Annotated in this window: 54 protein-coding genes and 4 tRNA genes (2 of these 58 running past the window's edge); 43 read left to right on the top strand and 15 right to left on the bottom strand. The window is 70.9% G+C overall.

Features of this window, described 5'->3' with window-relative positions; all coding sequences use genetic code 11:
- Positions 1–599, top strand: the 3' portion of a protein-coding gene (gene ccsB, locus DEJ29_RS12585) for a c-type cytochrome biogenesis protein CcsB (protein ID WP_110863489.1). 421 nt of this gene lie to the left of the window's left edge; the window shows 599 of its 1,020 coding nt (coding positions 422–1,020); the start codon falls outside the window, past its left edge; it ends in the stop codon at positions 597–599.
- Between the two features lie 273 nt (positions 600–872).
- Here the strand turns inward: ccsB and DEJ29_RS12580 are convergent, their stop codons facing one another.
- A complete protein-coding gene (locus DEJ29_RS12580) occupies positions 873–1,865 on the bottom strand; it encodes an o-succinylbenzoate synthase (RefSeq protein ID WP_111095153.1) in 993 nt (330 codons plus the stop codon).
- Between the two features lie 118 nt (positions 1,866–1,983).
- Between DEJ29_RS12580 and DEJ29_RS12575 the strand changes: the two genes are divergently transcribed.
- From DEJ29_RS12575 to DEJ29_RS12560, 4 genes are read left to right on the top strand one after another with little or no spacing between them, the layout of a single operon-like run.
- On the top strand, positions 1,984–2,529 hold the full coding sequence (locus DEJ29_RS12575) for a hypothetical protein (protein WP_139196600.1): 546 nt from the start codon (positions 1,984–1,986) through the stop codon (positions 2,527–2,529).
- A 31-nt stretch (positions 2,530–2,560) separates the two neighbouring features.
- Positions 2,561–3,490 (top strand): 1,4-dihydroxy-2-naphthoyl-CoA synthase, encoded by a 930-nt coding sequence (locus DEJ29_RS12570; RefSeq protein WP_071406303.1) that lies wholly within the window; start codon positions 2,561–2,563, stop codon positions 3,488–3,490.
- A complete protein-coding gene (locus DEJ29_RS12565) occupies positions 3,490–4,629 on the top strand; it encodes an AMP-binding protein (protein ID WP_111095152.1) in 1,140 nt (379 codons plus the stop codon). The genes DEJ29_RS12570 and DEJ29_RS12565 overlap by 1 nt, the downstream gene beginning before the upstream one ends.
- 40 nt (positions 4,630–4,669) lie before the next feature.
- Entirely contained in the window at positions 4,670–5,671 is a 1,002-nt protein-coding gene (locus tag DEJ29_RS12560) for a 1,4-dihydroxy-2-naphthoate polyprenyltransferase (protein WP_071406305.1), read from the top strand.
- 45 nt (positions 5,672–5,716) lie between these two features.
- Here DEJ29_RS12560 and DEJ29_RS12555 read toward each other — a convergent pair whose 3' ends face one another.
- The gene (locus DEJ29_RS12555) at positions 5,717–6,052 is read right to left on the bottom strand and encodes a DUF4229 domain-containing protein (protein ID WP_071406306.1); all 336 of its coding nucleotides are present in this window, start codon (positions 6,050–6,052) and stop codon (positions 5,717–5,719) included.
- Positions 6,053–6,116: 64 nt separating this feature from the next.
- Here DEJ29_RS12555 and DEJ29_RS12550 point away from each other — a divergent pair, with 64 nt between their 5' ends.
- Positions 6,117–6,476 carry a PLDc N-terminal domain-containing protein gene (locus tag DEJ29_RS12550; RefSeq protein ID WP_071406307.1) on the top strand — a complete coding sequence of 120 codons (360 nt, stop codon included), beginning with the start codon at positions 6,117–6,119 and terminating at the stop codon, positions 6,474–6,476.
- The gene (gene menD / locus DEJ29_RS12545) at positions 6,469–8,217 is read left to right on the top strand and encodes a 2-succinyl-5-enolpyruvyl-6-hydroxy-3-cyclohexene-1-carboxylic-acid synthase (protein ID WP_111095157.1); all 1,749 of its coding nucleotides are present in this window, start codon (positions 6,469–6,471) and stop codon (positions 8,215–8,217) included. The genes DEJ29_RS12550 and menD overlap by 8 nt, the downstream gene beginning before the upstream one ends.
- A gap of 68 nt (positions 8,218–8,285) precedes the next feature.
- Here menD and DEJ29_RS12540 read toward each other — a convergent pair whose 3' ends face one another.
- Positions 8,286–9,545: an isochorismate synthase gene (locus tag DEJ29_RS12540; RefSeq protein WP_111095151.1), complete on the bottom strand. Its 1,260-nt coding sequence runs from the start codon at positions 9,543–9,545 to the stop codon at positions 8,286–8,288.
- Between the two features lie 86 nt (positions 9,546–9,631).
- Here DEJ29_RS12540 and DEJ29_RS12535 point away from each other — a divergent pair, with 86 nt between their 5' ends.
- The 4 genes from DEJ29_RS12535 (at position 9,632) to DEJ29_RS12520 (ending at position 14,109) form a co-directional block, all read left to right on the top strand.
- The gene (locus DEJ29_RS12535) at positions 9,632–10,423 is read left to right on the top strand and encodes a demethylmenaquinone methyltransferase (RefSeq protein ID WP_071406309.1); all 792 of its coding nucleotides are present in this window, start codon (positions 9,632–9,634) and stop codon (positions 10,421–10,423) included.
- A gap of 31 nt (positions 10,424–10,454) precedes the next feature.
- Positions 10,455–11,531 (top strand): polyprenyl synthetase family protein, encoded by a 1,077-nt coding sequence (locus DEJ29_RS12530; protein ID WP_027466355.1) that lies wholly within the window; start codon positions 10,455–10,457, stop codon positions 11,529–11,531.
- Positions 11,532–11,614: 83 nt separating this feature from the next.
- Positions 11,615–12,988: an FAD-dependent oxidoreductase gene (locus tag DEJ29_RS12525; RefSeq protein ID WP_111095150.1), complete on the top strand. Its 1,374-nt coding sequence runs from the start codon at positions 11,615–11,617 to the stop codon at positions 12,986–12,988.
- Between the two features lie 5 nt (positions 12,989–12,993).
- On the top strand, positions 12,994–14,109 hold the full coding sequence (locus DEJ29_RS12520; RefSeq protein WP_111095149.1) for a heparan-alpha-glucosaminide N-acetyltransferase domain-containing protein: 1,116 nt from the start codon (positions 12,994–12,996) through the stop codon (positions 14,107–14,109).
- Between the two features lie 419 nt (positions 14,110–14,528).
- Here the strand turns inward: DEJ29_RS12520 and cls are convergent, their stop codons facing one another.
- Complete coding sequence (cls, locus tag DEJ29_RS12515; protein WP_071406312.1) at positions 14,529–15,989, bottom strand: cardiolipin synthase; 1,461 nt, start codon at positions 15,987–15,989, stop codon at positions 14,529–14,531.
- A 33-nt stretch (positions 15,990–16,022) separates the two neighbouring features.
- Complete coding sequence (locus DEJ29_RS12510) at positions 16,023–16,511, bottom strand: YajQ family cyclic di-GMP-binding protein (RefSeq protein WP_017888627.1); 489 nt, start codon at positions 16,509–16,511, stop codon at positions 16,023–16,025.
- Between the two features lie 137 nt (positions 16,512–16,648).
- Here DEJ29_RS12510 and DEJ29_RS12505 point away from each other — a divergent pair.
- From DEJ29_RS12505 to DEJ29_RS12485, 5 genes are all read left to right on the top strand, one after another.
- Positions 16,649–16,733: transfer RNA gene (locus tag DEJ29_RS12505), tRNA-Tyr, on the top strand.
- 58 nt (positions 16,734–16,791) lie between these two features.
- On the top strand, positions 16,792–17,622 hold the full coding sequence (locus tag DEJ29_RS12500; RefSeq protein ID WP_111095147.1) for an inositol monophosphatase family protein: 831 nt from the start codon (positions 16,792–16,794) through the stop codon (positions 17,620–17,622).
- Positions 17,623–17,770: 148 nt separating this feature from the next.
- Positions 17,771–18,928: a M23 family metallopeptidase gene (locus DEJ29_RS12495; protein WP_111095146.1), complete on the top strand. Its 1,158-nt coding sequence runs from the start codon at positions 17,771–17,773 to the stop codon at positions 18,926–18,928.
- A gap of 93 nt (positions 18,929–19,021) precedes the next feature.
- Positions 19,022–19,093 (top strand) — tRNA-Thr (locus tag DEJ29_RS12490).
- A 32-nt stretch (positions 19,094–19,125) separates the two neighbouring features.
- Positions 19,126–19,199, top strand: a tRNA-Met gene (locus DEJ29_RS12485).
- Between the two features lie 93 nt (positions 19,200–19,292).
- Here DEJ29_RS12485 and DEJ29_RS12480 read toward each other — a convergent pair.
- Together DEJ29_RS12480 and DEJ29_RS12475 are read right to left on the bottom strand one after the other, a co-directional pair.
- Complete coding sequence (locus DEJ29_RS12480) at positions 19,293–21,188, bottom strand: ABC transporter ATP-binding protein (protein WP_111095145.1); 1,896 nt, start codon at positions 21,186–21,188, stop codon at positions 19,293–19,295.
- Between the two features lie 111 nt (positions 21,189–21,299).
- Positions 21,300–21,698 (bottom strand): hypothetical protein, encoded by a 399-nt coding sequence (locus DEJ29_RS12475; protein WP_111095144.1) that lies wholly within the window; start codon positions 21,696–21,698, stop codon positions 21,300–21,302.
- Between the two features lie 131 nt (positions 21,699–21,829).
- Here DEJ29_RS12475 and DEJ29_RS12470 point away from each other — a divergent pair, with 131 nt between their 5' ends.
- Genes DEJ29_RS12470 through DEJ29_RS12460 form a run of 3 tightly spaced genes read left to right on the top strand, consistent with a single transcriptional unit; the run spans position 21,830 to position 23,732 of the window.
- Complete coding sequence (locus tag DEJ29_RS12470) at positions 21,830–22,279, top strand: FAS1-like dehydratase domain-containing protein (protein ID WP_082047026.1); 450 nt, start codon at positions 21,830–21,832, stop codon at positions 22,277–22,279.
- Entirely contained in the window at positions 22,276–22,701 is a 426-nt protein-coding gene (locus DEJ29_RS12465; protein ID WP_111095143.1) for a MaoC/PaaZ C-terminal domain-containing protein, read from the top strand. The genes DEJ29_RS12470 and DEJ29_RS12465 overlap by 4 nt, the downstream gene beginning before the upstream one ends.
- Before the next feature lie 2 nt (positions 22,702–22,703).
- A complete protein-coding gene (locus DEJ29_RS12460; RefSeq protein ID WP_110863399.1) occupies positions 22,704–23,732 on the top strand; it encodes a UDP-N-acetylmuramate dehydrogenase in 1,029 nt (342 codons plus the stop codon).
- 103 nt (positions 23,733–23,835) lie between these two features.
- Here the strand turns inward: DEJ29_RS12460 and DEJ29_RS12455 are convergent, their stop codons facing one another.
- Positions 23,836–25,062, bottom strand: coding sequence for a pyridoxal phosphate-dependent aminotransferase (locus DEJ29_RS12455; RefSeq protein WP_111095142.1), 1,227 nt, complete (start codon positions 25,060–25,062; stop codon positions 23,836–23,838).
- 151 nt (positions 25,063–25,213) lie between these two features.
- On the opposite strand from DEJ29_RS12455, the gene DEJ29_RS12450 reads away from it, so the two are divergent.
- The 6 genes from DEJ29_RS12450 to DEJ29_RS12425 all read left to right on the top strand — a co-directional run bounded on the left by DEJ29_RS12450 (position 25,214) and on the right by DEJ29_RS12425 (position 28,834).
- Positions 25,214–25,286, top strand: a tRNA-Trp gene (locus tag DEJ29_RS12450).
- Positions 25,287–25,321: 35 nt separating this feature from the next.
- Positions 25,322–25,585, top strand: coding sequence for a preprotein translocase subunit SecE (secE, locus tag DEJ29_RS12445; RefSeq protein ID WP_371830607.1), 264 nt, complete (start codon positions 25,322–25,324; stop codon positions 25,583–25,585).
- Positions 25,586–25,720: 135 nt separating this feature from the next.
- Entirely contained in the window at positions 25,721–26,770 is a 1,050-nt protein-coding gene (nusG, locus tag DEJ29_RS12440) for a transcription termination/antitermination protein NusG (RefSeq protein ID WP_110861538.1), read from the top strand.
- Positions 26,771–26,928: 158 nt separating this feature from the next.
- Positions 26,929–27,360, top strand: a complete 432-nt coding sequence (rplK, locus tag DEJ29_RS12435; protein ID WP_017888638.1) for a 50S ribosomal protein L11 — start codon at positions 26,929–26,931, stop codon at positions 27,358–27,360.
- A 90-nt stretch (positions 27,361–27,450) separates the two neighbouring features.
- Entirely contained in the window at positions 27,451–28,140 is a 690-nt protein-coding gene (gene rplA / locus DEJ29_RS12430; RefSeq protein WP_017888639.1) for a 50S ribosomal protein L1, read from the top strand.
- Between the two features lie 85 nt (positions 28,141–28,225).
- The gene (locus DEJ29_RS12425; protein ID WP_071406320.1) at positions 28,226–28,834 is read left to right on the top strand and encodes a Pr6Pr family membrane protein; all 609 of its coding nucleotides are present in this window, start codon (positions 28,226–28,228) and stop codon (positions 28,832–28,834) included.
- On the opposite strand, the gene DEJ29_RS12420 is transcribed toward DEJ29_RS12425, so the two are convergent.
- Positions 28,831–29,514 (bottom strand): YqaJ viral recombinase family protein, encoded by a 684-nt coding sequence (locus DEJ29_RS12420; protein ID WP_111095140.1) that lies wholly within the window; start codon positions 29,512–29,514, stop codon positions 28,831–28,833. The genes DEJ29_RS12425 and DEJ29_RS12420 overlap by 4 nt on opposite strands.
- A 67-nt stretch (positions 29,515–29,581) precedes the next feature.
- Positions 29,582–30,793: an ROK family transcriptional regulator gene (locus DEJ29_RS12415; RefSeq protein ID WP_110863395.1), complete on the bottom strand. Its 1,212-nt coding sequence runs from the start codon at positions 30,791–30,793 to the stop codon at positions 29,582–29,584.
- 144 nt (positions 30,794–30,937) lie between these two features.
- On the opposite strand from DEJ29_RS12415, the gene DEJ29_RS12410 reads away from it, so the two are divergent.
- The 6 genes from DEJ29_RS12410 to DEJ29_RS12385 all read left to right on the top strand — a co-directional run bounded on the left by DEJ29_RS12410 (position 30,938) and on the right by DEJ29_RS12385 (position 37,379).
- On the top strand, positions 30,938–31,684 hold the full coding sequence (locus DEJ29_RS12410) for a sugar phosphate isomerase/epimerase family protein (protein ID WP_111095139.1): 747 nt from the start codon (positions 30,938–30,940) through the stop codon (positions 31,682–31,684).
- Positions 31,681–32,832 (top strand): Gfo/Idh/MocA family protein, encoded by a 1,152-nt coding sequence (locus DEJ29_RS12405; RefSeq protein ID WP_111095138.1) that lies wholly within the window; start codon positions 31,681–31,683, stop codon positions 32,830–32,832. The genes DEJ29_RS12410 and DEJ29_RS12405 overlap by 4 nt, the downstream gene beginning before the upstream one ends.
- Positions 32,833–32,945: 113 nt before the next feature.
- A complete protein-coding gene (locus tag DEJ29_RS12400) occupies positions 32,946–34,247 on the top strand; it encodes an ABC transporter substrate-binding protein (RefSeq protein ID WP_111095137.1) in 1,302 nt (433 codons plus the stop codon).
- Positions 34,248–34,464: 217 nt separating this feature from the next.
- Positions 34,465–35,460, top strand: a complete 996-nt coding sequence (locus tag DEJ29_RS12395; protein ID WP_017888646.1) for a carbohydrate ABC transporter permease — start codon at positions 34,465–34,467, stop codon at positions 35,458–35,460.
- The gene (locus tag DEJ29_RS12390) at positions 35,453–36,292 is read left to right on the top strand and encodes a carbohydrate ABC transporter permease (protein WP_071406325.1); all 840 of its coding nucleotides are present in this window, start codon (positions 35,453–35,455) and stop codon (positions 36,290–36,292) included. The genes DEJ29_RS12395 and DEJ29_RS12390 overlap by 8 nt, the downstream gene beginning before the upstream one ends.
- Before the next feature lie 139 nt (positions 36,293–36,431).
- The gene (locus tag DEJ29_RS12385; RefSeq protein ID WP_111095136.1) at positions 36,432–37,379 is read left to right on the top strand and encodes a TolB family protein; all 948 of its coding nucleotides are present in this window, start codon (positions 36,432–36,434) and stop codon (positions 37,377–37,379) included.
- A gap of 115 nt (positions 37,380–37,494) precedes the next feature.
- Here the strand turns inward: DEJ29_RS12385 and DEJ29_RS12380 are convergent, their stop codons facing one another.
- The 3 genes from DEJ29_RS12380 to DEJ29_RS18375 form a co-directional block, all read right to left on the bottom strand.
- Positions 37,495–38,172: an ABC transporter ATP-binding protein gene (locus DEJ29_RS12380; protein ID WP_071406345.1), complete on the bottom strand. Its 678-nt coding sequence runs from the start codon at positions 38,170–38,172 to the stop codon at positions 37,495–37,497.
- Positions 38,173–38,273: 101 nt separating this feature from the next.
- Positions 38,274–39,821 (bottom strand): ABC transporter permease, encoded by a 1,548-nt coding sequence (locus DEJ29_RS12375; protein WP_071406327.1) that lies wholly within the window; start codon positions 39,819–39,821, stop codon positions 38,274–38,276.
- 129 nt (positions 39,822–39,950) lie between these two features.
- Entirely contained in the window at positions 39,951–40,436 is a 486-nt protein-coding gene (locus DEJ29_RS18375; RefSeq protein WP_502866878.1) for a hypothetical protein, read from the bottom strand.
- 57 nt (positions 40,437–40,493) lie between these two features.
- On the opposite strand from DEJ29_RS18375, the gene DEJ29_RS12365 reads away from it, so the two are divergent.
- From DEJ29_RS12365 to DEJ29_RS12345, 5 genes are all read left to right on the top strand, one after another.
- Positions 40,494–41,234, top strand: a complete 741-nt coding sequence (locus tag DEJ29_RS12365) for a response regulator transcription factor (protein WP_017888661.1) — start codon at positions 40,494–40,496, stop codon at positions 41,232–41,234.
- A complete protein-coding gene (locus tag DEJ29_RS12360) occupies positions 41,231–42,769 on the top strand; it encodes a sensor histidine kinase (RefSeq protein WP_111095135.1) in 1,539 nt (512 codons plus the stop codon). The genes DEJ29_RS12365 and DEJ29_RS12360 overlap by 4 nt, the downstream gene beginning before the upstream one ends.
- Before the next feature lie 279 nt (positions 42,770–43,048).
- Positions 43,049–43,564, top strand: coding sequence for a 50S ribosomal protein L10 (gene rplJ, locus DEJ29_RS12355; RefSeq protein WP_017888663.1), 516 nt, complete (start codon positions 43,049–43,051; stop codon positions 43,562–43,564).
- A gap of 51 nt (positions 43,565–43,615) precedes the next feature.
- A complete protein-coding gene (rplL, locus tag DEJ29_RS12350; protein ID WP_027466380.1) occupies positions 43,616–43,999 on the top strand; it encodes a 50S ribosomal protein L7/L12 in 384 nt (127 codons plus the stop codon).
- 270 nt (positions 44,000–44,269) lie between these two features.
- Positions 44,270–45,187, top strand: coding sequence for a hypothetical protein (locus tag DEJ29_RS12345; RefSeq protein ID WP_111095134.1), 918 nt, complete (start codon positions 44,270–44,272; stop codon positions 45,185–45,187).
- Positions 45,188–45,356: 169 nt separating this feature from the next.
- On the opposite strand, the gene DEJ29_RS12340 is transcribed toward DEJ29_RS12345, so the two are convergent.
- Positions 45,357–46,781, bottom strand: coding sequence for an amino acid permease (locus tag DEJ29_RS12340; RefSeq protein ID WP_110863385.1), 1,425 nt, complete (start codon positions 46,779–46,781; stop codon positions 45,357–45,359).
- 126 nt (positions 46,782–46,907) lie between these two features.
- On the opposite strand from DEJ29_RS12340, the gene DEJ29_RS12335 reads away from it, so the two are divergent.
- From DEJ29_RS12335 to DEJ29_RS12315, 5 genes are all read left to right on the top strand, one after another.
- Entirely contained in the window at positions 46,908–48,782 is a 1,875-nt protein-coding gene (locus tag DEJ29_RS12335; protein WP_111054426.1) for an ABC transporter ATP-binding protein, read from the top strand.
- 174 nt (positions 48,783–48,956) lie between these two features.
- On the top strand, positions 48,957–50,321 hold the full coding sequence (locus tag DEJ29_RS12330) for a cystathionine beta-synthase (RefSeq protein WP_111095133.1): 1,365 nt from the start codon (positions 48,957–48,959) through the stop codon (positions 50,319–50,321).
- 13 nt (positions 50,322–50,334) lie between these two features.
- Positions 50,335–51,480 carry a cystathionine gamma-synthase gene (locus DEJ29_RS12325; protein WP_111095132.1) on the top strand — a complete coding sequence of 382 codons (1,146 nt, stop codon included), beginning with the start codon at positions 50,335–50,337 and terminating at the stop codon, positions 51,478–51,480.
- Positions 51,481–51,601: 121 nt separating this feature from the next.
- A complete protein-coding gene (locus tag DEJ29_RS12320) occupies positions 51,602–53,044 on the top strand; it encodes an MFS transporter (protein WP_111095131.1) in 1,443 nt (480 codons plus the stop codon).
- A 1-nt stretch (position 53,045) separates the two neighbouring features.
- A complete protein-coding gene (locus DEJ29_RS12315) occupies positions 53,046–53,648 on the top strand; it encodes a substrate-binding domain-containing protein (RefSeq protein WP_111095130.1) in 603 nt (200 codons plus the stop codon).
- Between the two features lie 11 nt (positions 53,649–53,659).
- On the opposite strand, the gene DEJ29_RS12310 is transcribed toward DEJ29_RS12315, so the two are convergent.
- On the bottom strand, positions 53,660–54,241 hold the full coding sequence (locus tag DEJ29_RS12310) for a TetR/AcrR family transcriptional regulator (protein WP_139179218.1): 582 nt from the start codon (positions 54,239–54,241) through the stop codon (positions 53,660–53,662).
- A gap of 227 nt (positions 54,242–54,468) precedes the next feature.
- On the opposite strand from DEJ29_RS12310, the gene DEJ29_RS12305 reads away from it, so the two are divergent.
- Positions 54,469–55,725 carry a multidrug effflux MFS transporter gene (locus DEJ29_RS12305; protein WP_051596893.1) on the top strand — a complete coding sequence of 419 codons (1,257 nt, stop codon included), beginning with the start codon at positions 54,469–54,471 and terminating at the stop codon, positions 55,723–55,725.
- Positions 55,726–55,766: 41 nt separating this feature from the next.
- A protein-coding gene (locus DEJ29_RS12300; protein ID WP_111095129.1) for a helicase HerA-like domain-containing protein crosses the window boundary here: on the top strand, positions 55,767–56,004 show its 5' portion. 1,799 nt of this gene lie beyond the right edge of the window; 238 of the gene's 2,037 nt are visible here — the first part of the coding sequence; the start codon lies at positions 55,767–55,769; its stop codon lies off the right edge, out of view.

Raw genomic sequence — 56,004 nt, 5'->3', positions numbered from 1 at the left:
TGATCTTCCTGCTCGTGCAGTTCTGGCAGAACCTGAAGTTCCTCGGTGTCTTCATCACGGGCCTGACGATCATCCTGCTCGGCATCGCGACCGTGAACTACTGGGTCCCCGTCGTCCCGCTGCAGCCGGCCCTGCAGTCGTACTGGCTGGTCATCCACGTCTTCGTGGCGATCGCCGGCACCGGGTTCTTCGCGCTCGGCGCGGGGCTCGCGGTGGCGCAGCTTGTGCAGACGTACCGCCAGGGCCGCACGGCCTCCGGCAAGCTCCGCTTCATGGCGACGCTGCCCGACGCCGACCGGCTCGAGGTCCTGACCTACCGCGTCCTGCTCGTCGGCTTCGTCCTCTGGACGTTCACGCTCATCGCCGGTGCGATCTGGGCCGAGCGCGCCTGGGGCCGCTACTGGGGCTGGGACACGAAAGAGGTCTGGACCTTCATCATCTGGGTCGTCTACGCGGGCTACATCCACGCCCGTGCGACCCGTGGCTGGCGCGGTGCGCGGTCGTCCTGGCTGGCCCTCATCGGCTTCGCTGCGGTGATGTTCAACTTCTCGGTCGTGAACGTCTTCTTCAAGGGCCTGCACAGCTACTCGGGTCTGTGAGTCACGCGGGTCGCTGACGCGGCCCTGGTCGCGACCACGACCGGACGGGAGGCACGGTGCCAGCTGGCGCCGTGCCTCCCGTCCGTCGTCCGGGGTGCGTGAACGGCCAGGAAGACGCCGTCGTGTCGGTGGGACGCCGCCTCGTCGGTGAGACGCCGCTGATTACGGCGGCGTCTCGATGACTCGGCGGCGCCGAAAGGAGACGCCGGCGTCGAACTGAGACGCCGGCGTCTTCCGGAGACGGCGGCGTCTCGTGAGGACGCGGCGGGCGCGCTACCCGGCAGCTGCGAGCAGATCGTGCACTCGGGCCACCCGCGCACGCCACCACGCCGTGCGCTCCGGCGACGCGGCGTACCGGTCCACCAGCTCCGCAGCGACGTCGACGCGGCGCACCGGCACCCGACCGCCGACCGGCAGCAGCGGATCGGCCGCGACGTCCCCGGCGAACATCGCCGCCGTCCCGAGCCCGGCGGCGTACCCGGGCGTCATCGCCGAAGCGGCCAGGAACGCTCCCATGCCGAGCCCGACCGAGGTGTCGAGCGCACTGGAGACGACGCACGGCAGCCCGGCGTCGGCGATGACGGCACGGGCCGCGGTGATCCCCCCGAGCGGCTGGGCCTTCACGACCAGGACGTCGGCAGCGCCGGCCCGGGCGACGGCGAGGGGATCGCTCGCCTTCCGGACGCTCTCGTCCGCGGCGACCCGGACGCCGAGGCCGGCGATCCGCGACCGGAGCTCCGCGAGCTCGGGCACCGTCGCGCAGGGCTGCTCGGCGTACTGCAGGTCGAACGGTGCGAGCCGCTCCAGCGCCGCGGCGGCCTGCTCCACGCTCCACAGCCCGTTCGCGTCGACCCGGACCGCGGCCTCAGGCCCCATCACCCGGCGGACGGCGGTGACCCGGGCGACGTCGTCGTCGACGGTCGTGCCGGGCTCGGCGACCTTGACCTTGGCCGTCGTGCAGCCGGGGTACCGAGCGAGCAGGTCGGCGACGTCGTCGGCGGCGATCGCCGGGACGGTGGCGTTGACCGGCACGGAGTCGGCGGCGGGTTCGTGGTCGGTCCACCCGAAGTCGACTGTGGCGCGCAGCCAGGCGGCGGCTTCGGCATCGTCGTACTCGACGAACGGCGAGAACTCGGTCCAGCCGGCGGGGCCGCGCAGCACGACCGCCTCGCGCGTGGTGATGCCGCGGAACCGCACCCGCATGGGCAGGGCCACCACGTGGGCGTCGGCGAGGAGGTCGGCGAGGTCGGGGAGCACGTCCGCCATCCTCCCACCGCACCCAGGGGCCCTGCCGGTTCCTCGGAGGGGACCGCCAGGGCAGGGCACTAGCATGCATCGGTCGGCCTCGGTCGGCAGGGGAACGACCCGGAACGAGGGAGGCTCGGTGGCGGTGGATCCGCGGCAGCGCGCAGCACAGCAGCGTGCATCGCAGCGCCCGTCCGACCCGTCGAGCGCCGGAGCAGCACGCCCGGCAGCATCGGCTCGTCCGGCAGCTGCAGCCCGACCCGCGGCGGCGACCCGCCCGGCAGCGGGAGCTCGATCCGCGGCGGCTCCCGGGCGCGACTCCGACGACTTCGCCCGCCTCATGCAGCGCAACACCGTCGACGTCCGGCAGACGGGTGGCACGAAGCGCCGCAACCCCGTCGTCGGCAAGATCGCCCTCGGCCTGGCCGTGGTGTCCGCCGCGGTGGACGCCAGCGCCTTTGCCGTGTTCATGGGCGGTGACACGAACTTCGCCTTCGGGATCTGCTTCGTCGTGGTGTTCCTGACGCTCGTCGCCGCGGTGCTCGGGTTCGTGGCCGCCGTCGGCTCGTTCGGACGCTGGTACGGCGCCGTCGGGGTCGTCCTGGCGTTCTTCGCGAACCCCGTGATCCTCATCGTGATCATGGTGTTCGTCGCGCCGGAGATCCTGACCGACATGGGCGCCTGACCCGCCAGACGCCCGGCGGTACGTTGGGAGCATGGCTGCTCCCGTCTCCGACCTGTTCGACCCCGACGTCTGGACCACCGCTCCGATCGCGGAGCAGTTCACCGACATCACGTACCACAAGCACGTCTCCAAGGGCATCGTCCGGGTCGCCTTCGACCGTCCCGAGGTCCGCAACGCCTTCCGCCCGCGCACGGTCGACGAGCTCTACCGCGCCCTCGACGACGCCCGGCAGGACCCCCGTGTCGGCGTCGTGCTGCTCACCGGCAACGGCCCGAGCCCGAAGGACGGCGGGTGGGCGTTCTGCTCCGGCGGCGACCAGCGCATCCGGGGGCGGAGCGGCTACCAGTACGTCGGTGACGAGGGTGCCCCGCCGGAGGGCGTCGACCCCGCGGCCGCGCAGGCGTCGATGGGGCGGCTGCACATCCTCGAGGTCCAGCGCCTGATCCGGATGATGCCCAAGGTCGTCATCGCGGTCGTCCCCGGCTGGGCCGCGGGCGGCGGGCACTCCCTGCACGCGATCTGCGACCTCACCATCGCCAGTGCCGAGCACGGGAAGTTCAAGCAGACCGATGCCGACGTCGGCTCGTTCGACGGCGGCTACGGCAGCGCCTACTACGCCAAGCAGATCGGTCAGAAGTTCGCCCGCGAGGTCTTCTTCCTCGCGCAGGAGTACTCCGCCCAGCGCGCGTACGAGATGGGTGCGGTGAACGCCGTGGTGCCGCACGCCGACCTGGAGCGCGAGGCGATCCGCTGGGGCGAGATCGTGCTCGGCAAGTCCCCGACGGCGATCCGGATGCTCAAGTACGCGTTCAACGCCGTGGACGACGGCATGGTCGGCCAGCAGGTGTTCGCGGGCGAGGCGACGCGGCTCGCCTACGGCACCGACGAGGCGGTCGAGGGTCGCGACTCGTTCCTCGAGAAGCGCGCTCCCGAGTGGACCGCGTTCCCCTGGCACTACTGATGCCCCGTCCGCTGGTCGCGACCGGTACGTCGGACCCGACGGCCGTGCTGCGCGGCCTGGAGGCAGCACTCGCCGGCGGCCCCGCACTGCTCCCCGTCGCCGAGGGCGCTCCGGCGCTGCCGACGCCGCCGCCGGCCGAGGTCCGGCAGGCGGTCGCCCTGGTGGTGGAGACGAGCGGGTCCACCGGTACCGGCAAGCGCGTGGCGCTCTCGTCCGAGGCGCTCCTCGCCGGTGCCGCCGCGGCGGACGCGGCACTCGGTGGGCCCGGGCGCTGGGTGCTCGCGCTGCCGACGCACTACATCGCCGGCATCAACGTCCTGACCCGCTCGATCACCGCGGGCACCGAACCCGTCGTCGTGCCACCCGGGCACTTCGCGGCCGCCGCGTTCACCGAGGCCGCAGAACGGCTCGTCACCGGTCCGGCCGCGCCGCGTCGCTACACCTCACTGGTGCCGGTGCAGCTCGCCCGGGTCCTCGACGACCCGGACGCCACCCGTGCGCTCGCCCGGTTCGACGCGGTCCTTGTGGGCGGGCAGGCCACCCCGGCGCCGCTCCGGCAGCGTGCGCTCGACGCCGGGGTCCGGGTCGTGACGACGTACGGTGCGAGCGAGACGAGCGGCGGATGCGTGTACGACGGCGTCCCGTTCGGCACGGTGCGCACCGCGCTGGTCGACGGCGAGCTGCACCTGGCGGGGCCGATGCTGGCCGAGGGGTACCTGGACGACGATGCCCGCACAGCGTCGGCCTTCGTCGAGCGGGACGGGCTGCGCTGGTACCGGACCGGGGACACCGCGACCCTGTCCGACGGCGTGGTCCGCGTGCTCGGACGCCTCGACGACGTGGTGATCTCCGGCGGCGAGAAGGTCCAGCTCGGTGCCGTCGAACGGCTCGTCCGCGGTCTCCCCGGGCAGGAGACCGCTGTCGTCGCCCGGCGCTCGGCAGGGGAGTGGGGCGAGGTCCCGGTCGTCGTCACCGAGCAGCCGCTCGACCTCGACGCCGCACGTGCGCACGTCGGGGCCACCCTGGGCCGTGCCGCCCGGCCGGCGGACGTCGTCGTGGTGGACCGGATCCCGATGCTGTCGTCGGGCAAACCCGACCGTCGGGCCGTGCAGGCGCTCGTCGACCCGGGCCGCCCGTAGGGACCGCGAGCGGCCGGGTGGCGCATCGGCAATATGATCGGTGCTCGTGGCACGAACGAAGAACTCGACGCAGAAGCAGGGCCGGTCCGGCAACCCGGCGAAGGCCGCTGCCCCCGCCCGCACCAAGCGGAAGGCGACCGCGCGCGACTGGATCGGCGGCGCACGCCTGCGCACCCTGACCCTCGGTGTCGTCCCGGTCGTGCTCGGCACCGCCGTCGCGTTCGTCGACAGCGGGGAGCCCGGCGACTTCGGCGACTACCTGGCGAAGGACGGCCACCTCGCGGTCGCGCTGCTCGCCCTGGCCGTGGCGCTGTTCCTGCAGATCGGTGTGAACTACAGCAACGACTACTCCGACGGGGTCCGCGGCACCGACGAGTACCGCGTCGGCCCGGCACGACTCACCGGTGCGGGTCTGGCCAAGCCCCGGACCGTGCTCACCGTCGCCCTGACGTTCTTCGGCCTGGCCGCGGTCGCCGGCCTGGTCATCGTGCTGCTCACCCAGCTGTGGTGGCTGCTGCTCGTGGGGGCCGCCGCCATCGTCGCCGCCTGGTTCTACACCGGGGGCAAGAAGCCGTACGGGTACAACGCCCTCGGCGAGGTCTTCGTCTTCGTGTTCTTCGGACTGGTCGCTGTGCTCGGCACCCAGTTCGTGCAGATCCGCGAGGTCACGGTCAGCGGCTGGGCAGCCGCGGTGGCCGCCGGCTTCTTCGCCTGCGCGGTCCTGATGGTGAACAACATCCGCGACATCGACGAGGACCAGCTGGCGGGCAAGCGCACGCTCGCCGTGGTCGTCGGCCGTCCGGTGGCCCGCGTCCTGTACGGCCTGTTCCTGATGCTGCCGTACGTCGTGCTGCTCTGGTTCGTGCTGCTGTACTTCCGCACGGGCTTCACGTACTTCTCGCTGCTGCTGGCGCTGCCGGCACTGGCGATCGGGGTGTCGTCACGGAAGCCCCGCGAGCTCATCACGGCCCTGCAGCTGTCGTCGTTCGCCTCGCTCGCCTTCGGCGTGGTGCTCGGGATCACCCTGGCCGTCCAGCCGTAGCCGTTCCGGCTGCTCGACCGGACGGCCCCGCCCTCGCGCTCGGAGTCAGTCGGCGTCGGTGTCCCGGCGCGCCTCGTGCCGGTCCGCGTCGGACACCGGACGGACGGTCGGGGTGGCCGTGGCGTCGGAGTCGGCGGCGTCGACGAAGTCGTCCTCGAAGTCCGAGTCGGCGTCCCGCTCCGGGGTACCGCGGCGGTTCGCCAGGCTCAGGGCCACCTGCGTGCGCAGTCCGGACAGGGCGATGTACGAGATGAGCAGGCCCACCAGGGCGGCCACGATCGTCGCCCAATACCACGGCATCGGCGTCAGGAGCAGGAGGAGCACGAGCGCCACCACGAAGATGCCGAGCCGAGCCAGGGTGTACAGGAGCCACGCTTTCACACGGTGAGTCTACGGAGCGCCGACCGGCAGGGGCATCACAGGGTCGCGACCTAGACTTCACCGCATGGTCCGCTTGTGGTTGATCGTCGCCGTGGCCGCCGTCGCTTTCACGGTGTACGCGGCCATCGACTGCGGCACGATGCCGCGTCAGCGCGTCCGTTCCCTGCGTCGTGGCGTGTGGCTCCTGCTCGTCATCATCCTGCCCGTCCTGGGCGGCGTCCTCTGGTTCCTGCTGGGTCGCACCCCGGCGGCCGACCCTGGTGCTTCGGCCCGGTACCGTGGACCCGAAGACGACCCGGACTTCCTCGGCACCACGCCGGAGCCGGGCACCACCCTCACGGACAAGGACCAGGACGACGCGACCCTCCGAGACCTCGAAGACCAGTTCCACGAGCGCGACGACGACGGCCGCACCGATCGCTGACGGCCCCGCGGGTTCGGGCAGCCCGGCGACGGACACCGCGCTCGCCCTCCTGCAGGAACTCGTGCGTGCCGGCGTCACCGACGTCGTGGTGAGCCCCGGTTCGCGTTCCCAGGCACTCGCCCTCGCGGCAGTCGCCCTCGAGCGCGCCGGCGGGTTGACCGTGCACGTGCGGTTGGACGAACGGACCGCCGGGTTCTTCGCACTCGGGCTCGCCGTCGAGACGCACCGACCCGCAGCGGTGGTGACGACGTCGGGCACCGCGGTGGCCAACCTGCACCCCGCCGTGCTCGAGGCGCACCACTCCGGCGTGCCGATGATCGTGCTGAGCGCCGACCGTCCCGACGAACTGCGCGGCATCGGCAGCAACCAGACCACCGTCCAGCCGGGGATCTTCGGCCAGGCCGTCGCCTTCGTCCGCGACGTCGAGGCCCCGTCGGTGCACGGCGTCGACGGCTCGGTCCGCGACACCCTGCGCACCCTCGCCCGCCAGGCGGTCGCCGCCGCAGCCGGGCACACCGGACAGCCCGGTCCCGCGCAGCTCAACGTCGCGTTCCGCGAGCCGCTGTCGGCCGGACTCGCCCCGGAGCACGTCAGCCCCGTGCCCGAGGACGAGGTCGACCTGGCGTTCGCGACCCGCCGGGCGCACACGGGTCTGCCGGTCGCCGAACTCACCCCGGACGACGAACCGGGCACCGTCGTCATCGCCGGGCACGACGCCGGCGAGGACGCCGAGCGGATCGCCTGGGAACTCGGGGCGCCGCTCCTCGCCGAGGTCTCGAGCGGCGCGCGCTTCGGCCGCAACCTGGTCGTGGCCTACCGCGAACTCCTGCGCGACGCCGACCACGGCGGCGCCGTCCGCCGCGCCGTCGTGCTCGGCCACCCGACCCTCAGCAGAGAGGTCCCCGCGCTCCTGCAGCGCGACGGGGTCGAGACGATCGTCGTCCGCGGACCGGCGGCCGACCCCTTCGACCCGGCCCGTGCCTCCCCACCGGACGCCGTGACCACCTTCGTGTCCGACGTCCGCGTGACGGGCCGCACCCGGCCGGAGCACCGTGCGTGGGTCGGCCGCTGGGTCGGCGCCAGCCGACGGATCCTGGGGGACGGCGATGCCGGCCCGGACCTCGACGCCAAGCGCTCCGCCGACCGCGCCGAGCGGAACAAGTTCCTGCGTGACGAGGTCGCGCTCCGTCGCCGACCCGTCGACCGGGCCATGCTCGCCGAGGCCGTCTGGGGGGTGACCTGGCCGCACGACCGGCTGGTCCTCGGAGCGTCGCAGCTCATCCGTGAAGCCGACGCCCGGGTGCTCGGCAAGAAGATCCGGGTGCACGCGAACCGCGGGCTCGCGGGTATCGACGGCACCGTCTCGACCGCACTCGGCATCGCCGCGGCGCTCGAGCAGTCCTCGGCCTCAGTGGGCACCACACGCGTGCTCCTCGGCGACCTGACCCTGCTGCACGACCTCGGAGCGTTCGTCACCGGCACCGAGGAACGCACCCACCGGGTGCAGGTCGTCGTCGGCAACGACCACGGCGGCGCGATCTTCCGCGGGCTCGAGGTGGCGAAGACCACGCCCGACGCCGACATGCGGCGGATGATGTCGACCCCGCAGCACGTCGACGTCGAACGGGTCGTCACGGGCCTCGGGTGGGAGTACCGCCGGGCGGCGACGTGGGGTGACCTGGAGCGGGTGCTCACCGATCCAGCCGAGCGGGTCGTGATCGAGGTCCCGCTGGCCGACTGACCACCCAGCGGCTGTCGGCGACCGCGCGACCTCGAGGGTCGCGCGACCGCGTGGATCGCGCGCCTGCCTCAGGCCAGGGCGTCGGCGATGGGCCGGAACTTCAGGGCCGTCTCGGCGACCTCGCGCGCCGGCTCCGAACCGGCCACGATCCCGGCCCCCGCCCAGGCCCGCACGGTGCCGTCGTCGTCGATCCGCGCGCTGCGGAGCGCGAGCATCCACTCGCCGTCGCCCGTCGCGCTCATCCAGCCGACCGGCCCGGCGTAGCGGCCCCGGTCGACGCCCTCGAGCTCGGCGACGAGCCGCACGGCCACGTCCGTCGGGGTCCCGGCGACCGCGGCCGTCGGGTGCAGGGCGTCGGCGACGTCCAGCGACGTGGTGTCCGGCGGCAGCGTGGCCTGCACGTCGGTCGCCAGGTGCCACAGGTTCGGCAGCTGCAGCCGGAACGGTTCGGCGTCGGCGCGCAGGTCCGTCGCGAACGGGGCGAGGGCCGCGAGCAGACTGTCGATCGCGAAGGTGTGCTCCTCGACGTCCTTGGCACTGCTGGCCAGGGCCTCGGCGGCGGCCCGGTCGGACACCTCGTCGGTGCCCCGGGCGGCGCTGCCGGCGAGCACCCGTGCGGTCAACCGTGTGCCGTCGGTGCGGGCGAGGGTCTCGGGGGTGGCGCCGACCAGTCCGTCCACCGCGAAGGTCACGCACTGCGGGTAGGCCGACGCGAGGTCGAGCAGGACCGCCCGTCGATCGGCTCCCGGCGGCAGCGTGCCGACGAGGTCGCGGGCGAGCACCACCTTGCGGGCATCCCCGGCCACGATGCGGCGGACCGCCTCGGTCACGTTGGCGGCGTAGGTGTCCTCGTCGATGTGCCCGGGACGCAGGGCCACGGAGACGTGCGTCCCGACGTGGGGGACCGGGACCGAGGTCCGGGTGAAGGCCAGGGGCTCCGCGCCGCGCGTGGTGTCGATCGCGGTCAGCCAGGCCTTGCCGCGACGCCGACCGAGGACCACCCGGGGCACGATGAGCACGCTCTCGTCGGCGGAGTCGTCGGCGAAGGCGAACGACCCGAACGCGACGAGCCCCGAACCGCGCAGCTGCACCGGGTCGTCGACGACGGCGGTCTCGACGATGCTGCGCCAGAGGGCCGCGGCGTCCCGCATCCGGTCGGGGCCGGTGAACGTGAACCGGAGCGCCTCACCGATGCCGACGATGCCGTCGCCGTTCCGGACGAAGGCGAGGGGACGGTCGCGGAGCGTGTGGCGGAGGACGGCGCCCGGGTCGTCGAGGATCCGGGTCGAGACCGTCAGCGGGGGCGCCGCCGTGGTGGTTCGGGTCACGGCTCCGATGCTACGCGCCGATCCCGCACCGCCCGGGTGGCTGCGAGTCCGGTGAACGCTCGGTCGGGACCTCTAGGATTGATCGTGTGAGCAGAGCGGACCTGAACAAGCGCCCGGACGAGGTGGCGGCGATGTTCGACGACGTCGCGGCCAAGTACGACCTCACGAACGACATCCTGTCGGCGGGCAACGCCCCGCTGTGGCGTGTCGCGACGGTCCGCGCGGTCGACCCGCAGCCCGGCGAGAAGGTCCTCGACATCGCCGCGGGCACCGGGACCAGCGCAGCGGCCTTCGCCAAGAAGGGCGCCGAGGTCACCGCGCTCGACCTGTCCGCCGGCATGATCGCCGTCGGCCGCGAACGCCACCCCGAGATCACCTTCGTCGAGGGCAATGCCGAGCAGCTGCCCTTCGACGACGACACGTTCGACGCCGTCACGATCTCGTTCGGGCTGCGCAACGTGAACGACCCGAAGCAGGCGCTCGCCGAGATGCTGCGCGTCCTGAAGCCCGGTGGCCGCGTCGTCATCTGTGAGTTCTCGACGCCGCCCCGCGCCCTGCTGCGCCTCGGCTACGGCACCTACCTGAAGCGCGTGCTCCCGGGCATCGCGCGGCTCTCGAGCAGCAACCCGGCCGCCTACCGCTACCTCGCCGAGTCGATCGATGCGTGGCCCGACCAGCAGGTGCTCACCCAGTGGCTCCGCGGTGTCGGCTTCTCGGTGGTCGCCTACCGCAACCTGACGGCCGGTATCGTCGCACTGCACCGTGGCCGCAAGCCCGTCGCCGACACGGTGCGCGAGTCCGCGGCACGGCGTGCGAAGGCTCGCCGTGACCACCAGAACACCGGCGAGCAGCCGCGCGTCGACCCGGCCGCCGACTGACCGGTCACCACCCCCGAAGACGGAGCAGCACTTGAATCCGAGCGTCCCGGTCGCACGTCGCGCGCCGAGCCTGCGCGCATCGCTGGGCATCGGCGAGCGGTTGTTCGCCACGCCCGCCGACCGACGCTTCATCTCCGCGGTCGACGACGGGCTCGAACTCGTCGAGCAGGGGCTCGAGGACGCCATGCGCTCCACCGACACCCTCGCCGACACCACCAGTCGGTACCTGCTGTCCGCCGGTGGCAAGCGCATCCGTCCGACCCTGACGCTCCTCATCGCCCAGCTCGGTGACGGCGTGACCGACGCCGTGGTCAAGGCCGCGGTGAGCATCGAGACCACGCACCTGGCGTCGCTGTACCACGACGACGTCATGGACGAGGCGCCCGTGCGCCGCGGGGTCCCCGCCGCGCAGATCACCTACGGCAACAACGTGGCGATCCTCACCGGCGACCTGCTCTTCGCCCGCGCCAGCCTGATCACCGCCGACCTCGGCACCGAGGGCATCCGGATGCAGGCCGAGACCTTCCAGCGTCTCTGCATGGGTCAGCTGCACGAGACCACGGGGCCGCAGCCGGACGACGACCCGCTCGAGCACTACATCCAGGTGCTCAGCGACAAGACCGGTTCGCTCATCGCCACCGCGGCACGTGCCGGCGTGATGTTCTCCGGTGCCGACCGCGCCTACCTCGATGCCGTCGGTACCTTCGGCGAGAAGGTCGGCGTCGCCTTCCAGCTCGTCGACGACGTCATCGACCTCGCCCCCGCGACGGACAAGACCGGCAAGATCGCCGGCAACGACCTGCGTGCCGGCGTCGACACCCTGCCGGTCCTGCAGCTGCGCCGGATGGCCGCGACCGACCCGTCCGCGCAGCACCTGGTCGAGCGCATCGAGCGCGACGTCAACGGTGCGCCGGACGACGTGGTCGACTCCGCGCCGTACCAGTCGGCCGTCGCCGCGCTCCGCGAGCACGAGGCCACCGCGGCGACCCGAGCCGTCGCCGTCGCCTGGGCCCGCGAAGCCGTCGCCGCCCTCGCCCCGCTCCCCGACGGCACCGTGAAACGGGCACTCACCCGCTTCGCGGACTCCGTCGTCGACCGAAGCCGCTGAACACCCCTCCCGACGGCGCACGCACCGCGGCCCGGTCGGGAGGCCCCCCGGGAACCCCCACCCGAACGAACTGGAGACGATCAGTGCCCACCCTCCGACTCGCCATCGTCGGCGCCGGCCCGGCCGGCATCTACGCCGCGGACATCCTGCTGCGCGAGGCCCACGGCTACGACGTGTCGATCGACCTGTTCGAGCAGCTCCCCGCGCCCTACGGTCTGGTCCGGTACGGCGTCGCCCCCGACCACCCGCGCATCAAGGGCATCATCAACGCCCTGCGTGACGTCCTCGACCGCGGGGTCGTCCGGCTGTTCGGCAACGTCCGCTACGGCGAGGACATCACCCTCGAGGACCTCAAGAAGCACTACAACGCGGTGGTGTTCTCGACCGGCGCGATCAAGGACGCCGACCTCGACATCCCCGGTGTCGACCTCGACGGCTCGTACGGCGCCGCCGAGTTCGTGAGCTGGTTCGACGGCCACCCCGACGTGCCGCGCACCTGGCCGCTGAACGCCAAGAGCGTCGCGGTCATCGGCGTCGGCAACGTCGCCCTCGACGTCTCGCGCATCCTGGCGAAGCACGCCGACGACCTGCTGCCGACCGAGATCCCCGCGAACGTCTACGAGGGCCTCAAGGCCTCGCCCGTGACGGACGTGCACGTCTTCGGCCGCCGTGGTCCGGCGCAGGTGAAGTTCACGCCGCTCGAGCTGCGCGAGCTCGGCGAGGTCCGTGACGTCGACATGGTGGTCTACGACGAGGACTTCGACCACGACGAGGCGTCGAAGACCGCGATCGCGACGAACAAGCAGGTCATGGTGATCAACCGTGTCCTCGAGCAGTGGCGCACGCGCGAGGTCGGCCAGGCCAGCCGCCGGCTCCACCTGCACTTCTACGCGAAGCCGATCGAGTTCGTCGGCGACGAGCAGGGCAAGCTGACCGCCATCCGCTACGAGCGCACCCGGCCGAACGGCGAGGGCGGCGTCGAGGGCACCGGCGAGATCCGCGAGATCCCGATCCAGGCCGCCTACCGCGCGGTCGGGTACTTCGGTTCCCCGCTGCCCGGTGTTCCGTTCGACGAGCGGCACGGCGTCATCCCGAACCACGAGGGCCAGGTCCTCGACGACGACAACCAGCAGATCCCCGGGGTGTACGCCACCGGCTGGATCAAGCGCGGACCGGTCGGGCTCATCGGACACACGAAGTCCGACGCGATGGAGACCGTGCAGCACATCGTCAACGACCAGGCGAGCTGGTGGACCCCGGAGGACCCCTCCGACGAGGCCATCCCGGCCCTGCTCCGCGAGCGCGGCGTCGAGTACACCGACCTCGAGGGCTGGCACCACCTCGACACCCACGAGCAGGCGCTCGGTGCGGTCGACGGGCGCGAGCGCATCAAGGTGGTGCCGCGCGACGAGATGATCGAGGTCTCGCTCGGACGCGTCGACACCCCGACGAGCTGACGACCATGACCGACACGCGCCCCGTCCCGTTCACAGCGGTGCGGGGCGCGTCCGCGTCGGGGATGCGGCTGCAGGGCGTCGACGTGGCCCGTGCGGTCGCGCTGCTCGGCATGATGGCCGCACACATCGGTGGCATCGCGGAGCAGCTCGACTGGACCGACCCGGCCACCTGGACCGCCGTCGCCCACGGGCGCCCGTCCACGCTGTTCGCGGTCCTCGCCGGCGTCTCGATCGGTCTGACGAGCGGCCGCACCGACCCGCCCGGCCCGCCCATCATCGGCCGCATCCGTGCCCGGCTCGCGATCCGCGCCGTGGTGGTCGTCGTCATCGGGTTCGCCCTGATGGCGCTCGACACCCCCGTGTACGTGATCCTGCCGACCTACGGGGTGCTGTTCCTGCTCGTGGTCCCGGTGCTCCGCGTCCGACCGGCGGCGCTGCTCGGCATCGCCGCGCTCTGCGCGGTGCTGTCGCCGCTCGCCGCGCTGACGATCGCGCCGGCCTACGCGGACGCCGGCATGATCGGCGTCCAGCTCGGCCTGGTCTACCCCGTGGTCACCTTCCTGGCGTACGTCCTGGTGGGGCTCGCGGTCGCCCGCAGCGGTCTGGAGGAACGGGGCCGGCAGGTCGCGCTCCTGGTGGCAGGCGCACTGGTCGCCGCCACCGCGTACGTCGCCGGTTCGGTGCTCGCCCCGCTGCCGGACGACGCGGCCCTGGCGTTCCCCGGGGTCCCGTCCGCGGGCGAGGACTCGACCCCCGGTCAGGCCCTCGCGCAGCTGTTCCTGTCCCCGCGCGACCACTCGTCGTCGGTCGTCGACGTGGTGGGGACAGCCGGGGTGGCGGTCGCGGTGATCGCCCTCTGCCTGCTCGTGTTCGACGGCCGCGGGCGCGTCGCCGAGCGGATCGCGTTCCCCCTGGCGGCCGTGGGGTCGATGCCGCTGACGGTGTACTCGGGGCACCTCGTGGTCATCGCGATGCTGCCGACGTACCCCGAGTCGGCCGAGGCCTGGGGCTGGTTCGCCCTCGGCTCGGTGGTCTTCGCGATGCTGTGGCGGCGGTTCCTCGGCCGCGGCCCGCTCGAGCGGGTGGTCGGGGCCGTGGCGTCCCTCGTCCCGATGCGCTGAGCGCACCTGGCGGACCCGCACCGGCCGCGGAACGCTCACCGCACGGTGCAGGGTTGTCCGTTCGCCGCGGGCTTGCTCGCCGGGTGCCCCGCTGTAGCGACGCACGGTGCGGCCAAGGTCGCACCGGGTGGAGGACGACGCACCGTGCGCGACGGAGGCGACCCGGGCCTCCCGTCCGCACCGTGCGTGTTTGGTTGTGCGACGCGTGGCGCACGGCATCCTGAACCGGCTCGGAACGCTCACCGCACGGTGCAGGGTTCTCCGTTCGCCGCGGGCTTGCTCGCCGGGTGCCCCGCTGTCGCGACGCACGGTGCGGCCAAGGTCGCACCGGGTGGAGGACGACGCACGGTGCGACGGTGCGACGGTGCGACGGTGCGACGGTGCGACGGTGCGACGGTGCGACCCTGCGACAGCGACGGCTACTGCAGCGCCGCCGTCAGCCGCGCGACGTTGTCGAGCACCTTGGAACGTCGCGGACGGTCGACCCACGCGTCGAGCGTGAGCTCGAAGCTGTGCTCCTTGTAGGAGTCCTGCACCTCGCGCAGGGCGTCGACGAAGCGGTGACCGCGCACCATCACGGAGACCTCGAGGTTCAGGCTGAACGAGCGCATGTCCATGTTGCTCGACCCGATCACCGACACCTCGTCGTCGATCGTGAAGTGCTTGGCGTGCAGGATCGTCGGCGCGCGGTACAGCCAGATCCGCACGCCGGCCCGCAGGAGTTCCTCGTAGTAGGAGCGCTGCGCGTGCCAGGTCATGGCGTGGTCGCCCATCTCGCCGACGAACAGCTCGACGTCGACCCCGCGCTGGGCGGTCGTGGTGATGGCGTAGAGCATCGAGTCGTCCGGCACGAAGTACGGCGACGTGATCGAGACCTTCTGCTGCGCTGAGTAGAGCAGCGCGTTGAACAGGCGCAGGTTGTTCTCGCCGTCGAAGCCCGGGCCGGACGGCACCACCTGGCAGTCGAGCGCATCGCCGCGGTCGGCCCGCTGGACGGGGTCGCTCTCACGCAGCAGCAGCTCGTCGGTCTCGCTGTACCAGTCGGTGACGAACAGGGCGTTGAGCCCGGCGACGACCGGTCCCTCGAACCGGGCGAACAGGTCCTTGTAGACCATGCCCTTCTCGATGTGGGACTTGATGTCGTACGACGCGTCGATCAGGTTCTGCGAGCCGGTGAACGCGACCGAGCCGTCGATCACCATGATCTTCCGGTGGTTGCGGAGGTCGGGGCGCTGGAACTTGCCCTGCAACGGCAGGAGGGGCAGCATCAGGTGCCACTCGATGCCCGCCTGGTCCATGAACGCCAGGGTGTCCTTGTAGCCCGGGTAGCCGCGGCTCGCCCAGTGGTCGAGCAGGAACCGCACGGTGACGCCACGTGCCTGCGCCCGCGCGAGCGCCTCGAAGAACGGGCGTGTGGTGTCGTCGAGCGTCGCGATGTAGAACTCGACGTGCACGAACCGGCGGGACTGGTCGATCGCCCGGGTCATCTCGGCGATGGACTCCTCGGAGTCGGGGTAGAGCTCCGCGGAGTTGCCACCGACCAACGGCATCGCACCGAGTTCGCGGTTCAGCCGCGTGACGCTCTCGAGCCACGCGGGCCACGGGTGGTCACGGCGGACCCGCTCGATGCCCTCGGTCTGCTCGAGGATGTACGCGTTGATCTCGGTCTGCTTCTCGCGACGGGCGCGGGGGAGCTTCGTCGACCCGATGACCAGGAAGACGATGAAGCCGATGTAGGGGATGAGGAAGATCGCGAGCAGCCACGCCGTCGCGGTCTGCGGCTTCCGGTTGATCGGGACGTAGATGATCGAGAAGACGCGGATCGCCAGGTCCAGCAGGACGAGCAGGACGGTGATGACGACGCTGAGCCAGTGCTCCACGGGGTGTCGGGTGTCGTTCGCAGGGGCCGCGGGTCAGCGGAAGTTGATGAACTGCAACGGGACGTCGAACTCTTCACCCTTGAGGAGCTGGATCGTGTTCTGCAGGTCGTCACGGCTCTTCGACGAGACCCGGAGCTCGTCGCCCTGGATCTGGCTCTTCACCGTCTTCGGGGCGTTGGCCCTCAGGAACGCGCCGATCTTCTTCGCCACGTCCTGCTCGATGCCGTTCTTGAACTTCACCTCGATGCGGTACTCCTTGCCCGAGGGGTACGGGTCGCCGGCGTCGAGGCTCTTCAGGCTGATGTTCCGCTTGATCGCCTTGCTCTGCAGGACGTCGAGCACGGCCTTGGCGCGCTCTTCCGAGTTCGCCTTGATGAGGACGTCCTCGCCGCTGAACGCGACCGAGGCGTCGGCGCCCTTGAAGTCGTACCGCTGCTCGATCTCCTTGGCCGCCTGGTTGAGGGCGTTCTCCGCCTCCATCTTGTCGACCTTGCTGACCACGTCGAAGGAACTGTCTGCCATGCGGAACAGCCTAACGGCGGACGGGAGGCCCGGTTCCGGTCGCGCGGATCGGCTCGCGATGGTCACGACCACCGTCAGCCATCCGCTATGCTTTTGTGCGCGCCTTCGGTTGGTGATCACACCGGCTGGGTGCGCATGGCAAGTTACCCAAGCGGCCAAAGGGATCTGACTGTAAATCAGCCGGCGTAGCCTTCGGGGGTTCGAATCCCTCACTTGCCACCACCTGATCGGCCCCGTCCACTGCGGACGGGGCCGATGGTGTTTCCGGGAGGATGGGTGCATGGCATCCGACCCCACACCGTCCCAGTTCGCCGACCTCGCCGAGTCGATCGCCCGTGACGCAGCGGCACTGGCCGCACGCCGCCGCGCCGAGGGGGTCGAGGTCGCGGACCGGAAGTCGAGCATCGTCGACGTGGTCACGGCCGCCGACCGCGAGGTCGAGGCGCTCATCCGCGCCCGCATCGCCGAGGCCCGCCCCGACGATGCGTTCCACGGCGAGGAGTCCGGGTCGGCTTCCGGTGCCTCGGGCATCACCTGGGTCGTGGACCCGATCGACGGCACGGTCAACTACCTGTACGGCAGCGCCGAGTACGGCGTGAGCATCGGCGTCGTCCGCGGCGCACCCGACCCGATGACCTGGGACCCGATCGCGGGCGTCGTCGTGGCACCGGCGGCGGGCACCGTCTTCCGAGCGGCCGTCGGCCAGGGAGCGACCCGTGACGGGGAACCGCTGTCCGTCGCCGCGCCCGGTTCGCTCGCCGAGACGCTCGTCGCCACCGGGTTCGGGTACACGGCCGACCGTCGCCGGGAGCAGGTCGCGGTGCTGGCCGGACTCATCGGCGAGGTGCGGGACATCCGCCGCGGGGGAGCGGCGTCGCTCGACTGCTGCGCCGTCGGAGCGGGCGTGGTGGACGCGTACTACGAGCGCGGGATCAACCCGTGGGACATGGCCGGCGGCGCCCTCGTCGCGCAGGAGGCCGGCGCGGCGATCCGCATCTGGGAGGCCGGAGGGACCCGCTCGTTCCTGTTCGCGAGCCCCGCCGTCGCCGACGAACTCGAGGCCCTGGTGCGTGGGCTCGAGGCCGGTGCGCTCGGAGCCGTGCGGGCCTGACGACGTGCCGATCTCCAGGTCCGGGGGTGCCGGGCGGACCTGGCCACGACTGGCGACCTGCGACCTCGCCTGCTAGCGTGCTCAGGTCCCGTTACCTGCTCGTTACCAACGAGTGAGCCCTTCTCCGATCAGGATCGCCACCGCACGCATGCCCCGTACTCCTCTGTCGTCCGCTCCCACCGACGGTTCCGTCGACGCCGCCACCCCGGTCGTCCACCAGACCCGACGCGCTCGGATCGAGGCGGAACGAGCAGCGGCGAAGGGCTCGAGCGTGGTGCAGGAGGCGCAGGACTCGACGGGGCCGAGCTTCGACGAAGTGATCGGTGCGGCCACGCCGGGAACCCCCGCGGCCCCCGTGTCGCCGATCGACCTCGCACCGGCGTCGCCCGTGCGCCCGGCCTCACGGATCGTGACGCCGCCGGCCCCCACCTCGCCCGTCGTGCACGCGCGGCCGGCCGCTCCCGCTGCCTCGGTGTCGCAGCCGCGTCGGGTCGCCGGGCAGGTCCCCGCGTCGCGTCGTCGCACCAGCCGTCCGGCGCCGAAGACCCCGGTCGACCGCGCGACCCGTCACATCCGTTCCAGCACCCCCGTCAGCGCACCGGCCCCGAAGCGTGGTGCGTCGTTCCGCCGGTCGGCCTCCCGTGTGACCGCGGTCGGTGCCCTGCTCTTCGCGGCCGGCCTGGTCGTCTCGACCTCGCTGCCGGCCCAGGCGCTCTGGGTGCCCGAGTCCGGCTCGACCGCGGCCCGTGCCAGCTCGGGTGCCACCCAGTCGATGCAGGTCGGTGCCGCTGCTGACGGGTCGACCGCTCGCGACCAGTTCACGGTCTCGGACGCCACGCAGTACGCGAACGTCGACTCCTCCAGCTTCACGAACGACCCGACCGGCACGATCCAGTGGCCGTTCCTGACCGGTGTCCCGATCACCTCGGGCTTCGGTGGACGCCAGGTCGCCGGGTGCTCGTTCTGCTCGACGAACCACATGGGCGTCGACTTCGCCCCGGGCGAGGGCACCCCGATCGGCGTCATCGCCGCCGGCACCGTGATCAAGGTGCAGGCGAACGACGGCGGCTTCGGCAACGACGTCTGGGTCGAGCACGACGTGGACGGCAAGCAGTTCGTCAGCGTCTACGGCCACATGGAGGACAACTCCTTCAAGGTGGTCACCGGCCAGCACGTCGAGGTCGGCGACATCCTCGGGCTCGTCGGCAGCACGGGCAACTCCACGGGCCCGCACCTGCACCTCGAGGTGCACGTCGACGGGGTCCCGGTGGACCCGCTGGCGTGGCTCAAGACCAACGCGAACTAGGGGCCCGCGACGCGGCACGCCCGGGCGTCTCGTCCGGTTCCGGAGCAGCGTCGGAGGTCTGCTATCCTCGTGTGGTGCCGCTCGCGGTACATCGCCCCGATAGCTCAGTGGTAGAGCACCTCCATGGTAAGGAGGGGGTCGTCAGTTCAATCCTGACTCGGGGCTCCGACCCGGTGCGCGTGCCGCTCCGGATCTCTGGCGGGGTAGCTCAGTTGGTTAGAGCACACGACTCATAATCGTGGGGTCGCGGGTTCAAGTCCCGCCCTCGCTACACGCAAGGCCCTCTCGTCCAGGATCCCCTGGGTCAGGGGGCCTTCTCTGTTGCCGGCCCCACTTCGATTGCCGGGGCCGACCCGCCGCGCGTTCAGTCCGCCGCCGGCACGTCGGCCGCGACGTTCTCCTGCGCGGCGAACTGGGTGCGGTGCAGCTCCTCGTACCGGCCACCCGCGGCCAGCAGTTCGTCGTGCGTGCCCCGCTCCACGATCGAGCCGTCCTCGACCACGAGGATCACGTCCGCGCTGCGGATCGTGGAGAGCCGGTGCGCGATCACCATCGCCGTCCGCCCCTCGAGCGCCTCGCCGAGCGCTGCCTGCACCGCTGCCTCGGACGTCGAGTCGAGTGCCGCCGTCGCCTCGTCGAGGATGACGACGCGCGGCTGGGCGAGCAGGAGCCGGGCGATCGTCATGCGCTGGCGCTCGCCCCCGGAGAGCCGGTAGCCGCGTTCGCCCACCATGGTGTCCAGCTGGTCGGGGAGGGACCGGATGAGCGGCTCGAGCCGTGCGCGGCGGACCGCGTCCCACACCTCGTCGTCGGACGCCTCGGGCCGGGCGAACCGCAGGTTGGAGCGGATGGTCTCGTGGAACAGGTGGCCGTCCTGCGTCACCATGCCGAGGGTGTGCCGCATCGAGGCGAAGGTGACGTCGCGGACGTCCGTCCCGGCCAGGCGCACGGCGCCGCTGTCGACGTCGTACAGGCGCGAGAGCAGCTGCGCGACCGTGGACTTGCCGGCCCCGGACGAGCCGACCAGGGCGACGGTCTGCCCCGGTTCGATCCGGAACGACAGGCCGTGCAGCACCTCCTCGCCGCCGCGGGTGTCGAGCGTGGCGACCTCCTCGAGCGAGGCGAGCGACACCTTGTCGGCGGACGGGTACGCGAACCGGACGTCGTCGAACTCGACGGAGACCGGGCCGTCGGGGATGGTGACCGCGTCGGGCTGCTCCTGGATGAGTGGTTCGAGGTCGAGCACCTCGAAGACGCGCTCGAAGCTGACCACGGCGCTCATGATCTCGACCCGGGCGTTCGCCAGGCTCGTCAGCGGGGCGTACAGCCGAGTGAGCAGGAGCGCCAGGGTGACGACCTCGCCGGTGTCCAGCCGGCCGGCGAGCGCGAGGAAGCCGCCGAGCCCGTAGACCAGCGCGAGGGCGAGCGCGGAGACGAGCATGAGCGCGGTGAAGAAGACGAACTGCAGCATCGCGGTCCGGACCCCGATGTCGCGGACCCGGGCAGCGCGGACACGGAACTCCTCGGCTTCCTCGTCGGGTCGGCCGAACAGCTTGACGAGGGTGGCGCCGGGAGCCGAGAAGCGCTCGGTCATCTGGGTGCTCATCGCGGAGTTGTGGTCGGCGGCCTCGCGGCGCAGGGCGGCGAGACGGCTCCCCATCCGGCGCGCGGGGACCAGGAAGACCGGGAGCATGACGACGGCGAGGACCGTCACGAGCCACGAGGTGCTGAGCATGACGATCAGGGTGAGGACCAGCGCCACGAGGTTCGTGACCACGCCGGACAGCGTGCCGCTGAAGGCCTGCTGGGCGCCGATCACGTCGTTGTTGAGGCGGCTCACGAGCGCACCGGTCCGGGTGCGGGTGAAGAACGCGATGGGCATCTTCTGCACGTGGTCGAAGACGGCGGTGCGGAGGTCCAGGATCACGCCCTCGCCGATCCGCGCCGAGTACCACCGCGTCGTCAGCGACACGGCGGCGTCGGCCACGGCCACCAGGGCGATGACCACGGCCAGCCGAACGATCGTCGCGACCTCACCGCGGGCGACGATGACGTCGACCACCTGCCCGGCGAGGACCGGCGTCGCGACCGCGAGGAAGGCGCCGACGACGGAGAGACCGATGAAGACCAGCAGCTTCGCCCGGTACGGCACAGCGAACGTCATGATCCGCCGGACGGACGCGCGGGAGAACCCGTGCTTGCCGCCCTGCGCGGACGAGATCTTGTACAGCGAGCTCCAGGCTGCGCTCTCCATGCTCATGGCGGTTCCTTTCCGGGGCCCCGGGCCCAACCTAGATGGCTGGCCGGGTCCCCGGTGACCGCTCCCGTGGCGGTGCGCCGCGCGGCCACCCGCCGGAGGCCGTCCGGCGGCCTACTGCGTGCGGTGGGAGCCGGTGTCCGTCCGCGTCGCGAGCACCCCGGCCGCACGGAACGCGTCCTCGACCGCGGCGGTGACCTGCTGCCAGGCGGCCCGTCGCCGGTTCGCCCCGATGCTGCCGCCCGACACGGCCGTGCCGTGCCCGGCCCGGCGCAGGGTGATCGTGGTGGTGGCACCGTCCACGACGGTCGACAGCTCGTACCGGCGGTACTCCCGGGCCGGCTGGACGAGCGCGCCGAGCAGGATCGTGAGCGTCCGGCTGCCCGTCGTCGCGGTCATCGTGCCACCCGTCGACTCGACGTGGTGGCCCGTGCGGCGCAGCGCAGCGGCCGCGACCTCCATGGCGGTGCACCGGTCTCCCGTGTGCACGGCGAACTCCGTCGTGGTGTCCATCGGCCCTCCCCGTCCCGAACGAACCCGTGCCGCACGGCACGCCCCGATTCCCCCGAATCGGTCTCAGACAGTCTAGCTGATGCGTTCTCATGGATCACAGGCCCCCGGACGGGCCTCGGTAGACTGCCGTGGTGTCAGTGAACCCCGAGCTCGTCGGCAGGACGTTCCCGCCGGCCCAGCCCTACCTGGTCGGCCGCGAGAAGGTGCGCGAGTTCTCGCGTGCGGTCTTCGCGACCAACCCCGTCCACCACGATCCGGACGCCGCACGTGCCGCCGGGTACGCCGACGTGGTCGCACCCCCGACGTTCGCCGTCGTCGTGCAGGAGGCCACGCTCGCGCAGCTCCTGAACGAGCCCGACGCCGGCATCGACTTCTCCCGCGTCGTCCACGGCGAGCAGTCCTTCACCTACGACCGGCCGATCGTCGCCGGTGACGAGCTCACCGCCACCCTGACGGTCACCAGCGTGAAGACCCTCGGCGGCAACGCGATGGTCACCGCCCAGAGCACCATGAACGACGCCGAGGGGGAGCACGTCGTCACGGCGACCTCCACCCTCGTGGTCCGAGGAGACGACGCATGACCGCCGCACCCGCCACCGCGCTCGAGGTCGGCACCGTCGTCGCCGAGCGCGACGTGCACATCACGCGCGACTCGCTCGTCCGGTACGCCGGCGCCTCGGGCGACTTCAACCCGATCCACTACCGCGACGACGTCGCCGCCTCGGTCGGCCTGCCGGGTGTCCTCGCCCACGGCATGCTCACGATGGGCATCGCCGTGCAGCCGGTCGCCGAGTGGCTCGGCGACAGCGGCTGGGTCGCGGGCTACGGCGTCCGCTTCACGCGCCCCGTCGTCGTCGACGCGGAGCAGGGTGCCACCGTCGGCATCGTCGCGAAGGTCGGCACCGTCGACGAGGACGGCCGGCCGAAGCGCATCGACCTCACCGTGACCGCCGCCGGGCAGACCGTGCTCGGCAAGGCGCAGGTCACGGTGGTGTTCCGCTGACCGTGTCCGAGCCGGTGCTGGCCGACCTGACGACGCTCCGCGTCGGCGGGGCCGCCACCCGGCTGCTCACGGCCGAGACGACCGACGAGCTCGTCGCCCACGCGCTCGACGCCTTCGACGACCACGAGTGGCTCGTCCTCGGCGGCGGCAGCAACCTGCTGGTCGCCGACCAGGGCTTCGACGGCACCGTCGTGCTGGTCCGGACGACGGGCGTCGACGCCGACCGCGACGCCGACGGCGTCACCGTGCGCGTCGCCGCGGGGGAACCGTGGGACCCGTTCGTCGCCACGACCGTCGCGAACGGCTGGACCGGCTTGGAGGCCCTCAGCGGCATCCCGGGCACGGTCGGTGCGTCCCCGGTGCAGAACATCGGCGCCTACGGGGTCGAACTCGCCGACGTGCTCACCCGCGTCGAGTTCCTCGATGCGGCCACGGGGGAGCGCGCGTGGCTCCCGGCAGCCGAGCTGGCGCTCGGCTACCGCACGTCGACCCTCAAGCACGGTCGGCGCGGTGTCGTGCTGACGGTCGAGTTCCGACTCGGGCTCGCGGGCGAGCACGGCGTGCCCGTGCGGTACGCGCAGCTCGCCGGTTCGCTCGGGGTCGAGCTCGGTGCGCTCGTGCCGCCCACGACCGTCCGCGACGAGGTCCTGCGGTTGCGTGGCTCGAAGGGCATGGTGCTCGACGGGGATGACCACGACACCTGGAGCGCCGGGTCGTTCTTCACGAACCCGATCGTCTCGCCGGCGTTCGCCGAGACCCTGCCGACGGATGCGCCCCGCTGGCCCGCGGGCGACGACGTCAAGCTCAGTGCCGCGTGGCTCATCGAGCACGCCGGCGTGCACCGCGGGTACGCGGTGCCGGGCTCCCGCGCGGCGATCTCGTCCAAGCACACCCTCGCGCTCACGAACCGCGGCGGGGCCACGGCCGCGCAGGTGGCCGAGCTCGCACGGTTCGTGCAGGTGACCGTCCTGAACCGCTTCGGTGTCTCGCTCGTCCCGGAACCCGTCGTGGTGGGGGACCTGCTCGGCTGATCGTCCGCGCGACGGGACGGACGAGCACGACGCGCCACGGGCCTCCCGGCACGCAGAACGGGCCACCTCGACGAGGTGGCCCGTTCTGTACCCCCCCCGAGGTCTACGCGAAGAACGCCGCCAGCCGCGCGACGCCCTCGGCGATGTCGTCGTCGCCCAGGGCGTACGACAGGCGCAGGTAGCCGGAGGGGCCGAAGGCCTCACCCGGCACGACCGCGACCTCGGCGTGCTCGAGGATCAGGTCTGCCAGCTCGAGCGTGGTCGTCGGGGTGGTGCCGGCCCACTCGCGACCGAGCAGTGCGGTGACGTCCGGGTAGACGTAGAAGGCGCCCTGCGGGGTCGGCGTGCGGAAGCCCGGGATCGCGTTGAGGCCGTCCACGATGGCCTTCCGCCGGCGGTCGAAGGCGTCGCGCATGGCGGCGACGGGCTCCTGCGGACCGGTGAGGGCGGCGATGGCGGCGCGCTGCGACACGTTCGAGACGTTCGACGACAGGTGCGACTGCAGGTTCGACGCGGCCTTGACGGCGTCGGCCGGGCCGATGAACCACCCGACGCGCCAGCCGGTCATCGCGTAGGTCTTCGCGACGCCGTTCACCAGGATCGTGGTGTCGGCGAGGGCAGGGACCTCGGCCAGGATGCCGGCGAAACGGACCCCGTCGTAGACCAGGTCCTGGTAGATCTCGTCGCTGATCACCCAGATGCCGTGCTCGAGCGCCCACTCGCCGATGGCCCGGGTCTGCTCGGCGGAGTACACGGCGCCCGTGGGGTTCGACGGCGAGCAGAACAGCAGTGCCTTGGTCGCCGGGGTGCGGGCGGCCTCGAGCTGCTCGACCGTCACCAGGTAGTCCTGGTCGCTGCCGGCGAAGACCTCGACGGGCTCGCCGCCGGCCAGCCGGATGGCCTCGGGGTAGGTGGTCCAGTACGGCGCGGGCAGCAGGACCTCGTCACCGGCGTCGACGATGGTCTGGAACGCCTGGTAGACCGCCTGCTTGCCACCGTTCGTGACGATGACCTGCGACGGCTCGACGGTGACGCCGGACACCCGGGCGGTCTTGTCGGCGATGGCCTGCTTGAGTTCGGGCAGGCCGGTTGCGGGCGTGTAGCGGTGGTTCTTCGGGTCCTGCGCGGCAGCGACGGCCGCGTCGACCACGTGCTGCGGGGTCGCGAAGTCGGGCTCGCCGGCGGCGAACGAGATCACCGGACGGCCGGCGGCCTTGAGCGCCTTGGCCTTCGCGTCGACCTTGAGCGTCGCGGACTCGGCGATGGCCGCGATGCGGGACGCGATGCGCGGACGATCGGCCGGTGCGGTGGCGAGGGTGTCGACGGACACGTGGGCGGTGGACTCGGGGCCTGGGGCTGCGGTGCTCACGGGGCCCAGCCTACCGGCGCGGCACGCCGTGGAAGGGGCCAAGTGGACACCGTGTGACGGACTCCCGTAGACTCGTCCACCGGAACGCGGATCGGTGACGAACCGTGTCCGAAGGGCGGTGGCTCAATTGGTAGAGCAGCGGTCTCCAAAACCGCAGGTTGCAGGTTCGAGTCCTGTCCGCCCTGCAACTCTGGAAGGGTAGAAGTTGGCGAGCAAAGACATGGAGACGACGGCGGACGACGTCGTCGCCAAGGCGAAGCAGGACCGGGCCGAGCGCCGCGGGCCCATCGCTGCCATCGTGCTCTTCATCCGTCAGGTGATCGGCGAACTGCGCAAGGTCGTCACGCCGACCCGCAAGGAACTCTTCAGCTACACGGGCGTCGTGCTCGTGTTCGTCGTCGTCATGATGATCCTGGTGTCGATCCTCGACTTCGTGTTCGGTCTCGGCGTCGGGTACGTCTTCGGCAACGGGCCCACGGCCTGACCCTGACGTCGACTGCCGTGTGCGGTCGTTTTCGAGGAGTACGGTCGCCCGAGACGGCGTCGATCGTGACGGCGTCGCTCGTGACCATGAACGAACGCCAACCCGACCCGAACCACCGAACGGAAAGAATCGACTGTGTCTGACAACTCCCGCGATGACATCGACCTCGCGACGGCTGCCGAGCAGTCCTCCGAGGTCGAGGAGAACCAGGAAGGCGACGTCGAGACCGGCGAAGGACGCTCCGTCGAGTCCGCTGAAGAGCGTGCGATCTCGATCGAGGGCGACGACGACGAGTCCCTCGGCCTCAGCTCCGAGCCCGACGACGGCACCGTCGACGCCGGCCTCGACGAAGCACTGACGGCCCTGCAGGAAGCCCGCGACCCCGAGGCCGACGCCGTCGTGGACGACGCCCTCGAGATCGACTCCGCCGACGAGGCCGAGGCCGCCGTCGAAGCCGTCGAGGACGAGGAAGAAGTCGAGCTCGAGTCCGAGACCGCCGCCGAGGCGAACGAGACGCTCGCCGCCGACGAGGCACTCGACGCCGAGGACGAGGACGACGAGCCCGCCGAGGTCGACCCGTACGAGGCCTTCAAGGCCGAGCTGCGGATGAAGCCGGGCAAGTGGTACGTCATCCACTCCTACGCGGGCTTCGAGCGCCGCGTGAAGTCGAACATCGAGAACCGCATGGTCTCGATGTCGATGGAGGACTACATCTACCAGGTCGAGGTCCCGATGGAGGACGTCGTCGAGATCAAGAACGGGCAGCGCAAGCTGGTCACCCGCGTCCGGATCCCCTCGTACGTGCTCGTCCGCATGGACCTCAACGAGGACTCGTGGTCCGTCGTCCGGCACACCCCGGGCGTCACCGGCTTCGTCGGCAACGCGCACAACCCGACGCCGCTCCGTTTCGACGAGGCGTTCGGCATGCTCAAGTCCCTGGTGCAGGTCGCCGAGGCCGCCCCGACCAAGGGCGGCGCGAAGGGCAGCGGCCTGCAGGCACAGCCCGCAGCCGAGGTCGACTTCGAGATCGGCGAGACGATCACCATCAAGGAAGGCTCGTTCGCGGGCCTGCCGGGTTCGATCTCCGAGATCAAGCCGGAGAGCGGCAAGCTCACCGTCCTCGTCTCGCTGTTCGAGCGCGAGACCCCGGTCGAGCTCAGCTTCGACCAGGTCACCAAGCTCTAACGACCACCCAGCTGTAGCGATCACCGAGATCGACTACACTGAACGGGTTTGGGCCCGCGCGCCTCGTGCGAGCGGGCCTTCACCGCTGTCCGGAACGGCCGGACCAGCGGGAGAGTGCACGGATCCCCGTGTGTTCGATTCCAGGAGGAAGACAAGTCATGGCACCGAAGAAGAAGGTCACGGGCCTGATCAAGCTGCAGATCAACGCGGGAGCCGCCAACCCGGCCCCCCCGATCGGTCCGGCGCTCGGTCAGCACGGCGTCAACATCATGGAGTTCTGCAAGGCGTACAACGCGGCGACCGAGTCGCAGCGTGGCAACGTCGTGCCGGTCGAGATCACCGTCTACGAGGACCGTTCGTTCACGTTCGTCCTGAAGACCCCGCCGGCCGCCGAGCTCATCAAGAAGGCTGCTGGTGTGCAGAAGGGGTCCTCGACCCCGCACACGGTCAAGGTCGCGAAGATCTCGATGGACCAGGTCCGTCAGATCGCCGAGACCAAGCAGGCCGACCTGAACGCCAACGACATCGAGCAGGCCGCGAAGATCATCGCCGGCACCGCACGCTCGATGGGCATCACGGTCGAGGCCTAAGCACCGATCGGGCTCCGGCCCACCACCAGACACCTTTCCGTGGGAGAGCCTCGCCGGCTCGCCAACCACGTATCTCGCAAGGAGACCACCATGGCGAAGAAGTCCAAGGCCTACCAGGCCGCGGCCGCGAAGATCGAGGCCGACAAGTTCTACACCCCGACCGAGGCCGTCGCCCTGGCCAAGGAGACCGGTTCCTCGAAGACCGACTCCACGGTCGAGGTCGCGCTGAAGCTCGGCGTCGACCCCCGCAAGGCCGACCAGATGGTCCGCGGCACGGTCATCCTGCCGCACGGCACGGGCAAGACCGCCCGCGTCATCGTGTTCGCGACGGGTGCGGCTGCTGAGGCCGCCATCGCCGCCGGCGCCGACGAGGTCGGTGGCGACGAGCTCATCGCGAAGGTCGCCGAGGGCTACACCTCGTTCGACTCCGCCGTCTCGACCCCGGAGCTCATGGGCAAGGTCGGTCGTCTCGGTAAGGTGCTCGGCCCGCGTGGCCTCATGCCGAACCCGAAGACCGGCACCGTGACCCCGAACGTGGCGCAGGCCGTCAACGACATCAAGGGCGGCAAGATCGAGTTCCGCGTCGACAAGCACGCCAACGTGCACTTCGTCGTCGGCAAGGCCTCGTTCACGCCGGAGCAGCTCGACGAGAACATCTCGACCGCGCTCGAGGAGATCAACCGCCTCAAGCCGTCGTCCTCGAAGGGCCGTTACGTCATGAAGGGCGCCGTCTCGACGACCTTCGGACCCGGCATCCCGCTGGACGTCAACAGCATCTGAGTCCACTGACTCGTGGAAGGACCCGCACCGGCAACGGTGCGGGTCCTTTCCGCATGTGGGGCGCGTGTCCCGATAGCGTGGAGCCGTGCGTACTCTCGTGAACTCGCTCCGACTGATCGCCGTCATCGCCATCGTCGTCGCGGTCGTGGCGCAGTGGCTCGAGAGCTCGCAGACCCCGACCTACTCGTTCTGGAACTTCTTCGGCTACTTCACGATCCAGTCGAACCTGATCATCGCCGTGGCCCTCGCGGTGACGCTCGTCGCCGCCGCCCGTCGCAAGCGGGCGGACCTCGCCGTCTCGGTGCTCCGTGGCGCCGCGACGGTGTACATCGCGACGACCGGCATCGTCTACAACACGCTGCTCACGGGCGCGAACGTATCGGCCTCGGTGCCGTGGTCGAACGACATCGTGCACAAGATCATCCCGGTGTACGCGGTGCTCGACTGGCTGCTGTTCTCGGACCGCGCACGCCTGCTGCTCCGGCACGTGTGGTGGTTCCTGCTCTACCCGGCCGTGTGGACCACCGTGGTGCTCGTCCGCGGCGCGACCGACGGGTGGGTGCCGTACCCGTTCCTCGATCCGGCGCAGGGCTACGGCGTCGTCGCGATCTACGTGGTCGGGATCGCGGTCTCGATCACGCTGCTCGGCATCCTCGTCGTCGGGATGAGCAGGCTGCGGCTGGTGAAGGTCTAGGAGCGGAAACCGCGGAGCTTGTCGAGCACAAGGTCGGCGAGCTGCACCAGCCCGCGGATCTGGTCGTCGTCGCGGTCGACCCAGCGGCACTCGGGTTCGTCGGCGACCGGCACGAACCCGTCGTGGCGTTCCCAGACGAACAGGGTGCGGTCGGCACCGAGCACGTACTGCTGCCACCAGATCTGCCGGAGGTAGTGCCGGGGGATGCTCCGCCAGGCCTTGCCGGTGGTCTTGATCTCGGCGAGCACCACGCGGGACGACTCGTCGACCCCGACGCCGTCCGGGGTGGCGAGGTGGGCGCGGTTCGCGGCGGCGTGGAAGAGGTGTGCCGAGGGCTGGATGCCGTGGGTGGCGGCCACCCAGGCGGCGATGACCGGTTCGCGGTCCTTGCCGTGCTCGGTGAACGCGTTGCCGGAGAACCGGGAGCCGTAGCGCTTCTCGGTGACGACGGCCTCGACGGCGCGCAGCGAGGCGAGCCGGGCGACGTCGGTGGCGGTGATGCCCATGGCGCGGGCGCGGAGCCAGGCGACGCGGTCTGAGGAGTGCGCGACGATGCGCTCGGTGTGGCCGCGCAGGGCGGTGAACGCATCACGCGCATCCGGGACCGGCGCGGACGACCCGGGAAGGGCCTCCAGACCGGGGTCCAGGTCGCCCCACAGGGTGGGCTGCACGATCGTCACCCGACGATTGTCCCCCCGACCACCGGCAAGACCGAAACCGACGCGCTCACGCGACCGCGGGTGCGCGTCAGGAGACGAGCTCGCGGCCCTCGGCGAAGGCGACCAGCTCGTCGACCCCGGCGGGGGAGAGGGCGTAGCCGATGGCGAGAGCGGCGGCCCCCTGCAGCGCGGCGAGGGACCCGGCGCGGGACTGCACGATGACGAGGTGCTCACTGGCCAGGGGCATCGAACGGGAGTAGACGACCTCGCGGACGCCGGCGAGCAGGTGCTCACCGGCCTGCGTGATCGATCCGCCGAGTGCGATGACGGACGGGTTGATGAGCGAGATGCAGGTCGCCAGGACCTCGCCGATGTCCCGACCGGCCTGTCGCACGGCGTAGATCGCGTCGAGGTCGGACCGGTTCACCAGGTCGATCACGTCCGCACCCGTGTGCACGTCGTGCCCCTTCGCACGGAGGGCGCGGGCGATCGCCGGACCGGAGGCCACGGCCTCCAGGCAGCCGGTGTTGCCGCAGTGGCAGGGGACGTCGCCGGCGCGGGAGACCCGCACGTGGCCGATGTCACCCGCGGTGCCCTGGGCGCCGCGCTGCAGCCGGCCCTCGGAGACGATGCCGGACCCGATGCCGGTGGCGACCTTCACGAACAGCAGGTGGTCGACGTCCGGCCAGCCGTGCTCCCGCTCACCGAGGGCCGCGATGTTGACGTCGTTGTCGAGCAGCACGTGGGCGGCGATGTGCTGACGGAGCCACGAGGGCACGTCGAAGCCGTCCCAACCGGGCATGATCGGCGGGTTGGCCGGGCGGCCCGTGGAGAACTCGACCGGTCCGGGGACGCCGATGCCGATCGCGATGACGTCCTGTCGGCTGCGCCCGACCTCGGCGAGCAGGTCGTCGATCGTCTCGACGAGCCAGGACAGCGTCGGCACCGGACCGGCGGCGATGTCGATCCGGGCCTCGCGGGTGGCGAGCGGTGCCGCGACCAGGTCGGTGACGGCGACACGACCGTGCGAGGCACCGAGGTCGGCGGCGATCACGAGCCGGGCGCGGGGCTTCAGCGCCACCTGGGCGGGCGGACGGCCGCCGGTGGAGACGGCGGTGTCCACCGCGCCGACCAGCCCGATGTCGATCAGGGAGTCGAGGCGCACGCCGATGGTGGAGCGTGCGAGTCCTGTCAGTGCGGCGAGCTCGGCCCTGGTGCGCGGCACGCCGTCGCGGAGGATCTGGAAAAGCTCGCTCGTCCCGACCGGAGGCGACGCTGCCGTCCGGTTCAAGTCGACCATGTGGGGAGTGAAGCACACATCGTTCGCGCCACGCAATGAAGTCCGTCGACATTCCTCGGACTTCTGCTTGACCGCCGACAAAAGTGCTCGTAGTGTGACGATCGGTCAGTGACGACCGCACCATCTCGACGAGGAGAACCCCTGGTGACCCAACCGCTCTCGGTCCAGCTCTACACGGTCCGCGATGCCCTCAGTGCCGATCTGCCCGGCACCCTGCAGCGCATCGCCGACATCGGCTACACGAACGTCGAGGCCTTCGGCTTCGTCGACAACGCCGACGAACTCGCCGCCGCCCTGCAGGGCGCCGGCCTCGCCGCCCCGAGCGGCCACGCCCGTCTGCTGGACGCCGGCGAGCAGGACCTCGAGCGCATCTTCCACGCCTCCACCACCCTCGGCTTCGGGACCCTCATCGACCCCCACATCGACGAGTCCCGCTGGACCACCCGCGAGGACGTCGAGGCGATCGCCCGCGAACTCAGTGCCCTCGCCCCGCGCGCCGCCGACCACGGCCTGGTGCTCGGTTACCACAACCACGCATTCGAGTTCTCGAACCGCATCGACGGCGTCAGCGCGTACGAGGTCTTCGCCGACGCCCTGTCCGACGACGTCGTGCTCGAGCTCGACACCTACTGGGTGCAGGTCGGCGGGGACGACCCGGTCGCGGTCATCGGCAAGTACGGCGACAAGGTCCAGTTCCTGCACGTCAAGGACGGCGACGGCTCGCACGACGACAAGCAGCAGGTCGCCGTCGGCAACGGCATCATGCCGATCCGCGAGATCATCGCCGCGGCGCCCGACGCACTGCACGTCGTCGAGCTCGACGACCACGAGGGTGACGTCTTCCAGGCCGTCGCCGACTCCTACACGTTCCTCGAGGGGGCCCGCGCATGACCGACACCACGACCGCTGCCGCAACGGCGACCGACAGCGCCACCCGCACCGGCCCCGTCGGGGTCGGCGTCATCGGCGCCGGGGTCATCTCGGACCAGTACCTGTCGAACCTCACCGTCTTCCCCGACGTGACGGTCCGCTTCATCGCCGACATCGACCTGCCGCGCGCCGCCGCGCAGGCCGAGAAGTGGGGCGTCCCCGGATCGGGCACCGTCGAGGAGCTCCTGGCCGACGACGACATCGAGATCGTCGTGAACCTGACGATCCCGGCCGCCCACGTCGAGGTCGCGCTGCAGGCCCTGGCCGCCGGCAAGCACGTCTGGGGCGAGAAGCCCTACGCCCTCGACCGTGCCAGCGCCGCGGAGCTCCGCGACGCCGCGGCCGCCGCGGGCAAGACCGTCAGCGTCGCCCCGGACACGTTCCTCGGCGCCGGCCTGCAGACCGCGCTCCGCACCATCCGCGACGGCCGCATCGGCGCCCCTCTGAACGGCCTGACGCTCTTCCAGAGCCCCGGACCCGAGTCGTGGCACCCGAGCCCCGAGTTCCTCTTCGCGTACGGCGCCGGTCCGCTGTTCGACATCGGCCCGTACTACATCACCACCCTCGTCCAGGCGTTCGGACCGGTGAAGAAGGTCACGGCGACGGCGTCGAAGTCCCGCGCCACCCGCACCATCGGCTCCGGGCCGAAGGCCGGCACCGAGTTCCCGGTGGACGTCCCGACGAACCACTCCGCGCTGATCGAGTTCGAGAACGGCGGCAGCGCGCAGAGCGTCTTCTCGTTCGAGTCCGACCGCGGCCGCACCGGCTTCGTCGAGATCGCGGGGGAGACCGGCACCGTCGTGTTCCCCGACCCGAACAACTTCGACGGCGACACCGAGCTGTACGCCCTCGGTTCCGAGGAGCCCGAGACGATCCCCGCGGTCGGCTCCACCTACTCGCGCGGCACCGGCGTGGTCGACCTGGCTCGCTCGCTGCGGGCCGGCGACGAGAACCGCGTCCCCGGTGCGCTCGCCTTCCACGTCCTCGACGTGATGGTCTCCATCGCCGAGGCGGCAGAACGTGGCGAGGCGGTGCTCGTCGAGAGCACCGTGTCGCCCTCCCCGACCCTCCCCGAGGGCTGGGACCCCGCGGAACGCACCCTGGCCTGACCGCCAGGGCGCTGCCCGCAACCCACAGCAGCACCCGACCAGCACCATCCGCAGCACCAGCTCCACCTCTGCACCATCCCTGCACCATCTCAACGACGAGAAAGTAGAGAGTCATGCGCACTGCCATCCGCGCACTGGCCATCACCGCGGCCGCCGCACTCACCGTGTCCGGCCTCGCAGCCTGCTCCTCCGGATCGTCCGGCAACTCCGGCGACTCGAAGACGCTCACCTACTGGGCGTCCAACCAGGGCACGTCCCTGCAGAACGACAAGGAGGTGCTGACCCCCGTCCTCAAGAAGTTCACCAAGGAGACCGGGATCAAGGTCGACCTCCAGGTCATCGGCTGGAACGACCTGCAGAACAAGATCCAGACCGCCGTCACCTCGGGCCAGGGCCCGGACGTCGTCAACATCGGCAACACCTGGGCGACCTCGCTCCAGGCCACCGGCGCCTTCCAGGAGTTCGGTGACGCCGAGATGAAGGCGATCGGCGGCGAGGACAAGTTCGGCAAGGTCGCGCTCTCCACCGGTGGCGCGCCCGACAAGACGGTCACGAGCGTCCCGCTCTACGGCCTCGCCTACGGCCTGTACTACAACAAGAAGATGCTGTCGGACGCCGGCATCACCCCGCCCACCACGTGGGAGGAGATGGTCTCGGCCGCCGAGAAGCTGACCAAGGGTGACACCTACGGCTTCAGCCTCGCGGGCGGTTCGTACACCGAGAACTCGCACTTCGCGTTCATCAACTCGGCGCAGAACGGTGGCGAGTGGTTCGACAAGGACGGCAAGCCGACCTTCACCTCGAAGGCCAACGTCGACGGCATCAAGCGCTACCTCGACCTCATGCAGGACTCGAAGGTCGCCAACCCGTCGAACGCGCAGTACGACAACGCGACGCAGTCCACCACGGACTTCGCGAAGAAGAAGGCCGCGTTCATCCTCAACCAGAACAACGCGAACGCGACCATCGAATCGCTCGGCATGAAGTCGTCGGAGTACGGCGTCGTGGCGCTGCCCGCCCCGAGCGGTGGCGAGCAGATCGCCTCGTTCCCGGCTGGCATCAACCTGTCGGTCTTCAAGAACACGAAGAACAAGGACGGCGCGCTCAAGTTCGTCAAGTACATGACGAGCATGGACACGCAGACGACGCTGGACAAGCCGTACTCGGCTCTGCCGGTGCTCGCCGAGGCTGCTGACTCCGTCACGGACGAGCAGACGAAGACGTTCCTCGACATCTACAACAACAAGGCGAAGCCGCTCCCGCTGGTGCCCGCCGAGGACCAGTTCGAGTCCACGGTCGGCAAGGCGATGAACGACATGTTCGCCAAGATCGCGACCGGTTCCAAGGTCTCCGAGGCCGACATCAAGTCGGCCCTGCAGACCGCCCAGGACCAGGTGTCCCAGGCCGCCGGTTGATCCACCCTGGAGGCCCGGGTCGCGTCCGACGGACGCGCCCGGGCCTCCGCCCCTGACGTTCCAGGGCCGACCATCCGTCGGCCGTGAGGCGGACGCCCCAGGGTCGACCACGCGTCGGCCGTGCGGCGCACGCCCCACGCACCCCGCGCCTCCCGGCCGCTGCCACGGCCCGCGCGGACCGCACCTGCACGCCCCTCCTGCCGAAAGGCCCCACCAGATGTCCACGACGGTCCTGCCCGACTCGGAGCGCATCGACCTGACGCACACGAAGGCCCCGACGATGTCGGGCCGTCCGCCAGGTCGCAAGCGCAAGACCCACTGGCTGCCCTACGCGCTCGTCGCGCCGGCCATCCTGTTCGAGCTGCTCATCCACATCGTCCCGATGCTCACCGGCATCTGGATCTCGTTCATCCAGCTCACCAAGTACTTCATCGCGAACTGGGGTGCCGCGCCCTTCGCCGGGTTCCGGAACTACCAGGTCGTCGTCGACTTCGACCAGGCGATCGGCCGCGGGGTCCTCAACTCGTTCCTCATCACGTGCGCCTTCACGGTCCTCGTGGTCGGGCTCTCCTGGACCTTCGGCATGGCCGCAGCCGTCGCGCTGCAGAAGCCGTTCGCCGGACGCGGGCTCTTCCGCACCCTGTTCCTCGTGCCCTACGCGCTGCCGATGTACGCCGGCGTCATCACCTGGAAGTTCATGTTCCAGCGTGATTCGGGGGCCCTGAACCACCTGCTCGTCGACCAACTCGGGCTGTTCGGCGGCAACGCCCCGTTCTGGCTCATCGGCAACAACGCCTTCGTGGCCGTCGTCGTCGTGGCGATCTGGAAGACCTGGCCGTTCGCGTTCCTGATGCTCATGGCCGGCCTGCAGTCGGTGCCGAACGACGTGTACGAGGCCGCCTCGGTCGACGGCGCCAAGCCGTTCCGCCAGTGGCGCTCGATCACGCTGCCGATGGTCCGCCCCGTCAACGTGACGCTCGTGCTCGTGATGTTCCTGTGGACGTTCAACGACTTCAACACGCCGTTCGTGCTGTTCGGCTCGACCGCGCAGCCACCCGCCGCGGACCTGCTGAGCTTCCACATCTACAACGCGTCGTTCATCACCTGGAACTTCGGTTCCGGTGCCGCGATGAGCGTCCTGCTCCTGCTCTTCCTGCTCGTCGTCACCGGCATCTACCTCGCCGTGACCAACCGGAGGTCCGTCCGTGCGTGAGACAACTGGCGCCAAGTCCTTCAAGATCATCACCCTGGTCGTCCTGACGCTGTTCACGGTCGTGCCGCTCTACGTGATGATCACCACGGCCATCAAGCCCCTCGGCGACGTGCAGGACAACTTCACGTGGATCCCGTCGCGGATCACCTTCCAGCCGTTCATCGACATGTGGTCGACGGTGCCGCTCGGTCGGTACTTCATCAACTCGCTCGTGGTCTGCACGGTGGCGACGGTGTTCTCGCTGATCATCGCGACGTTCGCCGCCTACGGTGTCTCGCGCTGGAACTTCAAGGGCAAGAGCACCTTCACCACCGCGGTGCTCTCCACGCAGATGTTCCCCGGCGTGCTGTTCCTGCTGCCGCTGTTCCTGATCTTCACGAACCTCGGCAACTCCCTCGGCATCCAGCTCGTCGGGTCGTGGCTCGGCCTGATCATCACGTACCTGACGTTCACGCTCCCGTTCTCGATCTGGATGCTCGCCGGGTACTTCGAGACCATCCCGCGCGAACTCGACGAGGCCGCGATGGTCGACGGTTCGGGCCCGATGGGTGCGCTGTTCCGGGTCATCCTGCCGTCGGCCCGTCCGGGCCTGGTGGCGGTCGGGATCTACTCGTTCATGACGGCCTGGGGTGAGGTCCTCTTCGCCTCGGTCATGACGAACGGCCTCGGTTCGACCCTGGCGGTCGGTCTGCAGCAGTACTCGACGCAGACGAACGTGTACTGGAACCAGGTCATGGCGGCGTCGCTCGTCGTGTCGATCCCGGTCGTGGCCGCGTTCCTCGTGGTCCAGCGCCAGTTCGTCGCCGGCCTGACCGCGGGTGCCGTGAAGTAGGCGGTCGCGTTCCATCGGTTCCCCCGCGAAAGCGACAGGTACCCGCCGACGTTCGGCGGGGATCTGTCGCTTTCGCGTTCGTGACCCGAGCGACCAGAGCCCGACCCACGCACCAGCACCCCGACGACAGGATGGAACCATGAGCGACGAGACCCGAGGGCGGCAGCTGCTGCCCGGACAGACCAGCCGCGTGCACGTGTACGACGTCGAGTCCCGCACCTCGCGGCTCGTGTTCGAGTCGGCGACGGTGCTCGTCGAGGCGCCGAACGTCCTGGACGCCGAGACCCTGGTGCTCAACGGCGACGGCGACCTGTGGCTGCTGCGACTGCCGTCGGCCGACAGCGGCACCGTGCTCGACGAGACGGCGCTCGTGCCGGTGCCGATGGACGGCGTCGACGAGATCAACAACGACCACGTGCTCGACCCGTCCGGCACCTCGATCGTGGTGAGCGCCCGCGACGGCGAGCTGTACCGCGTCCCGCTGCCCGAGGGCGGTCCCACTACCCGGATCACCGACGTCGCAGCGGCCCTGCCCACCAAGCGGAAGTTCTACCTGCACGGCATCGCCCCCGACGGGAGCGCCCTCGCGGCGATCGTGGGGGAGCTGTCCGAGGACGGCGTCTGGACGACCGACGTCGCGATGGTCGACCCGGAGACCGGCGAGCCGACGTTCGTCACGCGGGACGAGCACCCCGACGACGGCTGCACCATCAGTCCTGCCGGCGGGATCCTGCTCTGGAACACGGAGCGGTTCACCCCCGGTACCGCGCAGCTTGCCGTGCGCTGGCCCGGGCACGACAGCCCCGTCCGCCTGACGAACGACGACCGGGTGAACTGGTTCCCGCACCTGTCCCCGGACGCCGCACACCTGCTCTACCTGTCGTACGAGCCCGGCGTGCAGGGTCACCCGGCCGACCACCGCGTCGAGCTGCGCCTGCTGCCGGGGTCGCTCGTCCGCGGCGCACGGATCGCGGTCCAGCCCGAGACCCTGGTGGCCCTCGACGGCGGGCAGGGGACGGTCAACGTGCCGCCGTGGGCCCCGGACTCGAGGTGGTTCGCGTACTGCGACTACCCCGTGGCGGGGTAACGGCGGCGTCTTCACGCGCTGAGCGACAGTCCACGCGCCGCCGGACGCGTGGACTGTCGCTCACCGCGAAACGCGGGCGGACGCCCCGCGCCTGCCCGCGCGTGCGCCAGCCCAGCTAGACCTCGCGCACCTGCCCCTGTTTGATGTGCAGGCGCCGCTCGGCACGCTTCGCGACCCACGAGTCGTGCGTGACGATGACGACGGTCAGCCCGCGCTCCCGCCACTGCTTCTCGATGAGCGCCATGATCTCGTCGCGGGTCGACTCGTCGAGCGCACCCGTCGGCTCGTCGGCGAGCAGCACGCTCGGGTTCTTCACCAGCGCCCGGGCGATCGCCACGCGCTGCTGCTGGCCGCCGGACAGCTCGGCCGGCAGGTGCTCCATCCGCTCACCCAGTCCGACCTCGCGGAGCGCGGCGACCGCACGCTCGCGGACCTCGCTCCGCGACCGGTTCGCGAGCGACCCCGCGAACGCCGTCTCGACGTTCTCGAGCGCCGTCAGCGTCGGGATCAGGTTGAAGCTCTGGAACACGAAGCCGATCTCGGTCGCCCGCAGGTCGGTCAGCGCGCCGTCACCGAGCTTCGCCACGTCGCGGTCGCCACCGAGGTGGATCGACCCGGCACTCGGCCGGTCGAGCGCTCCGAGCATCTGCAGCAGCGTCGACTTGCCGCCGCCGGTCGGCCCCTGCACGGCCACGAGCTGCCCCTGCGGGATCGTCAGGTGGACGTTCGTCAGGGCGGTGACGGTCCGGTTCTTCTGCTGGTAGGTCTTGCTGACGTTCGTCAGCCGGTACATCGGACTGGAGGCACGGCTCGCCTCCGCCTCGCCGGTCGCGGTGTCGGTGCTGGTCACGGTTGCTCCTGTCGTCGGTTCGGTCGTGTCGGTGCGGCCGGGCATCAGGCCACGCTCCGGAGCGCCTCGGCCGGACGGAGCCGGCTCGCACGCCAGCCGCCGAGCGCGCCGGCGATGAGGCCGCCGAGGATCGCGAGGCCGATCGCCAGCAGGATGATCTCGACGGTCACCGGGGCGTGCAGGACCACGTCGGTCGTCGACGCGGTGCTCGCGCCGCCGCCGAAGCCTCCTGCCGGTGCACCGCCCGTCGTGCCGCTGCCCGCGGCCGCGGTCGCTGCGCCGCCGGGCATGCCACCACCGCCACCGGCACCCCCGCCGGTCGTGCTCGAGGCGCTCGCCGAGATCGTCGGACTGATGACGTTCACGACGAGGATGCCGATCAGGCCGGCCGCGGCGCCGAGCACGCCGCCGATCAGGCCCTGCACCAGGGACTCACCGGCCACCTGTCGGGTGATGCGGCCGTTCGACCAGCCGATCGCCTTGAGGGTTCCGAACTCGCGGGTGCGGCGGGTCACGCCGGAGATCGTGAAGAGGATCGCGATGAGGAACGCCGCGGCGAGCACCACGATCGACAGCCACTTGCCGAGGTTCGAGACCAGGCTCGACGCGGTGCTGAGCGACCCGGACACGCTCGAGGCCAGGTCGGCCTCGGTGGAGACGGTGGCGCTCGTCAGCTTCGCCTGCAGTGCGGACTTGATCGTGCTGACGTCGGACGAGGACTCGGCGGAGACGTAGATCGAGGTGACCTTGCCGTCGAGGTCGGCCAGCGCCTGCGCGGTGTCGAGCGGGATGTAGGTGTTCGAGCCCGTGGTCGAGGCCGAGCCGGTGGAGCTGACGATGCCGATGACGGTGAAGTCGGTGCCGCCGATGTCGACGGTGTCGCCGACCGCCTTGGACTCGCTCTTCGCGTACGACGCATCGAGCACGACGACGTCCTTGCCCGCGTCCTTCGCGGCGAAGGTGCGCCCCTTCGTGAGCTCGGTGCTCGTGAGCGGACCGACCGTCGCGCCGGACACCGGGATGCCGGTCACCGTGAACGAGTCGACGCTGAACGACCCACCGCCGAACCCGCCGCCACCGCCGGTGTCCCCACTCGGCGGGCCCTGCTGGGTGGTGCTGTCGCTGCTGGAGTCACTGCTGCTGTCCGTGCTGCTGTCGTCGGTCGACTGCTGCTGGACCTGGCCGGAGAACGTGCTGTTCTCGAGGGTCAGCACACCGGTCGCGGCCTTGACGCCGTCGGTGCTCGTGATCGTGGACAGGTTCGCGGCGTTCAGGGTGCTCGTGCCGCGCGCGACGGCGAGCCGCGACTGCGACAGGTCGGTCGAACCGCTGTCGTCGTCGCTGTCGCCCTGGCTGCCGAAGTCGAAGCTCGGACGCCCGCCGTTCGTCGACGCCGTCGCGGTCTTGGTGACGGTGATGTCGGTGCCGACGCCGTAGACGGACTGCAGGACGCTCGACTGCGCTGCCTGCACGCCACCCGAGATCGACGACACGATCACCACGAGGGCGATGGCCAGGGCCATCCCGATCGCGATGATGACCGTCTGCTTCTTGCGGTTCGTGAGTTCGCGCCTGAGGTAGGTCAGGAACATGGTTCTCCTCGGTGGTGGCCGGCTGGGGTCACCGGCCGCGCAGAGCACGCGGCGGGGCCGACGGAGGAGAAGCTAGGCACGCTGTCGATGACCGACCCATCGCGCACCTATGTGCCGGCTAAGGGCGCATCAGCCGACGTCGCCGTACCGCTGGCGCAGGTGCTCCGCGTACCCGCCGGGGGTCCGGCCGGCGAAGCGCCCGCTCGTCACCACCGGCAGGTCGACGGTGGCGTCCACCCGGAAGCCGAGCGCCCGCGCCCGGAGGCCCGGCCCCTCGGCGGCGAAGACGCCCCAGGTCGAGCTCTCCGGGGCGTCGACGCCGGCCTGTGCCAGGATCCCGAGCGCGTCCAGGTGCGGTTCGACGGTGCGGGCGGTGGCGACGTCCGCGCGGCGACCGCGGCGAAGAACCCGCCGGCCGTGCCGGCGGACAGGGGTGGGATGGTGGCGGCGACCGCTCGCGCGACCGCGAGGCGGTCCGTCGGTGTCGAGCCGGGCCTCCCGGTCGTCCGTTCGATCCGCGCGGTGTCCAGGTGCCGGGCCGACGAGGGCCAGGCTGCAGATCGCAACATGCTCTGAACGTCCGGAGCGGCAGACGTGGACGTGTCCTCGATCCACAGAACGCACTGGGTCGTGCCACAGACGACTCATAGGAACTTCTCGATACTCGAAGACGTGACCATCTCCCAGCCCGCAGCAGCCCCGCGCCTCACGCGTGCCGACGGAACCCCGTTGCGCATCCTGGTCGTCGACGACGAAGCCAGCCTCACCGACCTGTTGTCCATGGCGCTCCGCTACGAGGGCTGGGACGTCAAGAGCGCGAACGGCGGGCAGGACGCCCTGACGACCGCGCGGGAGTTCAAGCCCGACGCGATGGTGCTCGACGTGATGATGCCGGACCTCGACGGACTGCAGGTGCTCAGCCGGCTGCGGCAGAACAACGACGACACCCCGGTGCTGTTCCTCACCGCGAAGGACTCGGTCGAGGACCGCGTGACCGGGCTCACCGCGGGCGGCGACGACTACGTCACCAAGCCGTTCTCGCTCGAGGAGGTCGTGGCGCGTCTGCGCGGGCTCATCCGCCGCTCGCAGATCTCGATCTCCGAGGCCGGCGACTCCCGCATCGTCGTCGGCGACCTGGTGCTCGACGAGGAGTCGTACGAGGTGCACCGCGCCGGCCGCCCGATCGAACTGACCGCCACCGAGTTCGAGCTGCTCCGGTTCCTGATGCGGAACCCCCGCCGCGTGCTCTCGAAGGCGCAGATCCTGGACCGCGTGTGGTCGTACGACTTCGGCGGCAAGTCGTCGGTCGTCGAGATCTACATCTCCTACCTGCGCAAGAAGATCGACGCCGGTGAGACCCCGATGATCCACACGGTGCGCGGCGTCGGGTACGTCATCAAGCCGACCTCGTGACCCTGCGGCGCCGGCTCGTCCTGAGCATCGTCGCCCTCGTCGTCGCCGTCAGCGCGGTGATCGGGGCGGCCAGCATCATCGCGCTCTTCTCGATCCAGACCAGCGCGATCGACAAGCAGATCACGAGCGCCACCCACCGGGCGCAGCGGTACCTGCAGCAGAACCAGTCGGGGCAGCCGAGCATCGACCTGTCCCGGCCGTCCGGGCAGGCCGCCGGCACCCTGACGGCGTACTTCGTCGACGGGCAGGTGGTCATCGCGAACGTGCTCGACGACTACGGCCGTCCGAGCGGGATCCCGCAGGCCAGCGCCGAGGCACTGGGGTCCGTCCGCGTGGACGCCGACCCGGAGACGATCGACCTCGGCTCGGACGTCGGGCGGTACCGCCTCGCCGCCGTCAACGTCGGCCCGGCCGTCCTGGTCGTGGGACTCCCGATGGCCCCCGTCTACGACAGCGTCTGGAAGCTCTTCGGGGTCGTCCTCTCCGTCGTGGCGACCGCACTGGTCGCCGGTTCGGTCGTCGCGGCGTTCGTGGTCCGGCAGTCGCTCCGGCCGCTCGAGCGCGTCGCCGAGACCGCCTCCACCGTCGCACGCATGCCGCTCGATCGCAGTGACGCCCTCGACGGTGTCCGTGTGCCCGACACCGACCCCCGCACCGAGGTCGGCCGGGTCGGCAGCGCCTTCAACCGCATGCTCGGGCACATCGGCAGTGCGATGCAGGCGCGGGAGCGCTCGGAACAGAAGGTGCGGCAGTTCGTCGCCGACGCCTCGCACGAGCTCCGGACACCGCTCGCCTCGGTGCGCGGGTACGCCGAACTCACCCGGCGCATGGGCGGCGACCTGCCGAAGGACGTCGTCTACGCGATGAGCCGCATCGAGTCCGAGTCCATCCGGATGACCTCGATGGTGGAGGACCTGCTGCTCCTCGCCCGGCTCGACGAAGGCCGCGAGATCCAGTTCGCCGAGGTCGACCTGACCGGACTGGTGCTCGACGCGGTGAACGACGCCCACGCCGCGTCCCCCGAACACCCGATCGAGGTCGACGTCCCGCCGGAGCCGGTCACCATCACGGGGGACGCCGCACGCCTGCACCAGGTCATCGTCAACCTCGTCACGAACGCCCGGACCCACACGCCCGAGGGCACCCGCATCACGGTGGGCCTCGCCCCGGTCGACGGCGGCATTGACCTGACCGTGCGCGACACCGGCCAGGGCATCGACCCGGAGTTCCTGCCGAAGCTGTTCGAGCGCTTCGCCCGGGCGGACAGTTCGCGGTCCCGCACGGTCGGATCGACCGGCCTGGGGCTCGCCATCGTGGACGCGGTCGTGCAGGCGCACGGCGGCCGGGTCGAGGTCACGAGCGAACCGGGGGACACCGTGTTCACGGTGCACCTGCCCCGCGACCCGGCTGCGGCTGCGGCTGCCGCCGGGGCCGGGGCCGGGGCCGGGGCCGGGGCTGTCGCGTCGTCGTCGGCTGACCCTGCCGGGTCCGCGGACTGGTCGGCGACACCCGCTGCGGTGGACCGTACCCACTGACGGACGGGAGGCGCGGGGCGGGCCCGCCCCGCGCCTCCCGACCGCTGTTTGGTCTCGTCCACGGCATCTGCTACTCTTCTCGAAGCCAAAGACCGCCGGATGTCGTGCTGCTCGCAACGTGTTTGTGAACATCGTGACCGAAGGTCCTCACTCGTGAGGCATCCCGCGCAGGTGTTCCGAACCACTCCCACCATCTGGTGAGAGCAGCTCCGAGCCTCTGCGCCGGAGCTTTTTTCGTTCGTGGACCTGGGGCTGCCGGCAAGACCCCCAAGGAGAACCATGGCGAACAAGGAAGCTGCGGTCGCCGAGCTCACGGAGTCCTTCCGTAGCTCGAACGCCGTTCTGCTCACCGAGTACCGCGGTCTCACGGTCGCGCAGCTCAAGGAGCTCCGCAACTCGATCCGTGAGCACGCCACGTACGCCGTGGTGAAGAACACGCTGACCAAGATCGCGGCGAACAACGCCGGCATCTCGTCGTTCGACGACGAGCTCGCCGGTCCGTCCGCTCTCGCCTTCGTCCACGGTGACACCGTCGCCGTCGCGAAGTCGCTGCGTGCATTCGCCAAGGCGAACCCCGAGCTCGTGGTGAAGGGCGGTTACTTCGACGGTAACCCGCTCACCGCGACCGAGGTGGACAAGCTCGCCGACCTCGAGTCCCGTGAAGTGCTGCTCGGCAAGCTCGCCGGCGCACTCAAGGCCTCGCTGTTCGGTGCTGCGTACCTGTTCCAGGCACCCCTCTCGCAGGCCGTCCGCACCGTGGACGCCCTTCGCGAGAAGCAGGAGTCCGCGGCCTGATCAGGCTCGCGTTCATCAACCACACGTACTAGCTAGTAGTAGGAGAAAATCATGGCGAAGCTTTCGCAGGACGAGCTCATCGAGGCCTTCAAGGAGCTCACGCTCATCGAGCTCTCGGACTTCGTGAAGAAGTTCGAAGAGGTCTTCGAGGTCACCGCGGCCGCCCCGGTCGCCGCTGCCGCCCCCGCCGGCGCAGCTGCTCCGGCCGAGGCCGCTGAGGAGAAGACCGAGTTCGACGTCATCCTCAAGTCCGCTGGTGACAAGAAGATCCAGGTCATCAAGGAGGTCCGTGGCCTGACGTCGCTCGGCCTCGGTGAGGCCAAGGCGCTCGTCGAGACCGCCGACGCCAAGATCCTCGAGGGTGCGAACAAGGAGACCGCCGACAAGGCGAAGGCGACCCTCGAGGCCGCTGGCGCCACGATCGAGCTCGCGTAGTCTCGACCGTTCCGGTCACGAAGGCCGCTGCCCCTCGGGGCGGCGGCCTTCGTCGTGTGCTGGGGTGTGTGCGCTTCTTGTCGCTTTCCCCAAAGCGACAGATGGGCCCGGAAAGAGCACAGCTTCTTGTCGCTTCAGCGCCTCTGGCGGTGCCCACTTCCGGAGAATCGTCGCTTTGGCATCGCGGCACGACCGCCTGGAGGCGCGTGGATTCTCCACAGATCGGCGAACGTCGCCGACATCGGTTGCGCTGGGCGACAGAGTGCTGCCATGCACCCCGCCAACGCCATCGCACTGTTCCGGACGAACAGACTCGACCGCGCGGACGCTCGACAGCTGCAGCGCCGCAAGCTGGCCGGTGAACTCGTCCGCGTGCGACATGGCGTCTACGTCGATCGCTCGGCGTGGGACGCGCTCGACGGCCGGAGTCGACACCTCGTCCGCATGCGGGCCGCTCTCCCGCTGCTCCGCGGAGGCGCTGTGTGGTCGCTCGACTCAGCGGCTGCGATCCTCGGGGCACCTCGTCTCGACCCGTGGCCGGAGCGCGTCCATGCGAACGTGCCCGCACTGGAGCACGACCTCCGACGTACCGGGCTGACGATGCACGCCGGGTCCTCGCTCGTGTCGGGGCACCGTTTCCACGGCGTCGAGTACACCGCTCTCGCGCAGACGACGATCGAGCTCGCCCGTCGGGGACCCCTGGCTGCAGCGGTCGTCGGGTTGGACCACGCGCTCCGCAACGGAGTCCGGCACGAAGACCTCGAGCACCTGGCGCTGACTGCCGGTCCGTGGGGCGCGGTCCGCCTTGAGCACGCGTTGGAGATCTGCGATGTCCGCCACGAGTCGGTGGGCGAGTCCTACTTCGCAGCGCGTGCGGCCGAGCTCGGGTGCCCGGACATGGAACCGCAGCACGAGTTCATCGGCGTGGACGGCGCCGTTGACCGGGTCGACTTCTGGTTGCCGAGGCAGGGGATCGTGATCGAGTTCGACGGGCGGCAGAAGTACGAGGACCGCGAGATGCTGCGGGGGAGGAGCGGCGCCGACGCCGTCTGGAGCGAGAAGCGGCGCGAGGACCGGGTCCGTGCTCGCGGCGAGGTCAACGGGTTCGTCCGCGTGTACTGGGAGCACCTCGTCGTGCCGGAGCGCCTCCGAACCCTGTTCCGTCAGCACGGTGTGCCGTGCCGATGACGTCCTGGCTTGTTGGTGCTGCCAGAGCGACACTTCTCGCGGGAGGTGAGTCATGCCTCCCGGCAAAGCGACAGAGTGCCGCGAATGTTCCGCGGGCATCCGTCGCTTTGCGGGAGTGAGCGCGTGAGGTCGGCGCGGCGGTCGGGCGGGGCGGCGTGGCGCGCGCGCGTCAGCGCAGGGTGCTGTGGCGGCGGCCGTAGGCCAGGTAGAGCAGGGCACCGGCGACCATCCAGATGCCGAAGGCGATCCAGGTGGTGGCGCCGAGGAACACCGCGAGCAGCACGCAGCTCAGGGTGCCGAGGACCGGCACGACGGGGAACAGCGGCACCCGGTACGAGCGCTCCAGGTCGGGCTGCGAGCGGCGGAGCACGATGACGGACACGTTCACCAGGGCGAAGGCGACGAGGGTGCCGATGCTCGTGGCGTCGGCGAGTTCCCCGAGGGGCACGAGCGCGGCGACGATCGTCACGGCGATGCCGATGATGAGCGTGTTCGCGATCGGAGTCCCGGTGCGGCGGGAGACCCGGCCGAAGACCTTCGGCACCAGGCCGTCGCGGGACATCGTGAGCAGGATGCGGGTCTGGCCGTACAGGACGGTGAGCACGACGCTGGCGATGGCGACGACCGCCCCGATCGAGAACACGAGGGCGACGAGCGGTTGCCCCGTGACGTCGACGACGATGCGGACGAGCGACGCCTCGGACGACGAGAACGCGGTCCACGAGCGGGCCCCGACGGCAGCGATCGCGACGAGGATGTACAGCGCGGTGATGAGCGCGATCGAGCCGATGATCGCCCGGGGCAGGTCGCGGCGGGGGTTCTTCGCCTCTTCACCGGCGGTCGAAGCGGCGTCGAAGCCGATGTACGAGAAGAAGAGCCGTGACGCGGCGGCGGTGACCCCGGCGGCACCCATCGGGGCGAGCGGTTCGAAGTTCTGCGCCCGGAACGCCGTGAACGCCACGACGACGAAGAAGACCAGCAGAGCGATCTTCACGATCACCATGACCGTGTTCACCCAGGCGCTCTCGCGGGCACCGGGCAGCAGCACGGCGGTGGCGAGCAGGACCAGGACCGCCGCGGGCAGGTTGACCACGCCGCCGTCGACCGGGGGAGCGGCGAGTGCGGTGGGCAGGTGCAGTCCGAACACGCGCAGGGTCTCGTCGACGTACTCGCTGGCACCGACGGCGACCGCGGCCACCGAGACGGCGTACTCGAGCACGAGGCACCATCCGCAGATCCAGGCGATGCCCTCGCCCATCGTGGCGTAGGTGTACGAGTAGCTGGACCCCGAGGTCGGGACGGCGCCCGCCATCTCGGCGTACGACAGCGCGGACAGCAGCGCGGCGATCCCCGCGACGACGAACGAGATCCAGACGGCGGGACCGGCGAGCGGGACCGCGGTGCCGAGGACGACCAGGATGCCGGTGCCGAGCGTGGCCCCGACGCTGATCATCGTCAGCTGCCAGACCCCGAGCGACCGACGGAGCGGTTCCCCGTTCACACCGCGGGAGGCTTCGGCCTGCAGCTGCTCGATCGGCTTGCGGCGGGCGAGCTGCGCCCCCAGGGACGTGGGACGTGACGGCGCGGACGACATGGGACCTCGGTGGTGCGGGGACGGGGACGGCACATGCTCGCACGCCCCCTGAACGGGGTCAAATACTGCGGGGCTGTGGACAGGGCGGTCGATGTCCGAGCGCGGGTCTACGGTGGCTCCATGAGCATGGGACACGGCGGGCGAGGCGGCGGTCCGCGCGGGGGTGGGCGCATCTCGAGCGGCGACTTCCGCGCGCAGAAGGCCGCCAACGCCGAGGCGCCGAGGATCCCGCACCTGGTCCGGCGCATCGCCGCACTGTTCGAGCCGCACCGTCGGGCGATCATGCTCACAGTCGTCCTCGTGCTGATCGGTGCGGCCATCTCGGTCGTGCCGCCACTGCTCACCCAGCAGGCGTTCGACCGTGGGTTGTTCCCGCCGTCGGGTCGCCCCGACGTCCCGGTGCTGGTCGAGCTCGTGTCCGCGATGGTCCTGCTCTGGATCGCGAGCGCCGGGGTCGGCGTCTGGCAGACGTACCTGACCGCGACGGTCGGCAACAAGGTCATGGGTGCGATGCGGATGCGCCTGTTCGCGCACCTGCAGCGGATGGAGCTCGCGTTCTTCACCCGCACCAAGACCGGCGTCATCCAGTCGCGCCTGCAGAACGACGTCGGTGGCGTGGCGAGCGTGCTGAACAACACGATCTCGTCGGTGCTCGGCAACACCGTGACCGTGATCGCCGCCGTGGTCGCGATGCTCCTGCTGAGCTGGCAGATGACGCTGGTCGCCGTGGTCCTGCTGCCGCTCCTCGTGATCGCGCAGCGCCGCGTCGGCCAGGTCCGCGCCCGCATCGCCGCGCAGACGCAGGAGTCGCTGTCCGACATGACGGCCATCACCCAAGAGGCGTTGAGCGTCTCGGGCATCCTGCTGGCGAAGAGCTTCAACCAGCAGGCCAGCGAGACCCGCCGCTACGGGGACGAGAACCGCAACCAGATCACCCTGCAGGTGCGCCAGCAGATGTCCGGGCAGTGGTTCTTCGCGATCGTGCAGATCTTCCTGTCGATCATCCCGGCGATCATCTACGTCGTCGCCGCGTACCTGATCATCGGCGACGTCCCGATCACGGCCGGCACGATCGTCGCGTTCACGACGGTGCAGTCCCGGCTGCTGTTCCCGACGGTCGGGCTGCTGCGCGTGGTCCTCGACCTGCAGACCTCCGGTGCGCTCTTCGCCCGCATCTTCGAGTACTTCGACCTCAAGCCGGCCATCACGGACTCGCCGACCGCACGGCCCGTGGACGAGTCGAAGGTCGGCCACGTCGCCTTCGACGACGTCGTCTTCACCTACCCCGACGGCGAAGCGGACAAGCCGACCCTGCGCGGGGTGTCGTTCGAGCTCCGCCCCGGGCAGTTCGCGGCCTTCGTCGGTCCCTCCGGCGCGGGCAAGACGACGGTGTCCTACCTGGTGCCCCGGCTGTACGAGGCGACCGAGGGATCGGTGCGGTTCGCCGGGCAGGATGTCCGCGACCTGGTGCACGAGGACCTGATGCGGCACGTCGGCATCGTCAGCCAGGAGACCTACCTGTTCCACGCCACGATCGGCGAGAACCTGCGGTACGCCAAGCCCGACGCCACCGACGACGAGCTCGAGCGTGCGGCTCGTGCGGCGAACATCCACGACACGATCGCGTCGTTCCCGGACGGTTACGACACCGTCGTGGGGGAGCGCGGCTACCGCCTGTCCGGTGGCGAGAAGCAGCGCATCGCCATCGCGCGGGTCATGCTGAAGGACCCGCCGGTGCTCGTCCTCGACGAGGCCACCAGTGCACTCGACTCCATCTCGGAACACGTCGTGCAGACGGCGCTCGACACTGCGGCGGCCGGTCGGACCACCATCTCGATCGCGCACCGGTTGTCGACGATCCGCGACGCCGACGTCATCTTCGTCCTGGACCACGGGCAGATCGTCGAGCAGGGCACGCACGACGAACTCCTCGCCCTCGACGGCACGTACGCCCAGCTGCACCGGCAGCAGAACACGTCGGCGGACGTCGTCCGGCCCTGACCGGTCGTGGTCGCGACCGGGCGCCGGACAGGAGGCCCGTGGCGGCGTCCGCACGGGCATCCCGTCCGGCGCGCAGCGCGACCAGGGCACGTCGCCCGCCGCGGGATCACGGCGCGTTGTCCGCGCACGACACATCCCAGCGGGACGCGGGGACCGCGTCCTAGACTCGACGCCGTGCGTTACGCGAACTCCGTCGTCGACCTCGTCGGCGACACCCCGCTCGTCAAGCTCAACCGGGTGACCGAGGGGGTGCGGGCGACCATCCTGGTGAAGGTCGAGTACCTGAACCCCGGTGGGTCGTCCAAGGACCGCATCGCCACCCGGATCATCGACGCGGCCGAGGCCTCCGGTGACCTGCGCTCCGGCGGCACCATCGTCGAACCGACCTCCGGCAACACCGGCGTCGGTCTGGCCCTGGTCGCACAGCAGCGGGGCTACCGGTGCGTCTTCGTGCTGCCCGACAAGGTCGGCGAGGACAAGCGCAACGTGCTGACGGCGTACGGCGCCGAGATCGTCGTGACCCCGACCGCGGTCGCGCCGGAGCACCCCGAGTCCTACTACTCGGTGTCGGACCGGCTCGTGCAGGAGATCCCCGGCGCCTACAAGCCGAACCAGTACGCGAACCCGAACGGTCCCCGCAGCCACTACGAGACCACCGGTCCGGAGATCTGGCGCGACACCGAGGGGCAGATCACCCACTTCGTCGCGGGCGTCGGCACCGGCGGCACGATCTCGGGCACCGGACGGTACCTGAAGGAGGCGTCCGACGGCGGCGTCCGCATCGTCGGGGCCGACCCCGAGGGCTCCGTGTACTCCGGCGGCACAGGTCGCCCGTACCTGGTCGAGGGCGTCGGCGAGGACTTCTGGCCGAGCGCGTACGACGCCGGCGTGCCGGACGAGATCATCGCCGTGTCGGACGCCGACTCCTTCGCGATGACCCGGCGCCTGGCGCGCGAAGAGGGATTGCTCGTCGGCGGTTCGAGCGGCATGGCCGTCGTCGCGGCGCTCCGCGCGGCCCGTGACCTGACCGAGGACGACGTCGTCGTCGTGCTACTGCCGGACGGCGGCCGCGGCTACCTCGGCAAGATCTTCAACGACCGGTGGATGCGCTCCTACGGCTTCGCCGAGACCGACGACGAGCGCACCGTCGGCTCGCTCATCGCCGGCAAGGACGGCCGCCTGCCCGACCTCGTGCACGCGCACCCGGCGGACACCGTGCGCGACGTCGTCGACATCATGACCAAGTACGGCGTCTCGCAGATGCCCGTGCTCAGCGCGGAGCCGCCCGTCGTCATCGGCGAGGTCGTCGGCGCCGTCGAGGAGAAGGCGCTGCTCGAGCAGGTCTTCACCGGCACCGCGAAGATGTCGGACGCGCTCACCGGCTTCGTCGGCGACCCGCTGCCCCTCATCGGCGTCGGCGAGTCGGTCTCCGCGGCGCGTCGTGCGCTCGAGTCGGCCGACGCGCTCCTCGTCGTCGCGGACGGCAAGCCCGTCACCGTGCTGACCCGGCACGACCTCCTCACCTACCTCTCCGAGTAAGGAACCACCGAGCATGACCGAGTTCAGCACCCGGGCCGTCCACGCCGGCCAGGAGCCCGACGAGACCACCGGCGCCGTCATCCCGCCGATCCACCTGACGTCGACGTACGTGCAGGACGGCGTCGGCGGCATGCGCAACGGCTACGAGTACTCGCGCGCCGGCAACCCGACGCGTGACTCGCTGCAGGTGCTCCTGGCCGACCTCGACGGCGGCGTCGCGGCGTCGTCGTTCGCGTCCGGGCTCGCCGCCGAGGACGCCCTGCTCCGTGCCGCGCTGGTCCCCGGTGGCCGCGTCGTGATGGGCAACGACGTGTACGGCGGCACCCACCGCCTGGTGAGCCGGCTGCACGTGCCGTGGGGCGTCGAGCTCGTCGTCGTCGACATGAGCGACCTCGACCAGGTCCGTGCAGCCCTGCAGGGCGCACCGGCCACCACCGTGCTGTGGGTCGAGACGCCGACGAACCCGCTCATGAAGATCGCGGACATCGCCGCGCTCGCGACCCTCGGGCACGAGTCGGGCGCACTGGTGGTCGTCGACAACACGTTCGCGTCGCCGTACCTGCAGCAGCCGCTGTCGCTCGGCGCCGACGTCGTCGTGTACTCGACCACGAAGTACCTCGGCGGACACTCCGACGTCGTCGGCGGAGCCGTCGTGCTGGCGGACGAGGAGCTCGCGGCGAAGGTGCAGTTCCTGCAGTTCGGCGCGGGCGCGATCTCGTCGCCGTTCGACGCCTACCTGACCACCCGTGGCATCAAGACGCTCGCGGTGCGCATGGAGCGGCACTCGCGGAACGCGCAGGCCGTCGCCGAGGCGCTCGTCGTCGCGCCCGGCGTCGAGTGCGTCTACTACCCGGGCCTGCCCGACCACCCGGGGCACGACGTCGCCGCCCGCCAGATGCGCGGCTTCGGCGGGATGCTCTCGGTCGCGCTGTCCGGCGGCGCCGAGGCGGCGAAGCGGTTCGCGGAGTCGACGGAGCTGTTCGCCCTGGCCGAGTCGCTCGGTGGCGTGGAGTCGCTCATCGGGTACCCGAGCGAGATGACCCACGCGTCGGTGAAGGGCACCGAGCTGGCCGTGCCGGAGAACGTGGTCCGCCTGTCGGTGGGCATCGAGGACGCCGGCGACCTGGTGGCGGACCTGGAGCAGGCGCTGGCGCGCTGAAGCGGGCCCTGCTGCCGCGGTGACGCGGGCACTGCTGACGCGGGACTCGGGACATGGGACGCGGGACGCGGGACGCGGGACGCGCCACCGTGTCGTCGGCGCCCGCCCCTACGATGATCGGGTGAGCACAACGGCGTCGCGGACCAGCCTGCTGAGCGGGCCGTACGCCCTCGCGACGATCGGCATGGTCGCGATCGTCGGCGTCGCGGCGTTCCAGAACCTGGCGATGACGACGATCATGCCGGTGATCAGCCGCGACCTCGACGGCGAGACCCTGTACGCGCTCGCCTTCGCCGCGCCACTCGCCGCCGGGGTGCCCGGCATGGTCCTCGCCGGCAACTGGGCCGACCGTGCGGGCGGACGGATCGTGGCCTGGGTGTCGGCGGTGTTCTTCGCCGTGGGGACCGCCGTGGTGATGCTCGCGCCGACAATGGAGGTGTTCCTGGCGGGGCGGCTCATCGAGGGGTTCGGCGCCGGGGCCATCGACGTGGTGCTGTACGTGTTGGTCGCCCGGATCTTCCCCGCCGAGCTGCACGGACCGGTGTTCGCCGGGTTCGCCGCAGCCTGGGTCGTCCCCGCGCTGATCGGTCCCGCGCTGGCCGGCATCGTCACCGACACCTGGAACTGGCACTGGGTCTTCGCCGGGGCCCTGGTGATCGCGCTGGCGGCGTTCGTCCTGCTCGTGCCGACCCTCGGCCGGTTGCACGCCCCGGCCGCGTCGCTCCGCCCGCCGTGGCAGCGGGTCCGGATCGGGTGGTCGGTGGCGGCGGCCGTGTCGATCCTGCTGCTCAACGTGGCCCCGGACCTGACCCCGTGGGGCATGGTCGCGGCGGTCGTCGTCGGGCTGGTCGGCACCTGGTTCGCCCTGCGGCCGCTGCTGCCGACCGGGACGTTCCGCGCCGCGGCCGGGCTGCCGTCGGTCGTGCTGCTGCGCGGGCTCATCGCCGCGTCGTTCTTCGGGAGCGAGGCGTACGTGCCGTTCCTGCTGCAGGCCGAACACGGGCTGTCGCCGTCTGCCGCCGGGCTCGCCCTGACGGTGGCGGCACTCAGCTGGGCCGCGTCGAGCTGGGCGCACGGTCGTCTGGGGGAGCGGCGGCTCACCGCCCGGCGCACCTTCGGGGTCGGGCTGACGCTGGTGCTCGTCAGTCTGGTGACCGCGCTCGCGGTCGCGACGTTCGACCTGTCGTGGTGGGTGCTGGTCGCCGGCTGGTTCGTCGGTGGCGCGGGCATGGGGGCGATCTACCCGCGTGCCTCGATGCTGACCCTGCGGTTCTCCGGCGAGGGCGACGACGGGTTCGCGAGCTCGGCCCTGACGATCGCTGACGCGGCCGGCAGCGTGATCGGTCTCGCGGTGACCGGCCTGCTCTTCACCGCGACCGGTGGCGCCGACGGCACGGTGTCGTTCCCCCTGGTGTTCGCGGCGATGATCGGGTTTGCTGCGCTGGCGATCGCGGCCGTCCGACGGCTCGGCCCCGTGCCCGCGCCGGTGACGACAGCCCCGGCAGGCCCGGGCGGAACAGTCCCGTCGCGGACTCCGTCGTCGCACGGCCCGGCCGCCGGGTAGCGTGGCAGACCGGACCGAAGAGGAGACCACCGTGCTGCGCATCGTCGCCGTGACCGTCGCCCTGGCGGCGGCCCTGACCCTGTCCGGGTGCCAGGGCACGACGTCGGCTGCCCCCACACCCGTGCAGAGCACCGACCTGACGAGTTCCGACGGGGGTTTCGACCAGCAGGCCGTGATCGGTGTCGTCCTGGTCCACGACGACGCGGCCCTCGCCGACCGGCTCCGCACCGACCTGACCGATGCCGGGTTCCGGCCGGACGTCCGGGTCGCTCCGGCATCGGGTGCAGCGGCGTCCCAGCGGACCGCGGTCGCCCAGCTCGTGCGGAAGGGGGCCAAGGCCCTGCTCGTGCACGCCGCCCGACCGTCCGCGCTGACCGGCGTGATCCAGACCGCCCACGACGCCGGGATCGTCGTGGTGTCCCTCGGTGATCCGCTGCCCGCGACCGGCACCGGTGGCGACGGGGTGTCCGCCGACTACCGCGTGCCGTCGGGGGGCGACGACGCCGACACGGCGGCGACGGCGGTCGACGTCGTGCAGTCCCTGCAGCGCGGCGAGAAGCCGGAGACCGACCCGACGGACGGCGACACGACCGACGCCGAGTAGGAGCGGTCCGCTCAGCTCCACCACGCCGGGAACGACAGCGTGATCGTTTCGACCAGCGCCTTCCGCGACCGGCGGGGCCCGGCGAGCCACGCCTCGATCGCGCCGACGAAGCCCTGCGCCACGAACCCCGCGGCGACGTCGTCGAGCAGCTCGGGCCGGCGTGCGGGATCGAGCTCGCGGATGTGCAGGGCACTCGACACCGTGAAGTGCTCGACGAGCAGCCGGTGCAGCGACGCGTCGTTCGGGTCCGGCAGCGCCTTGCCGTAGATGTCGCGGTGCGTCGTCACGTGCTCGACGACGGCGTTGATGCCGCGCCGGGTGATGGCTGCGAGCTCGTCGGCTCCGGCGCCCCGGTCGGCGGCGGCTCGGCGCTCGTCGGCGTCGTCCTGCCGGATGCGGTCGAGTTCCGGCGTCAGGACGTCGGCGAGCAGCGACCCGGGGGAGACGGCGTGCGAGTAGAACGTGGCCCGGTTGATGCCGGCGGCACGCGTGACGTCGGCGACGGTGATCTCCGAGACCGGTCGGTCCGCGGCGAGTCGCAGGATCGCCTCGCGCAGCGCTGCAGTGGTGTGCAGGATCCGGGCATCCACCATGACGCCCACCCCCTTCTGATCCGCTTCACCCGGAAGGCCCCCGAGCAACCCGACGCTACCGCATGGTCCGCGCCGGGCCGAGGGGCAGCACCAGCCGCTTCACGCGGGCGGCCCGCACCGGCGGCGCCGAGCACGCACCGGCGACCGTAGGATGGTTCCGCGGACGAATCGATTCGATCGACCCGCGATCACCCCCCGCCCCCTCATCGTCGAAGGACTCCTGTCTCGTGACCGCGCCCGCCACCACCGGTTCGCTCCGGGTCGTCCTGCACCCGGGAGACTCGCTCTCCCGCGGGCAGCGGCTCGTCTACGTCTTCGTCCTGGGCGCCCTCACGGCGCTCGGTCCGTTCACGATCGACCTGTACCTGCCGGCGTTCCCGGCGATCAAGGACCAGTTCAGCGTCACCGACGGCGCGGTCCAGCTGACGCTCACCGCGACGACGCTCGGCTTCGCCATCGGGCAGCTCCTGGTCGGCCCGTGGAGCGACAAGGTGGGCCGTCGACTGCCGCTGATCATCGCGACGACGGTGCACATCGCCGCGTCGATCGGCGCCGCGACCGCGCCGGACATCGAGCTGCTCGCGGTGTTCCGCGTGCTGCAGGGCATGGGCGCCGCAGCCGGCGGTGTCGTCGCGATGGCGACGGTGCGTGACCTCTTCGGCGGCAAGCCGCTGGTCCGCATGTTGTCCCGCCTGGCGATGGTGAACGGCCTCGCACCGATCCTCGCGCCGCTCATCGGTTCGCAGATGCTGCAGTTCACCAGCTGGCGCGGCATCTTCGTCTTCCTCGCCTGCTACGGCCTGGCGGTGGTCATCGCGTCGATCCTGCTCATCGTCGAGACCCTGCCCCCGGCCCGTCGGCACGAGGCCGGACACTCCACCATCGGCCAGCGTTACAAGGCGCTGTTCTCCGACCGGATCTTCGTCGGCGTCGCGCTCATCGGCGCCATGGTGTTCAGCGGACTGTTCTCGTACCTCAGCGCGTCACCGTTCCTGTTCCAACAGGTCTACGGGCTCGACGCGCAGCAGTACGGGCTGCTCTTCGCCGTCAACTCCGTCGGGGTCGTCCTCGGCGTGCAGATCTCGTCGCGGCTCGCCCAGCGGGTCGGTCCGCAGTGGATCCTGGCGTGCTCGACCGCGACCCTGCTGCTGGCGTCGCTCGCGATCATCGTCCTCGACCAGCTCGGGGCCGGTCTGGTCGGCGTGCTCGTCCCGCTGTGGTTCTTCATCGCCGCGTGCGGGTTCTCGTTCCCGCTCGTGCAGGTCATCGGTCTCGCCGCCCACGGGAAAGAGGCGGGGACCGCCGCCTCGGTGCTCGGCGCCCTGAACTTCGGCGTCGCCGGGCTCATCTCGCCGGTGGTCGGCTGGCTCGGCATCACGACGGCCACCCCGATGGCGATGGTGATGGCGTCGACCGCCGCCGTCGCGATCCTGATGCTCTGGTTCGTGGTCCGCCCCCGGACGGTCCCCGCGCTGACGCACTGACGACCCGGGCCGCCGCGGGCTCCGGTCCCTAGGCTGTGCCCATGAGCGACGCGACGGAGCGGGCACGGGCGGCTGCCGAGGCAGCGAGACAGGCCGCCGACGAGGCACGTCGGCTCGCCGACGAAGCGGCGCGGCGAGCCGAGGAGCTCGCCGCCGCACTGGCGGCGGAGGAGCAGGCGGTCCTCACCGCGGACGCGGAACCCGCGGTCGTCGGGTCCCCGCCACCCACCGGCCTGGAGGCGCTGCTCACGCCCGACGCGGAGCCCGCCCCTGCGGCCG

Source organism: Curtobacterium sp. MCPF17_021 (assembly GCF_003234605.2).
GTDB lineage: Bacteria > Actinomycetota > Actinomycetes > Actinomycetales > Microbacteriaceae > Curtobacterium > Curtobacterium flaccumfaciens.
The sequence above is the reverse complement of the archived record's forward strand: the minus strand, read 5'-3'. Positions and strand labels throughout refer to the sequence as shown.

Excerpts from the sequence above, each read along its gene's own strand:
- DEJ29_RS12400 (WP_111095137.1), top strand. The coding sequence starts at position 32,946 with ATGCGCACTGCCATCCGCGCACTGGCCATCACCGCGGCCGCCGCACTC.
- DEJ29_RS12395 (WP_017888646.1), top strand. The coding sequence starts at position 34,465 with ATGTCCACGACGGTCCTGCCCGACTCGGAGCGCATCGACCTGACGCAC.
- rplA (WP_017888639.1), top strand. The coding sequence starts at position 27,451 with ATGGCGAAGAAGTCCAAGGCCTACCAGGCCGCGGCCGCGAAGATCGAG.
- DEJ29_RS12550 (WP_071406307.1), top strand. The coding sequence starts at position 6,117 with ATGGTCCGCTTGTGGTTGATCGTCGCCGTGGCCGCCGTCGCTTTCACG.
- DEJ29_RS12565 (WP_111095152.1), top strand. The coding sequence starts at position 3,490 with ATGCCCCGTCCGCTGGTCGCGACCGGTACGTCGGACCCGACGGCCGTG.
- DEJ29_RS12495 (WP_111095146.1), top strand. The coding sequence starts at position 17,771 with ATGCCCCGTACTCCTCTGTCGTCCGCTCCCACCGACGGTTCCGTCGAC.
- DEJ29_RS12380 (WP_071406345.1), bottom strand. The coding sequence starts at position 38,172 with ATGTACCGGCTGACGAACGTCAGCAAGACCTACCAGCAGAAGAACCGG.
- DEJ29_RS12570 (WP_071406303.1), top strand. The coding sequence starts at position 2,561 with ATGGCTGCTCCCGTCTCCGACCTGTTCGACCCCGACGTCTGGACCACC.
- secE (WP_371830607.1), top strand. The coding sequence starts at position 25,322 with ATGGAGACGACGGCGGACGACGTCGTCGCCAAGGCGAAGCAGGACCGG.
- rplJ (WP_017888663.1), top strand. The coding sequence starts at position 43,049 with ATGGCGAACAAGGAAGCTGCGGTCGCCGAGCTCACGGAGTCCTTCCGT.
- DEJ29_RS12310 (WP_139179218.1), bottom strand. The coding sequence starts at position 54,241 with ATGGTGGATGCCCGGATCCTGCACACCACTGCAGCGCTGCGCGAGGCG.
- DEJ29_RS12335 (WP_111054426.1), top strand. The coding sequence starts at position 46,908 with ATGGGACACGGCGGGCGAGGCGGCGGTCCGCGCGGGGGTGGGCGCATC.
- DEJ29_RS12480 (WP_111095145.1), bottom strand. The coding sequence starts at position 21,188 with ATGAGCATGGAGAGCGCAGCCTGGAGCTCGCTGTACAAGATCTCGTCC.
- DEJ29_RS12325 (WP_111095132.1), top strand. The coding sequence starts at position 50,335 with ATGACCGAGTTCAGCACCCGGGCCGTCCACGCCGGCCAGGAGCCCGAC.
- DEJ29_RS12475 (WP_111095144.1), bottom strand. The coding sequence starts at position 21,698 with ATGGACACCACGACGGAGTTCGCCGTGCACACGGGAGACCGGTGCACC.
- rplK (WP_017888638.1), top strand. The coding sequence starts at position 26,929 with ATGGCACCGAAGAAGAAGGTCACGGGCCTGATCAAGCTGCAGATCAAC.
- DEJ29_RS12580 (WP_111095153.1), bottom strand. The coding sequence starts at position 1,865 with ATGGCGGACGTGCTCCCCGACCTCGCCGACCTCCTCGCCGACGCCCAC.
- rplL (WP_027466380.1), top strand. The coding sequence starts at position 43,616 with ATGGCGAAGCTTTCGCAGGACGAGCTCATCGAGGCCTTCAAGGAGCTC.
- DEJ29_RS12520 (WP_111095149.1), top strand. The coding sequence starts at position 12,994 with ATGACCGACACGCGCCCCGTCCCGTTCACAGCGGTGCGGGGCGCGTCC.
- DEJ29_RS12415 (WP_110863395.1), bottom strand. The coding sequence starts at position 30,793 with ATGGTCGACTTGAACCGGACGGCAGCGTCGCCTCCGGTCGGGACGAGC.
- DEJ29_RS12405 (WP_111095138.1), top strand. The coding sequence starts at position 31,681 with ATGACCGACACCACGACCGCTGCCGCAACGGCGACCGACAGCGCCACC.
- DEJ29_RS12510 (WP_017888627.1), bottom strand. The coding sequence starts at position 16,511 with ATGGCAGACAGTTCCTTCGACGTGGTCAGCAAGGTCGACAAGATGGAG.
- DEJ29_RS12465 (WP_111095143.1), top strand. The coding sequence starts at position 22,276 with ATGACCGCCGCACCCGCCACCGCGCTCGAGGTCGGCACCGTCGTCGCC.
- DEJ29_RS12500 (WP_111095147.1), top strand. The coding sequence starts at position 16,792 with ATGGCATCCGACCCCACACCGTCCCAGTTCGCCGACCTCGCCGAGTCG.
- DEJ29_RS12340 (WP_110863385.1), bottom strand. The coding sequence starts at position 46,781 with ATGTCGTCCGCGCCGTCACGTCCCACGTCCCTGGGGGCGCAGCTCGCC.
- DEJ29_RS12385 (WP_111095136.1), top strand. The coding sequence starts at position 36,432 with ATGAGCGACGAGACCCGAGGGCGGCAGCTGCTGCCCGGACAGACCAGC.
- DEJ29_RS12345 (WP_111095134.1), top strand. The coding sequence starts at position 44,270 with ATGCACCCCGCCAACGCCATCGCACTGTTCCGGACGAACAGACTCGAC.
- DEJ29_RS12375 (WP_071406327.1), bottom strand. The coding sequence starts at position 39,821 with ATGTTCCTGACCTACCTCAGGCGCGAACTCACGAACCGCAAGAAGCAG.